General features: G+C 67.2%; 53 protein-coding genes and 1 riboswitch (2 of these 54 cut by a window edge). Of the genes, 30 read left to right on the forward strand and 23 right to left on the reverse strand.

What is annotated here, in order from left to right:
* Positions 1–31, forward strand: the end of a protein-coding gene (locus KIK15_RS12085) for a M13-type metalloendopeptidase (protein ID WP_307851865.1). It extends 1,940 nt beyond the left edge of the window; only the last 31 of its 1,971 coding nucleotides appear in the window; its start codon lies off the left edge, out of view; its stop codon occupies positions 29–31.
* A gap of 224 nt (positions 32–255) precedes the next feature.
* On the forward strand, positions 256–525 hold the full coding sequence (locus KIK15_RS12090) for a hypothetical protein (RefSeq protein ID WP_214244802.1): 270 nt from the start codon (positions 256–258) through the stop codon (positions 523–525).
* Here KIK15_RS12090 and KIK15_RS12095 read toward each other — a convergent pair.
* Entirely contained in the window at positions 522–1,397 is an 876-nt protein-coding gene (locus KIK15_RS12095; RefSeq protein WP_214244804.1) for a L,D-transpeptidase, read from the reverse strand. The genes KIK15_RS12090 and KIK15_RS12095 overlap by 4 nt on opposite strands.
* Positions 1,398–1,786: 389 nt before the next feature.
* Between KIK15_RS12095 and KIK15_RS12100 the strand changes: the two genes are divergently transcribed.
* Positions 1,787–2,446 (forward strand): GAF and ANTAR domain-containing protein, encoded by a 660-nt coding sequence (locus KIK15_RS12100; protein WP_214245284.1) that lies wholly within the window; start codon positions 1,787–1,789, stop codon positions 2,444–2,446.
* Between the two features lie 68 nt (positions 2,447–2,514).
* On the opposite strand, the gene KIK15_RS12105 is transcribed toward KIK15_RS12100, so the two are convergent.
* Together KIK15_RS12105 and KIK15_RS12110 are read right to left on the reverse strand one after the other, a co-directional pair.
* Positions 2,515–4,011: an NAD(P)/FAD-dependent oxidoreductase gene (locus KIK15_RS12105; protein WP_214244806.1), complete on the reverse strand. Its 1,497-nt coding sequence runs from the start codon at positions 4,009–4,011 to the stop codon at positions 2,515–2,517.
* Positions 4,012–4,066: 55 nt separating this feature from the next.
* Positions 4,067–4,483 carry a hypothetical protein gene (locus tag KIK15_RS12110; RefSeq protein WP_214244808.1) on the reverse strand — a complete coding sequence of 139 codons (417 nt, stop codon included), beginning with the start codon at positions 4,481–4,483 and terminating at the stop codon, positions 4,067–4,069.
* A gap of 132 nt (positions 4,484–4,615) precedes the next feature.
* Here KIK15_RS12110 and KIK15_RS12115 point away from each other — a divergent pair, with 132 nt between their 5' ends.
* On the forward strand, positions 4,616–5,242 hold the full coding sequence (locus KIK15_RS12115) for a hypothetical protein (RefSeq protein ID WP_214244810.1): 627 nt from the start codon (positions 4,616–4,618) through the stop codon (positions 5,240–5,242).
* Positions 5,243–5,325: 83 nt separating this feature from the next.
* Here KIK15_RS12115 and KIK15_RS12120 read toward each other — a convergent pair whose 3' ends face one another.
* Together KIK15_RS12120 and KIK15_RS12125 are read right to left on the reverse strand one after the other, a co-directional pair.
* Positions 5,326–7,503 (reverse strand): 3-hydroxyacyl-CoA dehydrogenase NAD-binding domain-containing protein, encoded by a 2,178-nt coding sequence (locus tag KIK15_RS12120; protein WP_214244812.1) that lies wholly within the window; start codon positions 7,501–7,503, stop codon positions 5,326–5,328.
* A 36-nt stretch (positions 7,504–7,539) separates the two neighbouring features.
* A complete protein-coding gene (locus KIK15_RS12125; protein WP_214244814.1) occupies positions 7,540–8,748 on the reverse strand; it encodes an acetyl-CoA C-acetyltransferase in 1,209 nt (402 codons plus the stop codon).
* Between the two features lie 131 nt (positions 8,749–8,879).
* Between KIK15_RS12125 and KIK15_RS12130 the strand changes: the two genes are divergently transcribed.
* The 3 genes from KIK15_RS12130 (at position 8,880) to KIK15_RS12140 (ending at position 11,753) form a co-directional block, all read left to right on the forward strand.
* Positions 8,880–10,100, forward strand: a complete 1,221-nt coding sequence (locus KIK15_RS12130) for a TetR/AcrR family transcriptional regulator (protein WP_214244816.1) — start codon at positions 8,880–8,882, stop codon at positions 10,098–10,100.
* Positions 10,101–10,200: 100 nt separating this feature from the next.
* Entirely contained in the window at positions 10,201–11,175 is a 975-nt protein-coding gene (locus tag KIK15_RS12135) for an adenylate/guanylate cyclase domain-containing protein (RefSeq protein ID WP_307851866.1), read from the forward strand.
* Positions 11,176–11,186: 11 nt separating this feature from the next.
* The gene (locus tag KIK15_RS12140) at positions 11,187–11,753 is read left to right on the forward strand and encodes a dihydrofolate reductase family protein (protein WP_214244818.1); all 567 of its coding nucleotides are present in this window, start codon (positions 11,187–11,189) and stop codon (positions 11,751–11,753) included.
* Positions 11,754–11,834: 81 nt separating this feature from the next.
* Here KIK15_RS12140 and KIK15_RS12145 read toward each other — a convergent pair whose 3' ends face one another.
* The 4 genes from KIK15_RS12145 to KIK15_RS12160 are packed head-to-tail and all read right to left on the reverse strand — an operon-like array spanning position 11,835 to position 14,925.
* Positions 11,835–12,920, reverse strand: a complete 1,086-nt coding sequence (locus KIK15_RS12145) for a sulfate/molybdate ABC transporter ATP-binding protein (RefSeq protein WP_214244820.1) — start codon at positions 12,918–12,920, stop codon at positions 11,835–11,837.
* Positions 12,917–13,732: an ABC transporter permease gene (locus tag KIK15_RS12150; protein ID WP_307851867.1), complete on the reverse strand. Its 816-nt coding sequence runs from the start codon at positions 13,730–13,732 to the stop codon at positions 12,917–12,919. The genes KIK15_RS12145 and KIK15_RS12150 overlap by 4 nt, the downstream gene beginning before the upstream one ends.
* 3 nt (positions 13,733–13,735) lie before the next feature.
* Complete coding sequence (gene modA / locus KIK15_RS12155; protein WP_214244821.1) at positions 13,736–14,503, reverse strand: molybdate ABC transporter substrate-binding protein; 768 nt, start codon at positions 14,501–14,503, stop codon at positions 13,736–13,738.
* Between the two features lie 20 nt (positions 14,504–14,523).
* Positions 14,524–14,925 (reverse strand): molybdopterin-binding protein, encoded by a 402-nt coding sequence (locus KIK15_RS12160; protein WP_214244823.1) that lies wholly within the window; start codon positions 14,923–14,925, stop codon positions 14,524–14,526.
* A gap of 99 nt (positions 14,926–15,024) precedes the next feature.
* Between KIK15_RS12160 and surE the strand changes: the two genes are divergently transcribed.
* A complete protein-coding gene (gene surE / locus KIK15_RS12165) occupies positions 15,025–15,831 on the forward strand; it encodes a 5'/3'-nucleotidase SurE (RefSeq protein WP_214244825.1) in 807 nt (268 codons plus the stop codon).
* Here the strand turns inward: surE and KIK15_RS12170 are convergent.
* On the reverse strand, positions 15,796–16,518 hold the full coding sequence (locus KIK15_RS12170) for a 1-acyl-sn-glycerol-3-phosphate acyltransferase (protein ID WP_214244827.1): 723 nt from the start codon (positions 16,516–16,518) through the stop codon (positions 15,796–15,798). The two genes, surE and KIK15_RS12170, sit on opposite strands and share 36 nt — an antisense overlap.
* Before the next feature lie 106 nt (positions 16,519–16,624).
* Between KIK15_RS12170 and KIK15_RS12175 the strand changes: the two genes are divergently transcribed.
* The 3 genes from KIK15_RS12175 to KIK15_RS12185 are packed head-to-tail and all read left to right on the forward strand — an operon-like array spanning position 16,625 to position 20,531.
* Complete coding sequence (locus KIK15_RS12175) at positions 16,625–17,584, forward strand: isopenicillin N synthase family oxygenase (RefSeq protein ID WP_214244829.1); 960 nt, start codon at positions 16,625–16,627, stop codon at positions 17,582–17,584.
* Between the two features lie 50 nt (positions 17,585–17,634).
* Positions 17,635–19,164, forward strand: coding sequence for a TldD/PmbA family protein (locus tag KIK15_RS12180; RefSeq protein WP_214244831.1), 1,530 nt, complete (start codon positions 17,635–17,637; stop codon positions 19,162–19,164).
* Positions 19,161–20,531, forward strand: coding sequence for a metallopeptidase TldD-related protein (locus tag KIK15_RS12185; protein ID WP_214244833.1), 1,371 nt, complete (start codon positions 19,161–19,163; stop codon positions 20,529–20,531). Before KIK15_RS12180 ends, KIK15_RS12185 begins: the two co-directional genes overlap by 4 nt.
* A gap of 42 nt (positions 20,532–20,573) precedes the next feature.
* On the opposite strand, the gene cynS is transcribed toward KIK15_RS12185, so the two are convergent.
* Complete coding sequence (gene cynS / locus KIK15_RS12190) at positions 20,574–21,026, reverse strand: cyanase (RefSeq protein ID WP_214244835.1); 453 nt, start codon at positions 21,024–21,026, stop codon at positions 20,574–20,576.
* 171 nt (positions 21,027–21,197) lie between these two features.
* Here cynS and KIK15_RS12195 point away from each other — a divergent pair, with 171 nt between their 5' ends.
* Positions 21,198–22,187: an ATP-binding cassette domain-containing protein gene (locus tag KIK15_RS12195; RefSeq protein WP_214244837.1), complete on the forward strand. Its 990-nt coding sequence runs from the start codon at positions 21,198–21,200 to the stop codon at positions 22,185–22,187.
* A complete protein-coding gene (locus KIK15_RS12200; RefSeq protein ID WP_214244839.1) occupies positions 22,184–23,032 on the forward strand; it encodes an ABC transporter permease in 849 nt (282 codons plus the stop codon). The genes KIK15_RS12195 and KIK15_RS12200 overlap by 4 nt, the downstream gene beginning before the upstream one ends.
* Positions 23,033–23,044: 12 nt before the next feature.
* On the opposite strand, the gene KIK15_RS12205 is transcribed toward KIK15_RS12200, so the two are convergent.
* A complete protein-coding gene (locus KIK15_RS12205) occupies positions 23,045–24,352 on the reverse strand; it encodes an ROK family transcriptional regulator (protein WP_214244840.1) in 1,308 nt (435 codons plus the stop codon).
* Positions 24,353–24,739: 387 nt separating this feature from the next.
* On the opposite strand from KIK15_RS12205, the gene KIK15_RS12210 reads away from it, so the two are divergent.
* Together KIK15_RS12210 and sfnG are read left to right on the forward strand one after the other, a co-directional pair.
* Entirely contained in the window at positions 24,740–25,918 is a 1,179-nt protein-coding gene (locus KIK15_RS12210) for an LLM class flavin-dependent oxidoreductase (RefSeq protein ID WP_214244843.1), read from the forward strand.
* A 46-nt stretch (positions 25,919–25,964) separates the two neighbouring features.
* On the forward strand, positions 25,965–27,074 hold the full coding sequence (sfnG, locus tag KIK15_RS12215; RefSeq protein WP_214244845.1) for a dimethylsulfone monooxygenase SfnG: 1,110 nt from the start codon (positions 25,965–25,967) through the stop codon (positions 27,072–27,074).
* Here the strand turns inward: sfnG and KIK15_RS12220 are convergent.
* On the reverse strand, positions 26,984–28,243 hold the full coding sequence (locus tag KIK15_RS12220; protein ID WP_214244847.1) for a glycosyltransferase 87 family protein: 1,260 nt from the start codon (positions 28,241–28,243) through the stop codon (positions 26,984–26,986). The genes sfnG and KIK15_RS12220 overlap by 91 nt on opposite strands.
* Before the next feature lie 55 nt (positions 28,244–28,298).
* Between KIK15_RS12220 and KIK15_RS12225 the strand changes: the two genes are divergently transcribed.
* From KIK15_RS12225 to KIK15_RS12235, 3 genes are all read left to right on the forward strand, one after another.
* Positions 28,299–29,306, forward strand: coding sequence for a sigma-70 family RNA polymerase sigma factor (locus KIK15_RS12225; RefSeq protein ID WP_214244849.1), 1,008 nt, complete (start codon positions 28,299–28,301; stop codon positions 29,304–29,306).
* Positions 29,307–29,391: 85 nt separating this feature from the next.
* The gene (locus KIK15_RS12230; RefSeq protein ID WP_214244851.1) at positions 29,392–30,654 is read left to right on the forward strand and encodes a sensor histidine kinase; all 1,263 of its coding nucleotides are present in this window, start codon (positions 29,392–29,394) and stop codon (positions 30,652–30,654) included.
* Complete coding sequence (locus tag KIK15_RS12235; protein ID WP_307851868.1) at positions 30,638–31,321, forward strand: response regulator transcription factor; 684 nt, start codon at positions 30,638–30,640, stop codon at positions 31,319–31,321. The genes KIK15_RS12230 and KIK15_RS12235 overlap by 17 nt, the downstream gene beginning before the upstream one ends.
* A 187-nt stretch (positions 31,322–31,508) precedes the next feature.
* On the opposite strand, the gene KIK15_RS12240 is transcribed toward KIK15_RS12235, so the two are convergent.
* The gene (locus KIK15_RS12240) at positions 31,509–31,874 is read right to left on the reverse strand and encodes a helix-turn-helix transcriptional regulator (protein ID WP_214244853.1); all 366 of its coding nucleotides are present in this window, start codon (positions 31,872–31,874) and stop codon (positions 31,509–31,511) included.
* A gap of 119 nt (positions 31,875–31,993) precedes the next feature.
* Here KIK15_RS12240 and KIK15_RS12245 point away from each other — a divergent pair, with 119 nt between their 5' ends.
* The gene (locus KIK15_RS12245; protein WP_214244855.1) at positions 31,994–32,692 is read left to right on the forward strand and encodes a histidine phosphatase family protein; all 699 of its coding nucleotides are present in this window, start codon (positions 31,994–31,996) and stop codon (positions 32,690–32,692) included.
* A 12-nt stretch (positions 32,693–32,704) separates the two neighbouring features.
* Here the strand turns inward: KIK15_RS12245 and KIK15_RS12250 are convergent, their stop codons facing one another.
* On the reverse strand, positions 32,705–33,382 hold the full coding sequence (locus KIK15_RS12250) for an energy-coupling factor ABC transporter permease (RefSeq protein WP_214244857.1): 678 nt from the start codon (positions 33,380–33,382) through the stop codon (positions 32,705–32,707).
* A 114-nt stretch (positions 33,383–33,496) separates the two neighbouring features.
* Positions 33,497–33,702: riboswitch (cobalamin riboswitch) on the reverse strand.
* Positions 33,703–34,119: 417 nt separating this feature from the next.
* Here KIK15_RS12250 and KIK15_RS12255 point away from each other — a divergent pair.
* Positions 34,120–35,355 (forward strand): alpha-hydroxy acid oxidase, encoded by a 1,236-nt coding sequence (locus KIK15_RS12255; RefSeq protein ID WP_214244859.1) that lies wholly within the window; start codon positions 34,120–34,122, stop codon positions 35,353–35,355.
* On the opposite strand, the gene KIK15_RS12260 is transcribed toward KIK15_RS12255, so the two are convergent.
* The 3 genes from KIK15_RS12260 to KIK15_RS12270 are packed head-to-tail and all read right to left on the reverse strand — an operon-like array spanning position 35,315 to position 38,231.
* Complete coding sequence (locus KIK15_RS12260) at positions 35,315–36,337, reverse strand: phosphotransferase family protein (RefSeq protein WP_214244861.1); 1,023 nt, start codon at positions 36,335–36,337, stop codon at positions 35,315–35,317. The genes KIK15_RS12255 and KIK15_RS12260 overlap by 41 nt on opposite strands.
* Complete coding sequence (locus tag KIK15_RS12265) at positions 36,337–37,548, reverse strand: acyl-CoA dehydrogenase family protein (RefSeq protein WP_214244863.1); 1,212 nt, start codon at positions 37,546–37,548, stop codon at positions 36,337–36,339. The genes KIK15_RS12260 and KIK15_RS12265 overlap by 1 nt, the downstream gene beginning before the upstream one ends.
* Positions 37,545–38,231, reverse strand: coding sequence for a TetR/AcrR family transcriptional regulator (locus KIK15_RS12270; RefSeq protein ID WP_214244865.1), 687 nt, complete (start codon positions 38,229–38,231; stop codon positions 37,545–37,547). The genes KIK15_RS12265 and KIK15_RS12270 overlap by 4 nt, the downstream gene beginning before the upstream one ends.
* Positions 38,232–38,301: 70 nt before the next feature.
* On the opposite strand from KIK15_RS12270, the gene KIK15_RS12275 reads away from it, so the two are divergent.
* Both KIK15_RS12275 and KIK15_RS18905 read left to right on the forward strand, forming a co-directional pair.
* Positions 38,302–39,834 (forward strand): NAD(P)/FAD-dependent oxidoreductase, encoded by a 1,533-nt coding sequence (locus KIK15_RS12275; protein ID WP_214245288.1) that lies wholly within the window; start codon positions 38,302–38,304, stop codon positions 39,832–39,834.
* 177 nt (positions 39,835–40,011) lie between these two features.
* The gene (locus KIK15_RS18905; RefSeq protein ID WP_374222850.1) at positions 40,012–40,389 is read left to right on the forward strand and encodes a hypothetical protein; all 378 of its coding nucleotides are present in this window, start codon (positions 40,012–40,014) and stop codon (positions 40,387–40,389) included.
* Here the strand turns inward: KIK15_RS18905 and KIK15_RS12280 are convergent.
* The gene (locus KIK15_RS12280; protein ID WP_214244867.1) at positions 40,292–41,761 is read right to left on the reverse strand and encodes a YdiU family protein; all 1,470 of its coding nucleotides are present in this window, start codon (positions 41,759–41,761) and stop codon (positions 40,292–40,294) included. The two genes, KIK15_RS18905 and KIK15_RS12280, sit on opposite strands and share 98 nt — an antisense overlap.
* A gap of 435 nt (positions 41,762–42,196) precedes the next feature.
* Here KIK15_RS12280 and KIK15_RS12285 point away from each other — a divergent pair, with 435 nt between their 5' ends.
* A complete protein-coding gene (locus KIK15_RS12285; protein ID WP_214244869.1) occupies positions 42,197–42,697 on the forward strand; it encodes a ribonuclease H in 501 nt (166 codons plus the stop codon).
* A gap of 5 nt (positions 42,698–42,702) precedes the next feature.
* Here the strand turns inward: KIK15_RS12285 and KIK15_RS12290 are convergent, their stop codons facing one another.
* On the reverse strand, positions 42,703–43,503 hold the full coding sequence (locus tag KIK15_RS12290; protein ID WP_214244870.1) for an SDR family oxidoreductase: 801 nt from the start codon (positions 43,501–43,503) through the stop codon (positions 42,703–42,705).
* Positions 43,504–43,576: 73 nt separating this feature from the next.
* Between KIK15_RS12290 and KIK15_RS12295 the strand changes: the two genes are divergently transcribed.
* From KIK15_RS12295 to KIK15_RS12315, 5 genes are all read left to right on the forward strand, one after another.
* Positions 43,577–44,140: a TetR/AcrR family transcriptional regulator gene (locus tag KIK15_RS12295; protein WP_214244872.1), complete on the forward strand. Its 564-nt coding sequence runs from the start codon at positions 43,577–43,579 to the stop codon at positions 44,138–44,140.
* 44 nt (positions 44,141–44,184) lie between these two features.
* Positions 44,185–45,624, forward strand: coding sequence for an FAD-binding oxidoreductase (locus tag KIK15_RS12300; protein ID WP_214244874.1), 1,440 nt, complete (start codon positions 44,185–44,187; stop codon positions 45,622–45,624).
* Positions 45,625–45,712: 88 nt separating this feature from the next.
* On the forward strand, positions 45,713–46,474 hold the full coding sequence (locus KIK15_RS12305) for a decaprenylphospho-beta-D-erythro-pentofuranosid-2-ulose 2-reductase (protein WP_214244876.1): 762 nt from the start codon (positions 45,713–45,715) through the stop codon (positions 46,472–46,474).
* Positions 46,475–46,532: 58 nt separating this feature from the next.
* Positions 46,533–48,425, forward strand: a complete 1,893-nt coding sequence (locus KIK15_RS12310) for a galactan 5-O-arabinofuranosyltransferase (RefSeq protein ID WP_307851869.1) — start codon at positions 46,533–46,535, stop codon at positions 48,423–48,425.
* A complete protein-coding gene (locus tag KIK15_RS12315) occupies positions 48,422–49,171 on the forward strand; it encodes an MBL fold metallo-hydrolase (protein WP_214244880.1) in 750 nt (249 codons plus the stop codon). Before KIK15_RS12310 ends, KIK15_RS12315 begins: the two co-directional genes overlap by 4 nt.
* Position 49,172: 1 nt before the next feature.
* Here KIK15_RS12315 and KIK15_RS12320 read toward each other — a convergent pair whose 3' ends face one another.
* From KIK15_RS12320 to aroQ, 3 genes are all read right to left on the reverse strand, one after another.
* Positions 49,173–50,759: a hypothetical protein gene (locus KIK15_RS12320; RefSeq protein WP_214244882.1), complete on the reverse strand. Its 1,587-nt coding sequence runs from the start codon at positions 50,757–50,759 to the stop codon at positions 49,173–49,175.
* A 3-nt stretch (positions 50,760–50,762) separates the two neighbouring features.
* Entirely contained in the window at positions 50,763–51,662 is a 900-nt protein-coding gene (locus tag KIK15_RS12325) for a phosphatase PAP2 family protein (protein WP_250324572.1), read from the reverse strand.
* Positions 51,663–51,937: 275 nt separating this feature from the next.
* Positions 51,938–52,414, reverse strand: coding sequence for a type II 3-dehydroquinate dehydratase (gene aroQ, locus KIK15_RS12330; protein WP_214244884.1), 477 nt, complete (start codon positions 52,412–52,414; stop codon positions 51,938–51,940).
* A 47-nt stretch (positions 52,415–52,461) separates the two neighbouring features.
* On the opposite strand from aroQ, the gene KIK15_RS12335 reads away from it, so the two are divergent.
* Both KIK15_RS12335 and KIK15_RS12340 read left to right on the forward strand, forming a co-directional pair.
* Entirely contained in the window at positions 52,462–55,929 is a 3,468-nt protein-coding gene (locus KIK15_RS12335; protein WP_307851870.1) for an arabinosyltransferase domain-containing protein, read from the forward strand.
* An 85-nt stretch (positions 55,930–56,014) separates the two neighbouring features.
* Positions 56,015–57,428, forward strand: partial view of an arabinosyltransferase domain-containing protein gene (locus KIK15_RS12340; RefSeq protein ID WP_214245291.1) — the 5' portion only. The gene runs 1,874 nt beyond the window's last position; only the first 1,414 of its 3,288 coding nucleotides appear in the window; the start codon lies at positions 56,015–56,017; the stop codon falls past the right edge of the window.

Consider the following 57,428-nt stretch of genomic DNA (forward strand, 5'->3'; position numbering starts at 1 on the left):
GCCGCCGGACAAGCGCGTGCGCCTGTGGTGACGGCGCAATAGACCGGTGAGCAAAACCAGCATCTGGCGGAATCGAGACTTCGTCTGGATCTCGGTGCCTCATGGCCGTGCCATCACATCAGTTGTGCTCGCTTGGACAACCACCTTCGTTGGGCGCAGCATCCAAGCTCTGCGCCGAATACGTACGGACCTGGGTAGTGTCGAACGCACCGCGACCGCGGCACCGACGCCGCGCGCACAGGCCAAGGAGTGAGAATGAGCATCGGCAGCAAGGCAGTGACTGCACTCGGAGCAACTCTGGCCGTGCTGGGGCCGGCACATTTCGTAGTGCCCGACGCATTCGAATCGATCACTGCGCCAGCGTTTCCCGACGACACAGCCACCTGGATCCAGCGCAACGGCGCCATCGAGACCGCCCTCGGCGTGACGCTACTGGTGAAGAAGACCCGAACGCTGGGCGTGATCGGGCTGGTCGCCTACGGCGCACACCTCGGGTATCACGCGGCCACCGCGCAACAGAACTAGCGACCGCTGAAGTCGGTCAACCCGTCGGCCGGGCCGATCTGGCCGCCGACGGTGTTGACGACGATCACCGGGGCACCCCTCGGCGCGTTCTCGAAGAACCATTTGCCGTCGGCGACACTGACGTTCAGGCAACCATGGCTGGTGTTGGACCGGCCCTGCTGGGCCACCGACCACGGGGCGGCATGTACGAAGATGCCGCCGTTGGAGATGCGGGTGGCGTACTCGACGTACGTGCGATACCCGCCGGGCGAGTCGACCGGAACCCCGTAGGTGGAGCTGTCCATGTACATGTCCCGGAACCGCTCACCCACGGTGTAGGTGCCGTTGGGCGTCGGATGCGCGTTGCTGCCCATCGACGTCGGCATCGTGCGGATCACCTTGCCGTTGAGCGTCACCGTGATGGTGTGGGTGTTGTCGTCAGAGGTGGCCACCCATGCGTCGCCGATGGAGAAGCTCGACTTGGCCTTGCCCGCCTCCACGGTCACCTTCGTCTTCGCCGGCCACAGACCCTTGGTCGGGCGCCAGCGCACCTCATCGTTCGCCGTCCAGTAAAAACGCCCCGCCACCGCAGGCACCGTGGTCACCCGCAGGGCGCGCAGGGCCGTGGCCCGGTCGTCGACGGGCGCGTCGAAGGACACGATGATCGGCTGCGCCACCCCGACGGTTTCGCCGTTGGACGGGTTGAACGACGGCGTGGAGAAGTTAGCCCGACCCAGCTGCGGCAGCGGCTTGGGACCACCCGGCAGATGGAATCCGGGGATGTCGGGGCCACCTGGGAACAGCGGGTCGGCGGCGGCCGACGGAGCCAGCGACAGCACCGCCGTCAGACCGACCACAGCCGTGGTCAGGGCCACCGTAGGAATCCGCTTCATCTCGACACATCACCTCAGGTCGGGGAACGCCCGGCATAGCCTCCGAGCCGATGTGGATCACAGTGTGTAGGGGTCACACATCGAAAGTCACACCCAATTTACGTGACCATTGCCGCAAATCTCCAATCTCTCTGGCGGCCACCCACCCTCAGCGAGCTAAAATCGCCTGCACCGGCGACGCAGCCGCCCGCTGTCCAGCGGCTGCGCACCGCGCGGGAGAGGTGGACGTAGACATGGATCAGTTACGCAGAGAAGTAGAGGACAAGATCGCCGAGCGAGACGTCGTCGCAGCTGCTCACGGAACGCCGAGCGACCGATGCGGTGCCGACCTGCTCGCACAGCCCGAGCGTGGAGCGGAGGTCACGGCGATGGCAGGACTGCCCACCCAGATGGCGGAGATCGCCCGCCGGCTCCGGTCGGAGAGCAAAGACACAGACTCCGTGTTGCGAGCGATCAGCAGAGCGGCCGTAGACGCCATCCCGGGAGCCGAGTTCGCAAGCATCACGCTGGTGACCAAACAGGCCCAGGTGGAGAGCCCCATCCTCATCGGCGACTTGGCGCGCGAGTCCGACCGACTTCAGGCCGAGCTACGCGAAGGACCCTGCATTCGCGCCGCCATCGACTCCGACACCATCTGCATCGACGATGTCTCGGTTCCCGATCCGCGGTGGCCCCGTTACTCGGCGGAGGCCACCAAGCTGGGGATCGGCTCGATTCTGTGTTTCTGCCTGTGGGTGGAGGGCGACAACTTCGGTGCGCTCAACCTGATCAGCACCAAGACCGACGCGTTCGACGACGACTCACGCTCGATCGGCTCGTTGTTCGCCGCCCACGCGGCCATCGCGTTCTCGGCGGTTCGTGAGACCGAGCAGATCCGTGCCGCCCTGACCAACCGCGACATCATCGGGCAGGCCAAAGGCATGCTGATGGAACGCTATTCGCTGTCCGCAGACGAGGCGTTCCGGCTGTTGGCGCGGCTCTCCCAGGACACCAACACCAAGTTGGTCGACGTGGCCCTGCAGGTGGTGGAGGCCGGCCCCGGCGAATAGCAGTACCCGGGCGCAGGGCCTTCCCGTGCGGCTCGATCGGGACCGAATGTTGTTGTCCCGCACATCATTCAGCCGCTGAACTGATAGTTCTCGATCGGGAACCGGCGGCTGGTCCACATCGTCTCCAACGTGGACGACGCGCGGAACGGGACGTCTCCGTGGGCGTCGAAGTAGTAGCTGTTGGCCCCACCGCACCCACCGGCGAAGAACACCTGGTTCTTGCGCCGCGACAGCATCGACTCCAGATACTCGGCATTGGCGCGCTCGGTCACCTCGGCACGGGTCGCCTTGGCGGACCGGGCGTGTCGCAGCACCCGCAGGATGTGGTTGACCTGGGTCTCGATGAGGTTGAAATACGACGAGCCGTTGTACCCGTAGGGACCCAGGATGGTGAAGAAGTTGGGGAATCCAGGCACGCTGACACCCTGAAAAGCCTGGAACCGGTTGGCTTCCCAGAACTCCTCCAGCTCCACTCCGCCACGACCCGCAACCGGGAACGGCGGCATGTTGCCACGCTCGAACACCTTGAAGCCGGTCGCCAGGATCAGCACGTCTGCGCCATGTTCGGTCCCGTCGGCGGTACGCACACCCGTCGGGGTGATCGCCTCGATCGCGGTGGTCTCCAGGGTGACGTTGTCGCGGTTGAAGGTGGCCAGGTACGTGTTGGAGAAGCTCGGCCGCTTGCAGCCCAACGCGTATCGCGGCGTCAACTTCTCCCGGACCTGCGGATCGCGCACCTGGGTGCCCAGATGGCGCAACCCCAGCTTGGCTCCCACCCCGGCGATCGGCACCACCCCGTTGTAGTGCGCAGGCAGCGGGAAATGCAGCTCCACGAAGGACTGGCTGACCGTCCGCACGGCCCGCTTGAGACCGGGGATGCGTTCGAGCACCAGGCGAGCGGCGGTGGGGATGGCCGCGTCGGGTTTGGGTAGACACCAGATGGGCGTGCGTTGGAAGACCGTCAGATGCGACACATCCGGCGCGATGGCGGGGATGACCTGCACCGCTGAGGCACCGGTACCGATGATGGCCACCCGCTTACCGGTGAGGGCGACCGAATGGTCCCAGCGGGCGGTGTGCATCACGGTGCCTGCGTAGTCGTCGAGGCCGGGGATGGCCGGGGGTTTGGGCTGGGTCAGCACACCCGTCGCCCCGATGACGTGGCGGGCGGTGATCGCATCACCCGCCGAGGTGGTGAGGTGCCAGATGTCGGTGCCCTCATCGAACACCGCATCGGTGATCCGGGTGTTCAGCCGCGTGTGCGCATCCACTCCGTAGCGCCGCACGCAGTGTTCGGCGTAGGCCTTGAGCTCGCGACCAGGCGCGTACACCCGCGACCAGTCACCGCGCTGCTCGAACGAGAACTGGTAGCTGAACGACGGGATGTCCACGCCCACACCGGGATAAGTGTTCCAGTGCCAGGCACCGCCCAGCCCGGCCCCGTCCTCGACCAGCAGGTAGTCGCTGAACCCGGCCCGGTCGAGCATGATGGCCGCACCGATCCCGGAGAATCCGCCGCCGACGATGACCACCTCGTGATCGGGAACCTCAACCTTTACATCCATGGATGTCAGTATTGCTCAGCGCGACTGCGCCGTCCAGCGTTTGCGCCGATCCGTCTCAGCGGCAGTACTGGATCAGCAGGCCGTACACCGCTTCGGCCTGCTGCGACCCCACCTTCACCCGGTCACCGAGCGCATTCGACACGGTCAGCGCATCTTTTCCCGACCGAACATCGAGGCAGGACTGGTCGAAGACGGTCGCGATCGCCGCATCGCTGCGACCACCCACCAGGTCGGGGAACTGCGCCTTGAACGCCGTCACAAACGCGGCCACGTTCTGCGCCGACGGTGGCGGCAGGACCTGTGTCGCCGTGGCTGCGGGTGCCTGCGCGGTTGCTGCGCTCGTGGTCTCGGTGGCCGGTGCGACCGATGACGAGGCCGACGCGCCGGAATCACCCGAATCCGAGCATCCCGACGACGTGAGGGCGATTCCCGCGCAGACGAACACGGCCACTGCGAAGCTGCGCGATCTCATAATCGCAGCGTACGGCAACGATGGTCGACCAATTCGCTCGTATTGGTAACAAAGCGTTGGCCCGGTGCGACATCGAGAGCGACGCGGAACTGATAGGTACCACGCTCCGAATTACTCTGATAGGAGACTCCCGTGCGATCACGGATCACCCTCGCGCTGCGAACCGTCCTGCTGGCCACCCTCCTCGCGGCCGGTCTCACCACCGCGGCCTGCTCATCTGATTCCGGCCGCACCACCACCCCGAGCACCGCGACCTCCACCGTGACGGTCACCGCGTCGCAGGCTGCGCCCCCGGCCACGACCAGCCCAACCGAACCACCACCGTCAGCGGCGCCCACATCGCGTGAGGTCGATCGCACCAGCGCAGATTTCGCGCGACCCGGATCCACTGAGGGTGCATTCGACTTCCGCTCGCCGAGCGGTGCGATCTTCTGCACCTCCACGCCCCAGGTGATGGTCTGCGGCACACCGGGGATCCGGATCCCGAACATCCCGGCCGATCAGCTGTGCGGGATCTATCCCGAAGAAGCAAGCGGCGCCAGCCGATTCGGCTTTCTGTCGCCGTCCAAGCCGGCCTGCGCCACCATGATCCAGGGCTCCATCCGGCGCGATTCCCCCGTGCTGGGGTATGGCCAGCGCGTGTCATTCGCGTTGGGCAACAACACCGTTCGCTGCTCGATGAGCATCGATGGGGTGCGCTGCCAACGGTCCGACGGGCCGAGCATGTTCGTCTCCAAGACCCGCTTCGCACGCGGCTGACACCTCACCCACTGCCACCAACGCGATCGGCCCGGTTCCTTGTGAAGGAACCGGGCCGATCGGTCTCAGCTACTCAGGGCCGCTCAGTACTTCTCGCCCTTGGCGGCCTTGTCGACCAGCGAAGCCGGCGGCTCGAAGTGCGAACCGTACTTGCTAGCCAGATCGCGCGCGCGATCGACGAAGCCCTGCAGACCACCGGGGTACTGGTTGATGTACTGCACCACACCACCGGTCCAGGCCGGGAAGCCGATACCGAAGATGGAGCCGATGTTGGCATCAGGGATCGAGGTGATGACACCCTCGTCGAAGCACTTCACCGTCTCCAACGACTCGGCGAACAGCATCCGGTCGATCAGATCCTGGAACGGCACCTCGGTGCTGCCGGACTTGAAGTGCTCGCGCAGACCCGACCACAGGTGGGTGCGCTTGCCGTCCTCGCCGTACTCGTAGAAGCCCTTGCCTGCGGCCTTGCCGTCGCGACCCTGCTCCAGCAGCCAGTCGACCACCGCATACGAGCCGTGGCTGGGCGGGGTGCCACCCTCGGCGATGATGCCTGCCTCGGTCTCCTTACGGATCTTCTGCATCAGGCCCAGCTTCAGCTCATCGGAGAGCTGCAGCGGTGCCGCCGGGTATCCGGCCTGCTGGCCTGCCTGCTCGACGATCTGCGGCTCCACACCCTCACCCACGGCGGCGATGGCCTCGTTGATGAAGGTGCCGATGACGCGCGAGGTGAAGAAGCCACGGCTGTCGTTGACGACGATCGGGGTCTTCTTGATCTGCAGGGTGTAGTCGATGACCTTGGCCAGCACCGCATCAGAGGTCTTGGCACCCTTGATGATCTCCACCAGCGGCATCTTGTCGACCGGGGAGAAGAAGTGGATGCCGATGAAGTCCTCGGACCGCTTCACACCCTCGGCGAGGATGGTGATGGGCAGCGTGGAGGTGTTGGAGCCCAGGATGGCGTCGGGTTCGACGATGTCCTCGATCTCCTGAAACACCTTGTGCTTGACCTCGACCGACTCGAAGGCGGCCTCGATCACCAGGTCGACCCCGGCGAAGTCGGCGGCCTTGTCGGTCGGGTGGATGCGGGCGAGCAGCTCCTCAGACTTCTCCTTGGTGGTCTTGCCGCGCTTGAGTGCTTTCTCCTCCAGCGCAACCGAGTAGCCCTTGCCCTTTTCGGCGGCTTCCAGCGAGATGTCCTTGATGACCACGTCGATGCCGGCCTTGGCCGAGACATACGCGATGGCCGCGCCCATCATGCCCGCGCCGATGATGCCGACCTTCTTGGCGGTGTACTTGTCGTATCCCGCCGGCCGCGAGCCACCGGCGTTGATGTGCTGCAGGTCGAAGAAGAACGCCTTGATCATGTTCTGCGACACCTGACCGGTGAGCAGCCCCACGAAGTAACGGGTCTCGATCTCGGCGGCGGTGTCGATGTCGACGATGGCGCCCTCGACCGCGGCCGCCATGATGGCACGCGGGGCGGGCATCGGGGCACCCTTGAGTTGCCGACGCAGGATGCCCGACATGGCCGGGAGCACTTGGGCCAGTGCAGGACTCGACGGTGAACCGCCGGGGATCTTGAATCCCTTGACATCCCACGGCTGTGCGGCCTCAGGGTTGGCCGCGATCCACTTCTTGGCAGCCGGGATCAGTTCCTCCACACTGCCGACGACCTCGTTGATCAGCCCGTTGTCCTTGGCCTGTGCGGGCCGGAAACGTGGGCCCTGCAACAGCACGTTCATCAACGCGTTCTGCAGGCCCAGCATGCGTACGGTGCGGATGACACCGCCACCGGCAGGCAGCAGACCCAGCGTCACCTCGGGCAGACCGATGACGTTGCCCTTCACGTCGGCGGCGATGCGGTAGTGGGTGGCCAGCGCCAACTCCAGGCCGCCACCGAGGGCGGCACCGTTGATGGCCGCGACCACCGGCTTGCCCAGGGTCTCCAGGCGGCGGAACTGCTTCTTGAAACCGTTGGTGCGGTGCGTGATCTCGGTGGCGATCTCGGCCTTGGACTTGCCGCCGTCACCCATGCTGGTCATGTCTTTGAGGTCGCCACCGGCGAAGAAGGTCTTCTTCGCCGAGGTGAGGATGACACCGGTGATGTCGTCCTTCTCGGCCTCGAGCCGGTCCACGGTGGCCACCAGCGAGGTGTTGAACAGCTCGTTCATGGTGTTGGCGCCCTGGTTGGGGTCATCCATGGTCAGCACGACGACGCCGTCGGCGTCCTTCTCCCAGGCGAACATGTTGTCACTCATTGCTTTTGCAGATTCCTTTACGAGTTCGGTTGGCGCTCAGACGCGTTCGATGATGGTCGCGACGCCCATGCCGCCGCCGATACACAGGGTGACCAGGCCGTAGCGGCCGCCGGTGCGCTCGAGCTCGTCGAGGCAGGTGCCCAGGATCATGGCGCCGGTGGCACCCAGCGGGTGGCCCATCGCGATGGCGCCACCGTTGACGTTCACCTTCTCGTGCGGGATCTTCAGGTCTTTCATCCACTTCATCACCACCGAGGCGAAGGCCTCGTTCAGCTCGAAGACGTCGATGTCATCGACGGTCAGGCCGGCCTTCTTCAACGCCAGCTCGGTGGCCGGGGTGGGGCCGGTGAGCATGATGGTGGGCTCGCTGCCGGTCTGGGCGGTGGCCACGACGCGCGCACGCGGCGTGAGGCCCGCACGCTTACCCGCCTCGGCACTACCGACCAGCACCAGCGCGGCGCCGTCGACGATGCCCGAGCTGTTGCCACCGGTGTGCACGTGGTTGATGGTCTCCACGGCGTGGTACTTCTGCTTGGCCACCTCGTCGAAACCAGCCATCGCAGCCATGCCCTCGAAGGCGGGCTTGAGCTTGCCCAACGACTCCACCGAGGTGCCGGGGCGACGGTGCTCGTCGTGGTCGAGCACCACGACACCGTTGAAGTCACGAACGGGGACAACGGACTTGGCGAAGTAGCCGGCCGACCACGCTGCCTCGGCGCGGTTCTGCGACTCCACGGCGTAGCCGTCGACGTCCTCACGGCTGAAGCCTTCCAGGGTGGCGATCAGGTCGGCGCCGATGCCCTGGGGCACGATGTGCAGGTCGTAGGCGGTGGTGGGGTCCTGGAACAGGGCGCCGCCGTCGGAACCCATGGGTACGCGTGACATCGACTCCACACCACCGGCGATCACCAGGTTGTCGAAGCCTGAGGCGACCTTCTGGGCCGCGAGGTTGGAGGCCTCCAGGCCCGAGGCGCAGAAGCGGTTGATCTGGGTGCCGGGCACCGACTCGGGCAGCCCAGCGACCAACGCGGCGGTGCGGGAGATGACCGCGCCCTGCTCGCCGACCGGGGAGACGACACCGAGCACCACATCGTCGATGTCGGCGGGGTCCATGTCAGGGAAGCGGCCACGCAGCTCGCTGATGAGGCCGGCGACCAGGTCCACGGGCTTGATGCTGTGCAGCGATCCGTTGCGCTGCTTGCCACGAGGCGTACGGATCGCCTCGTAGATGAATGCGTCACTCATGGTGAATGTTCCTTTCACATGAACATCGGTGTTCCTATCGGGGATAGGCTAACGCTGCGTCACTTGTTTGGCCATACCCCCTCATCAAGACCTTCTCCAGGCTCACCACTCTGCGCTAGGGTCGGTTCACCATGTCCGCTCACGACGACGCCCGCGCATCCGGTCCAGACACCCCGGCCCGGCGTCCCGCCGACCGCAAGCGCCAGCTCACCGACGGTGCTGCTGCCCTGTTCCTGGAGCGTGGCTACACGGCGGTGTCGGTGGCTGACATCGCCCGCGCCGCCGGCGTCACCGCGCCGTCGGTGTACCGCCACTTCACCGACAAGCAAGCTCTGTTGGCCGCCGCCGTCCTCGCCGGGGTGGAGGACCTCGAGTCGTGCACCGACCGCGCGATCGCGGCGGCCGCCGAACTGCCCGAGCCCGACGCCCGCCGGGAGACGCTCATCGAGTCGGCGTGCGCGATGGCGGTCCGCCGTCCCGACGCAGTGGTCCTGTGGCGCTGGAACGGAGCGTTTCTGTCCGACGAGCAGAACGCCGAGGTGGCCCGACGCACCACGACCATCCTCGATCGGTGGGCGCAGGCGCTGCGAGATGGGCGGGCACAGCTCGACCATCGCAGCGCCCGACGACTGGCCCTGGCCATGCTGAGCATCACCGGCAGCCTCACCGTGCACAAGACGCGCATCTCGACCACCCGTGCCCTCACCCGTCTCAACGACCTGGTGCACCGGCTCATCGCGCTGGACCCGGCGTGCGCCCCGCCGCTGACCGCACCGGTCCTCACCTCGCCCGAACCGCTGACCCGTCGCGACGAGATACTCGACGCCGCCTCGATCCTGTTCGAGCGCAAAGGTTTCGCCGACGTCGGCGTCGACGAGATCGGTGAAGCGGTGGGCATCAGCGGACCCAGCCTGTATCGACACTTCTCCAGCAAGACCGCCATCCTGCTCAGCATCGGCGCCCGCAGCGCAGCCCGTCTGGAGGCCGGGGCGATGGCCGCGCACGCGGTGTCGGGGTCAGCCGGTGAGCTCTTGAGCAACCTGGTCGACTCCTATGTGGGCGCGTTGACCAGCACCCCGGACCTGTCGGTGGCGTTCACCAGCGCCAGTGCGACCGCGATGCGACAGGACGAGGCACGTGATCTGCTCACCGCGCAGCGCCAATACGTGGGACGCTGGTCGGCGTTGGTCTCGCAACTCGACCCGACCCTGCCGCAACCGGAGGCGGCGGTGACGGTGCACGCCGCACTGTCCATCGCCAACGACGCGGTACGGATGCGGGGTGCGCGGGAGCGACCCGAACTGCCGGCGTTGCTGGCGTATCTGATGAAGGGTGTCCTGGGTTGTGAGTGATGACGGGCCTGTGGGTGATGACGGGTCTGTGTTTGATGGCGATTCGGTGGGTGATGACGGGCCTGTGGGTGATGACAGGTCTGTGTGTGATGTCGATTCCGTGGGAGATGACGGGCCTGCGGGAGATGACGATCTGACGAGTTTCGAACAGATCTTCTTGGGCGGACCACCGGCGTTCACCCGCGAGCAAGCCATCTCCGAACTCGACATCGACCCCGACTACGCCGACGAGATCTGGCGCGCTTTCGGATTCGCCCACGATCCCAGTGACACCGCCATCTTCACCGAGGACGACCTGGCCGCGATGGGCCTCATCCGTGCCGCCTACGAGGACAGCTCCTCCGACGCGGCGGTCGGTGCGGCGCGCACCGTGGGACAGGCGATGGCTCGGCTGGCCGAATGGCAGGCTTACCGTCTCACCGATCTCGACGGCGATCCAGCGGTCGCCGCCGGGCTCGCCGAGCTCGCGGTGGCCATGGAGCGGGTGCACACCCTGGTGTGGCGTCGACACCTGGTCGCAGCGCTGCGCAACGTCCGACAGCAGAAGTCGACCGAATCCGACACCACCACAACCACTGTCGGCTTCTGCGACATCGTCGGATACACCAGCCTGTCGCGGCGGATCGGCAATCAGGAGCTGACCGAGTTGCTGGACACCTTCGAGTCGAAGACCACCGCCATCATCACCGAACACGGTGGGGTGGTGGTGAAAACCCTCGGCGACGCGGTGATGTTCACCGTGCCGCAACCCAATTCCGCGGCGGCCATCGCACTGGAGGTGCACGCGATCAGCGAGACCGCGCCGTCGATACCTCCGTTGCGCGTGGGTTTGGCCTACGGCGAGGTGTTGAGCCGCTACGGCGACGTGTTCGGTGAGCCGGTGAACATCGCGGCACGCCTGACGGGTTCAGCTCGACCGGGCACCTCGCTGTGCGATGCCGCCCTGGCCGATGCGATCGACGACGACCGGTTCTACGTCAAGTCGATCGGCACGCTGAACGTGCGCGGCTACCGCCATCTCAAGGCCCGCGTCATCGAACCGAACCGCGGCCGCGTCAGCGAGCCGACCGACTGAGAGGACTCTCCATGCGTCAACTGATCGTCACCGCCTTCGTCTCACTCGACGGCGTCATGGAGGCCCCCGGCGGCGAGCCCGGATACCGCAACTCCGGCTGGACGTTCGAGGGAATCGAGTTCGATCCCGCCGCCTATGAGATCAAGGGGCGCGAACAGCAGGAGGCGGGCGCGCTGCTGTTCGGCCGCAACTCCTACGAGGCGTTCGCGCCGGTGTGGCCCACCATGGCCGAGTTCGAGCACATGAACACCCTCCCCCGGTATGTGGTGTCGACGACGCTGCAGACCGACGACGACCGGTGGCCGGCCACGATTCTGCGGTCGATCGACGAGGTGGCTGATCTGAAGCACACCGGTGATGGACCGATCCTGGTCCAAGGCAGTGCCACTCTCGGCGCCGCGCTGGCCGACGCCGGCCTGGTGGACCGCTATCACCTGCTGGTGTTCCCGGTGTTGTTGGGTGCAGGCAAGCGGCTGTTCAGCACCGCCGACAAGGACACCACGCATCTGCGCCTGGTCGAATACGAGACCTACGGCAACGGGATCTGCAAACAGATCTATGACGTGGTGCACACGTGAACCGTCCCCGTTGCGCAGAAACTGCCCCCTGACCGGCCACCGAGGGCAGATTCCCCTCGAGCACCGCTGTCCGGGCCGTTTTCAGCAGGACGACCGCGACGGGTAGATCGACACCTCGGTCGCCTTGATCGCCAGATGCACGGTGTCGCCCACACCAAGGCGCAGCTCCCGCAACGCATCCCAGGTGAGCTCGGCCGAGATCGCGGTCTGGCCGCACTGCACCACCACCGTGCCCCGATCGCCGGTGGGATCGACCGCGCTCACCTCGCCGGTGAACACGTTGCGTGGACTGCCCTGGGGGGCAACCGGATACACGGCCACCGATCGTGGCGCGAAGGTGGCAGCGGCCGATTCACCGTCGCGCAGCGATGCGGCACCGATACCCACCACGCTCAGGTCGACACCGCGCAGCCACCCCGATTCGGAGCCGGCACCGGCCACCCACCGCCCCGCGATCAGGTTCACCCCGGCCAGCGAGGCGGCGAACTCGGTCACCGGGTTGACCACCACATCACGCACCGGGCCGTGATCGACCACCCGGCCCGCGTCGAGGACCAGGGCTTCATCGGCCAGGGTCAGCGCGTCGACGATGTCGTGGGTGACGATCACCGTGACGCGTCGACGGTCGGCGAGCACCCGAGCGACCAGGCTGCGCAGCCGGGCGGCCACGTCCACGTCGAGGGCGGCGAACGGTTCGTCGAGGAGCAACACACTCGGATCTGCGGCCATCGCGCGGGCGATGGCCACCCGCTGAGCCTGCCCACCGGAGAGCTGCCCGGGTCGACGGTCGGCGAGCTCGGTGGCATCCACCGCAGCCAGCCACCGGGCCACCGTCTCGCGCACCTGCGCGCGCGGTCGCCTGGCCGCCGACGGTGCGAACGCGATGTTCTGCGCCACCGTCAGATGCGGGAACAGCCGCGCCTGCTGGGACAACAGGGCGATGGATCGACGATGCGGCGCAACAAACGTCGATTCGTCGACCAATGTCCGGTCGCCGACGGCGAGGTGGGCTCCATCCACCCTCAGCAGCCCGGCGATGAAGTGCAGCAGCGTCGATTTGCCCGCCCCGTTGCGGCCCAGCACCGCCAGGGTGCGCCCGGCACCCACCGTCACCTCGACATCCAGCGGCGGCACCTGCGAGTGCACCCGCGCATGCAGCGCGTTCACAGCACCGCCGATCGGTCCGGACGCCGCAGGTGCACGCCGATCACCACCACCAGCGCGATGGCCACCAACACGAACGCCAACGGCAGCGCCTGCTGCGGGTCAGAGATCTCGTCGACGTAGATCTTCAGCGGGGCGGTCTGGGTGATCCCCGGCGCGTTGCCGGCGAAGGTGATGGTGGCACCGAACTCACCGAGTGCGCGAGCAAACGCCAACACCACCCCCGAGAGCATCGCCGGGAACACCAGCGGCAGCGTGACCCGCCACAGGGTGCGGGTGGGTGAGGCACCCAGGGTGGCCGCCACCTGTTCGTAGGATGCACCCGAGACCCGCAGCGCCCCTTCGACACTGATCACCAGGAACGGCAACGCCACGAACGTCTGCGCCAACACCACCGCGGTGGTGGAGAACGCGATGTCGACACCCCACGCGGTGAGGTGTTCGCCGATCAACCCGCGCCGCCCGAAGGCGTACAGCAGCGCCACACCACCAACCACCGGCGGTAACACCAACGGCAACAACACGATTGCCCGCACCACCCGCAGCACCGCCGAGTCGGTGCGCGCGAACACCGCCGCCATCGGCACCCCGATGAGCACACAGAGCACCGTGCTGGCGCTGGCGGTACGCACACTCAAACCCAGAGCTTGCAGCGAGGCCTCGGAGGTGATCTGGCCCCAGAAGTCCTGCCACGGAAGCCGTTGCGCCAGGGCGATGGGCGGGATGGCGATCAGCAGTAACCCGAGCAGCGCGGGCAGGTACAGCCAGCGCGGGACCGGCTGCAACCCAATCCTGGTGCCGGCTGAACGGGTCACGCTCTACTTCGGTCCGAAGCCGAGACTTGTCAGCGTCTGCTGGCCAGAGGTTCCGGTGACCGCGGCCACGAACTCCTTGGCCCGATCGGTGTTCTTCGAGTTCGCGAGCACCGCGATCGGGTAGCGGTTGACCACGGCCGCCAGCGCCGGGTCGTTCACCACGCCGATCGTGGCCCCGGCGGTCTTGGCGTCGGAGACATAGACCAGACCGGCATCGGCCTGACCCGAGGTCACCTTCGTCACCACCCCGGTCACCGAGGTCTCCTCGCTGGCCGGCCTTATGTCCACGCCTGCGTTCTTCTCCACCTGCGCCGCTGCGCTGCCACACGGCACCGCGACCGCGCACAGCACGGTGATCACCCCCGGCCTGGCCAGGTCGGCCACCGAGGTGATCTTCTTCGGGTTGCCGGGCGCAGTGATGATGGTCAACACGTTGGATGCGAAGAACTTCGGCTTGACGGCCGTGGCCCCCAGCTTGGTCATCGTCTTCTCGTCGGCGGTCGCGATCACGTCGGCGGTGGCGCCCTGTTGGATCTGGGTGACCAGCGCCGAGGAGCCGTCGAAGGTGAGCTTCACGGTGACCCCCGGATGCGACTTCTCGTACGAGGTGGCGATGGTGGTGAACCCGGCTTTCAGCGAGGCGGCCGCGAATACGGTCACAGTGGTCGACTTCGGAGTGTCATCTGAGGAGCACCCGGCCGCCAGGGTGGCCGCGCAGGCGATGGCCACCGCCAGCGATCCGGTGCGACGGGTGATCGAATGCTGGGTCATGGCGCCACTTTCGTTGAGGGTCAAGGGATCGGGCGTTCGACGATGACGGTGGTCGCCTTGACCACGGCCGTGGCCACCACACCCACCGCGAGATCGAGTTCGGTCACCGCGTCGGTGCTCATCAGGGAGGTGACCACGAACGGGCCGCACTGCATGGTGACCTGCGACATCACCGGATCCGATCGCACCGCGGTCACCAACCCGACGAACCGGTTACGGGCCGAACGCTCCACCTCGATGCCGTCGGGGGCGGGCTCGGGCGCCCGAGTGGTGGCAAGACGAGCCAGGTCGGCGCCGTCGATCACGGTGCGACCGGACTCGTCGGTGCGTGCGGTCACCTCACCTGAGGCGATCCAACGACGCACGGTGTCGTCGGAAACACCGAGCAGCTCGGCGGCCCGACGCACCCGGATGTCGGTCATCTCTGAACTCGGTCACGCGTATGCGGTTGCATACGTTGATGCTATCCGTATCTGCGGCATCGTCGGCGCCACGGGTGGTCGTCGCTATCCTCGGGGACCATGAGCGTGCGCATCCTGTTGACCAACGACGACGGCTGGGATGCCCCGGGAATCAGCGCGCTGCGCGCGGGTTTGCGGGCAGCCGGGCACGAGGTGACCACCGTCGCGCCGGCCGACAACCAGAGCGGTGCCGGCACGCGGGTGGCATCACAACGCGCACTGCGGGTCGAGCGCCCCGACGAGAAGTCGATCTGGGCGGTCCACGGGTCGCCGGCCGACTCGGTGATCTTCGGTCTGTCCCACGTCTTCGCCGACGGCCATCCCGACGTGGTGATCTCGGGGGCCAACAACGGTGCCAACGCCGGGCAGGGCGTGCACTTCTCGGGCACCGTGGGAGCTGCCCTGTGCGCCACCACGTTCGGCGTGCCCAGCATCGCGGTGTCGACCGACCTGCCGTGGGAACACACCCCCTCGGTCGACGACTTCGACACCACCACCCGGCTGATCAACGAGCTGCTCGACTGGGCTGCACCTCATCGGTTGGTGGCTGCAGGCACCCTGTTGAACATCAACGTGCCTGCACCCGAGCATCCCGAGCCACTGCGGCTCGCCGCCACCCACGGCGACCGAAACCTGTTGGGCGAGATCGCCTATCGCGAGGCCGGTGGCGTATTCGAGCTCACCTTCGGTGATCGCCCCGAACCACAGCACGGCAGTGATCTGCACGCCCTGCGGTCGGGCTGGGTAAGCCTGGCTGCGGTGGGTGTCACCCATCCGATCGACGAGACAGTGACCGAGCACCTGCGGCAGGTGGCCGCAGCCGACCTGCCGTCAGTGCGAGTGGGCGCGGTCGACGGTCGCCTGTAGTCGCTCCCGGATGATGTCGGTGATCTCCGGCACCGACAGGGTTGCCGCCACGGTGACCGGGTCGCCGAAGACCACCCGCGCCCGCTTGGCCGAATCACCCTGGTAGGCAACGGCGATCGGTATCAGCGCGGTCGGCCGCCGGGCCGCGATGCCGGCGGCTATCTGACCGGCCCCCGACGCCAGAGGTTGCAAGACGGTCGGGTCGCCGTCGTTGCGGGTGCCCTCGGGGAAGATCGCGATCGCGTCGCCGCCGGCCCCACGCTCGATGCACACCGCGAGCATCCGGCGATTGGCGGCAGCCGCGGTCTCGGGATCGGTGTCGCGGGCCCGAAAAACCGGGATACCGCCCATCATGTCGATGTTGGCGCGCTGCTTGGGGTTGGTGTACAGCCCGTGTTTGGCCAGCACCCGAATGCGTCCGATCAACGGCCGTAGCGGCGATCGCCACAGCGCCCCGGCGACGACGAACTGGTCTTTGTCGTTGATGTGGTTGACGCACAACACCAGTCGCACGCCCGAACGCGCCACCGCACGCAGGTGCGGGCGGGCGTCGTCGACGAACTCTACGCGCGGCCGGTAGGTGAGGCCGAGCGCGAAGTGCGCGAAACGCGCCTTGCGCCGTGGCTGTTGATGGGTGGCGTAGTGGTCGTAGACCTCGTCGGCCTGGGCCGGGTCGATCGCGATCACTGGGGGGTCACATTCACCCTCATCACTGTAGAGGTGCACAGGTGTACTCCTGGTCACGATGAGGACAACGGTGGGCACCAGACGGTGACCCACCTACGGTGGAACGATGCTGCCCGTAATCTCGCTGCGCGACCTGGACACCCCTGCCGCGCGGGCTCACCTGGAGCAGGTGTCGTCGACCGTCGGATTCTTCTATCTGGTGGACCACGGCGTCACCGGTGCGGTGCGCGACCGCATCACCGACGCCGCACGCGCCTTCTTCGCCTTGCCTCAAGCCGACAAGGACGCAGTCGCCATGATCAACAGTCCCCACTTCCGGGGATACAACCAGCTCGGCGGCGAGCTGACCAACGGGCAGGTCGACTGGCGGGAACAGATCGACATCGGCCCCGACCGGGACGCGATCGCCGACGCGACGGGCCCACTGCGGCTGCAGGGGCCCAACCAGTGGCCGGCGGCGCTACCGGAACTGCGGGCCGCGGTCACCGCATATGACGCCGAGCTGAGCCGCGTGTCCCGGGAGTTGTTGTCCCACTGGGCCCAAGCCCTCGGCGCGGCACCGGACTTCTTCGACGACGCGTTCGCGTTGCCCGCCACCTTGATCAAACTGATCCGATACCCGGCCCGAGCTGCCGACGACACCGCACGCGAGCGCGACCAAGGTGTTGGCGCACACAAGGATTCCGGGGTGCTGACCATCCTGCTGGTGCAGGAGGGGTCGAGCGGACTGCAGGTGCAGGCCGGTGACGGCAGCTGGATCGATGCACCACCACAACCAGATGCCTTCATCGTCAACATCGGCGAGATGTTGGAGGTGGCCACCGACGGGCGTCTGGTGGCCACCCGCCACCGAGTGATCACCCCGCCGGGATCGCCGGAGCGCCTGTCGATCCCATACTTCTTCGCCCCCGCACTGGATGCGGTGATGCCGCGAATCGCCGATCCGCAGGCTCCCGGGATCACCCAGGATCCGAACAATCCGCTGTTCGCCACCTACGGCGACAACACCTGGAAGAGCCGGACCCGCGCCCACCCCGACGTGTTTGCACGCTGGTACCGCGACTAGGCCCGCCGATCACAGCCCCTTCCATCAGTTGGTTGGTTAGGGTCAGGGTCGTGACCTCTTCTCACGACCGAACGGTCGATGCGGACTTCGTGGCGTTGCCGCTGCATGAGTTGGCTGATGCCGCACTCACCACAGCCACCGCCGCCGGCGCCGCCCACGCCGATCTACGGGTGCACCGGATCCGCACGCAGACACTGCGACTGCGCGACGGTTCGGTCCAGTCGTCGGTGGACTCCACCGAGCTGGGCCTGGCGGTCCGGGTGATCGTCGACGGCACCTGGGGTTTCGCCTCGCATGCGGCGCTGGACACCACGGTGGTCCGCGAGACCGTGCATCGGGCGGTCGAGGTGGCGCGCGCGCTGCGCTCCCTCAACCGCGATCCGGTGGTCTTGGCCGACGAACCCGTCTACACCGACGCCACCTGGGTATCGGACTACGAGGTGGATCCGTTCACGGTGTCCACTGCCGACAAGGTGGGTGTCCTGGCCGACTACTCCGAGCGCCTGCAAGCCGCCGACGGGGTGGACCATGTGTCCGCCTCGGCGATGCTGGTCAAGGAACAGACCTTCTACGCCGACACCGCAGGGTCACGTATCACCCAGCAGCGGGTACGCGTGCATCCGGAGTTCGAGGCGACCACCGTCGACTCGGCCGCAGGCACGTTCGAGACGATGCGCACGGTGGCCCCACCGGTCGGTCGCGGGTGGGAGTACCTGACCACCACCGAGGCGGGCTGGGACTGGGCGGACGAACTGGCTCAGATCCCCGAGTGGTTGGCCGAGAAGGTGAAGGCGCCGAGTGTGAGCGCCGGACCCACCGACCTGGTCATCGACCCGACCAACCTGTGGCTCACCATCCACGAGTCCATCGGTCACGCCACCGAATACGACCGGGCCATCGGTTACGAAGCCGCCTACGCCGGGACATCTTTCGCCACCCCCGACCAGCTGGGCACGCTGCGCTACGGCACCCCGATCATGCACGTGACCGCCGATCGCACCCAACGTCACGGGCTGTCGAGCATCGGCTACGACGACGACGGTGTGGCCGCACAACAGTGGGATCTGATCCGCGAGGGCACGCTGGTGGGGTATCAGCTCGACCGGGTGTTCGCGCCCCGACTGGGTCTGACGCGGTCCAACGGGTGCTCCTATGCCGACTCTGCCCACCACGTCCCCATCCAACGGATGGCCAACGTGTCGCTGCAACCCGACCCGGCCGACGACACCAGCACAGCCGAGCTGATCTCGAAGGTGGAGAACGGGATCTACATCGTGGGCGACAAGTCCTGGTCGATCGACATGCAGCGCTACAACTTTCAGTTCACCGGACAGCGGTTCTTCCAGATCACCAACGGCCAGTTGACCGGACAGCTACGCGACGTGGCCTACCAGGCCACCACCACCGACTTCTGGGGGTCAATGGAAGCCGTGGGCGGCGAGTCCACATGGCGGTTGGGCGGTGCGTTCAACTGCGGCAAAGCTCAACCCGGGCAGGTCGCTGCGGTCAGTCACGGCTGTCCGTCGGCGCTGTTCCGTGGGGTCAACGTCCTCAACACCCGATCGGAGGGCGGCGCATGATCCCCGGACATCAGCTGGTCGAGCTCGCGTTGGCCGCGGCCACCGTCTCCGAGACGATCGTCATCGTCTCCGACTCGTCGAATGCCTCCCTACGGTGGGCGGGCAACTCGATGACCACCAACGGGGTCACCATCACCCGAACCTGGGTGGTCATCGCGATCGTCCGCGACGGCTCCGACGCTCGCGTGGGCACCGTCAGCTCCACCAGCGTGGACGCCGACAGTGTGGCCGGGGTGGTGCGTGCTGCCGAAACTGCCGCTCGCGCATCGCAACCCGCCGACGACACCGTCGACCTGGTGCGCGCCGACACCCCCGACGACGACTGGGAGGTGCCGGCGCAGCACACCGGGGTGAGCGTGTTCGAGCCGATCACCACCGACCTCGGCCGTGGCTTCGACGGTGCCGACGCCCTTTACGGTTTCGCCACCCACACCACCTGCACCACCTGGTTGGGCACCAGCACCGGGGTGCGACGCCGGTTCGTCGAGCCGGTGGGATCGCTGGAGATCAACGGCAAGCGTGGCGGCCTCACCGGATCGAGTGCGTGGGCGGGCACCGGTACCCGCGACTTCACCGACGTGTCCGTCGACGGCCTGCTGGCCCAGCTCTCGCAGCGGTTGGATTGGGCCACAACGAAAGTAGATCTACCCGCCGGGCGTTACGAGACGCTGATGCCGCCGTCGACGGTGGCCGACATGATGATCTATCTGATGTGGAGCATGCAGGGCCGGGGGGCGCAGGAGGGTCGGACGGCCCTGGCGGCCCCCGGCGGCACCCGCGTCGGCGAGCGGCTGGGGACGCTGCCGGTGACCCTGTTCAGCGATCCGAACGCGGCCGGTCTGCAGTATGCGCCGTTCGTCGTCGCTTCAGCATCCAGCGACGGACAATCGGTGTTCGACAATGGCCTGCACCGCGACCGGGTGGACTGGATCCGCGACGGGGTGATCACCTCGCTGGCCTATCCCCGTGCTGCGGCACAGGAATTCGGCACCGAGCCCACCCAGCTCGGAGAGAACCTGCTGATGACCGGCGGCAGCGACGTAGGCATCGACGACATGATCGCGCGCACCGAGCGGGGGCTGTTGCTGACCACGCTGTGGTACATCCGCGAGGTCGATCCGGCCACGCTGCTGCTGACCGGACTCACTCGTGATGGCGTCTATCTGGTCGAGGACGGCACGGTGACGGCCGCGGTCAACAACTTCCGATTCAACGAGAGCCCATTGGATCTGCTGCGACGTGCCACCGAGGCCGGACGCACCGAACCGGCTCTGCCCCGTGAATGGGGCGACTGGTTCAGTCGGACCGCCATGCCGCCGCTGCGCATCCCCGATTTCCACATGTCCTCGGTGAGCCAAGCGCAGTAGCCCCGGCCACACGCGGACGGCGCGTCGGCGTTGGTGTGATCGTCACCATTGATAAGGCAGGAATTTGCCGTTGAAGGTGACCACCACTCGATCGCCGGCCGGGTCGGGCACGCGCGCAAAGTCGATGTTGAAGTTGATGGCGCTCATGATCCCGTCGCCGAACTCCTCGTGAATCAATTCCTTGAGCGCCTGACCGTAGACGTCGATGGCCTCGTGGAAGCGATACACGGTGGGATCGGTGGCCAGCCCATCGTCGGCGATCCGATACGGCTGTCGCGTGAGGGCCGCGATCACCTCAGACCCAAGACCCAGTGTTTCGCCGATGATCTCCGCGCAATCGCGCGGCACCGGATGCTTACCCAGCAGGGCTGCCACAGTCCACACCAACGGCTTGTCGATGCTCTCGGCCAACTCCCGCCACGTATGACCAGCGGCGATTCGCGCGTCGTTCACCAGTTCCCCGGCCTGCACCTTGCTGATGGCTGCTGCGGTCATGGGGTCCTCTCATCGTTGCCTACGCATACGCATACGCACCGTTGACGATAGGCCCGCGAATCACGGCGCGCAGAGCGACGGCGATGAGTTCTGGGCGCGACCCGAGTCAGTCACGTGTGTCCACCAAAACTGCCTCGCCACTTGTCACAGGGAAGGGCTAGCGTGTCCCCCATGTCCGAATCCACGTCCGCCATCGAGGCCATCGATCTGGTCAAGAAGTTCGGGGAGCACACCGCTGTCGACGGCGTCAGCTTCACCGTCCCCCAGGGCACGGTGCTGGGATTGCTCGGCCCCAACGGGGCGGGCAAGACCACCACCGTTCGCATGATGACCACGCTGACCGCACCCACCAGCGGCACCGCCCGGGTCGCCGGCTACGACGTGGTCGGCCAGCCCGACATGGTGCGCCGCAGCATGGGTCTGACCGGCCAGGCCGCCACCGTCGACGAGTTGCTCACCGGGCGAGAGAACATCCGCATGATCGGCGGGCTCTACGGCATCGGGCGCAGACAACTCCACGCCATCGGTGACCAGCTGTTGGAACAGTTCGCACTGACCGAAGCCGCCGACCGACCGGTCAAAAGCTACTCGGGCGGTATGCGGCGGCGGATCGATCTCGCGGTCTCCCTGCTGGCCGCGCCGCCGGTGTTGTTCCTCGACGAGCCGACCACCGGACTCGACCCCCGAAGCCGCTCGGAACTGTGGGACGTGTTGCGCGGCTTGGTGGCGCAGGGCACCACCCTACTGTTGACCACGCAGTACCTGGAGGAGGCCGATCAGCTGGCCGACAACATCGTGGTCATCGATCACGGCCGCATCATCGCCCAGGGTTCACCGCTGCAACTCAAGGAACAGGCCGGCAAGGCCAGCCTGGTGCTGACGGTCTCGCATGCCGAGGACATCGCAGCCGCCGAGGCGTTGTTGCGCAAAACCGGCAACGAGGTGTCGGTCGACACCGGCGCTCGGCGTCTCACCGCCCCCGCCGACGGGTTGGCCGAGATGAACCGGGTCATCGGCTGGTTCACCGACAGCGGCATCGAAGTCGACGACATCGGCTTGTCCCGCCCCAGCCTCGACGACGTGTTCTTGTCCCTCACGGGCCGTCGCACCGACAGCGAACCCACCGAGCATCCATCCGACGTTGTGGAGACATTGACATGACCACCACCCAGGCTCGACCCAGCGAACCCCTGATCCGCCCCGAGATCCATCAGACCAGTGTGGCCCGGCAGTCGTGGATCATGGTGCAGCGCAGCATGATCCACACCAAACGGATGCCAGAGATGTTGTCCGACGTGACCGTGCAGCCGATCATGTTCGTGCTGCTGTTCGCCTACGTCTTCGGCGCATCGATCACCAACACCGGCGGCGGCAGCTACCGCGAGTTCCTGTTGCCGGGCATCATGGGCCAGACCATCGTCTTCTCGGCGTTCGTGGTGGCCACCGGCATCACCGCCGATCTCGACAAGGGCATCGTCGACCGATTCCGGTCACTGCCCATCTCCCGCTCATCGGTGTTGATCGGACGCAGCGTGGCCAGCCTGATGCACTCGTCGATCGGTATCGCCGTGATGGCGGTGACGGGGCTGCTCATCGGCTGGCGTATCCGCGACGGGTTCGCCCACGCGATCCTGGCTTTCGCACTGATCCTGCTGTTCGGATTCGCCATGATCTGGTTCGGCATCCTGGTCGGCTCGTCACTGAAGTCGGTGGAGGCGGTCAACGGTGTCATGTTCACCGTGCTGTTCCCCATCACGTTCCTGGCCAACACCTTCGCCCCCACCGGACCGATGCCGGCGTGGCTGCGGGCGATGGCCGAATGGAACCCGATCTCCTCGCTGGTGCAGGCGCTGCGCGAGCTGTGGGGTAACGGACCGCAGGCAGCGCCCTCCGCGCAGCTACCGCTACACCACCCGGTGCTGGCGACCGTGTTGTGGTCGGTGGGCCTCACCCTGGTCATCGCCCCATTCGCCCTCCGCGCCTTCGCCAAGCGCACACAGGACTGATCCGGTGACCGATCAGGCCGTCAGCGCCAACGCCTCCAGCGGATCGGAATAGATCGCATCGAGTGACACCGCTCCGGCGGCCTGCTGCTGGACGGTGGCGCCCGCGCGGGTCACCCGCACGTCGCGGTGCAGTGCGGCGGGGGTGGCCCGCACCGCGCGAGCCACAGCAGGAAGGGTGGACGGCGAATCGGTGAACGCCTGCCCACCCAAGATCACGTGGTCGGGGTTGAACACGTCGGCGATCAGCGACACCGCGCGGCCCAGCACCTCGGCGCGCTCCAACAGGATCGCGGTGGCGGTGGGGTCGTCGGCTGCAGCTGCGGCGTGTACGTCGTCGACGGTCTCCACGGTCAGTCCCGCTGCGCGAGCGGCCGCAACTATCCCGGTGTCGCTCACCGCGGGTTCGAGCTGCCCGGTCGTGGTCGGGTCGAGCAGCGTGGTGGGTCCGGCCGGGAAATGGCCGATGACCGGTGGTCCTGCGGTCGGGCTGTACACCGAGCCCTCGACGGTGAACGCCACACCGACCATCTCGCGGGCGTAGAAGTACATGAAGCTGCCGGTGTCGTCGTCCGGGTTGACCAGCAACTCGGCCGCGGCCATCGCCTCGACGTGGGAGGCCACCGACACGGGGATACCCAGCGCCTGCGCGAGGACTGGACCGACCGGGGCCTGAGTCCACCCCAGGCGAGGATGATCGACCAGACCGCCGTCGTTGACACGGCCACCGATGGCCACACCGGTCCACAGGATGCGCTGGTTGGGCCACCGGGATGCGAACCGGCGTGCGCTGACCCCGATCGCGGCCAGCGTCTGCTCGGGGGTGTCGGCGACCGGCGTGGGGATCTGGATGGCCCCGACCACCCGGTGGAACAGGTCGTGGGTGGTGATCGAGGTGACCTTGAGCCCGATGTGCAGACCCAGCGTGAGGAACTCCGAGGAGTTCAACTCGAACGGCAAGCGTGGGCGACCGATGGCCCCGGCCGGGGCGAGGTCGGCGCGCTCACGCAGCAGACCGGCCTTCAGCAACGCGCTGACCTGCCGGTTCACCGTGGAGATGCTGAGCCCGGACTGAGCTGCGGCATCGTCACGGAAGATGGGGCCCTGCAAGCGGGCGATGCGCAGTACCACCGCCGACGGCTTGGTCGACAGGTGCAGCTGCGGGGTGGCGATGTGGATGATCGGGGTCCTTGTCAGCGGGCCGACCGCAGACCCCATGGCCAGCGGACGCACTCCGAGGCGAGGCCGTGCTCCGGTCGGTCGCGGCCGGACCGCCGCGGGACGACGAGTGCGGGTGTTCAGGTGATTGATCGAGGTGGTCATGCGGGGTTTCCCTGTCGAATGTGCCACACCAGACCTGCGAAACACAGGTGACCCGCCAGGTCAGAAGGGGTGTGGGAGCGAATGTCTGAAAGTCGGCTCAGAGACTCGTGCGACAGAGGATGCGAGCGAAGGGCAGACGGCAACCCAGCGCGGTGATCACATAGGTGACCTCCGGGATGTGGGGCGTCGTGCTCGGCATGAGCGAAAGCTAGCAAGGGCCGCCACGCACTGGCAACGCCGGGGCCTGCGAATGCGACCTGGGCCACACCCGCTGGCTTGCGATCACCCCGATTACAACCCGGCATCACCTCACCGCGCCATACGACACTGGATGGCCGAAGACGGGTGCGTCCGCTGTACTGCGCGGACGCTGACGAAAGGGTGGTCGTGTCGCTTCACCTGCACTGGTTCCTGCCGACCTACGGGGATTCCCGGAACCTGATGGCCGGGGGTCACGGCTCGACGATGACCGGCGATCGCACCGCCGACCTGCGCTACCTCAAGCAACTGGCCGGAGCGGCGGAGATCAATGGCTTCGAGGCGGTGCTGACCCCCACCGGACAGTGGTGTGAGGACGCCTGGCTGTCGACGGCGATGCTGGTGGAGACCACCGAGACCCTGAAGTTCCTGGTGGCGCTGCGCCCCGGGCTGACGAGTCCGACGCTGGCGGCACAGATGGCCTCGACGATGCAGTGGCAGTCCAAGGGCCGATTGCTGATCAACGTCGTCACCGGGGGCGAGTCGATCGAGCAGCGCGCCTACGGCGACTACCTGGCCAAGGACGCCCGCTACGAGCGCTGCGGGGAGTTCCTCGACATCGTGCGACGGCTGTGGACGACCCCAGAACCGTTCTCGTTCAACGGCAAACACCTGCGCGTGGACGACGCGTTCCTGGCTCGCCGCCCGGAGACGGTGCCACCGGTGTTCTTCGGGGGATCGTCACCGGCGGCAGGGGCGGTGGCGTCACGGTTCGCCGACACCTACCTGACCTGGGGTGAGGCTCCCGCTGCGGTGGCCGAGAAACTGAAGTGGATCCGTGGTCTGGCCGCTGCCCACGATCGCACCCTCACCTACGGAATCCGACTGCACATCATCGCCCGTGAGACATCGCAGGCAGCGTGGGCCGAGGCCGACCGGCTGCTGGCCGGCCTCGATCCCGCGCGCGTGGCCGATGCCCAAGCGGCCCTTGCCAAGTCGGAATCGGAGGGGCAGCGCCGCATGCGTGAGCTGCACGGCGGCGGTGCCGACTACTCGCAGTCCCGCGACGCCCGATCACTGGAGATCCACCCCAACCTGTGGAGCGGCGTGGGCCTGGTGCGCGGCGGTGCGGGCACCGCGCTGGTCGGCTCCTACGACGAGGTGGCCGATCGGATCGCCGAGTACGCGGCGCTGGGGCTCGACCACTTCATCCTGTCGGGATATCCGCACGTCGAAGAGGCCTTCCATGTGGGCGACGGGGTGCGCCCGGCGCTGGCGCGACGCGGCCTGCTGGGCACGTCCGAGAACACCACCGAACCGGTCCGCGGAGCCTTCCTACCCGACCTGGAACCCACCCCCGCGTCCTGAGGCCCCACCAACCACCCCTATCGAAACACCGAGAGAGAGAACGACAATGACCACGGAGAAGATCTCTGATCAGATCAAGTTCGCCTACTGGGTACCCAACGTCAGCGGCGGCCTGGTGACCAGCGACATCGAGCAGCGCACCAGCTGGGACTTCGAGTACAACAAGAAGCTCGCGCAGACCGCAGAGAACAACGGCTTCGACTACGCCCTGTCGCAGGTGCGCTACATGGCCTCCTACGGCGCCGAGTACCAGCACGAGTCCACCTCGTTCAGCCTGGCGCTGCTCGGGGCCACCGAGCGCCTCAAGGTGATCGCCGCGGTGCACCCGGGGCTGTGGCACCCGGCCGTGCTGGCCAAGCTGGGCGCCACCGCCGATCACCTGTCGAACGGACGTTTCGCCATCAACGTCGTATCTGGTTGGTTCGCAGGCGAATTCCGGGCTCTGGGTGAGCCGTGGTTGGAGCACGACGAACGGTACCGGCGCAGCGCCGAGTTCCTCGAGGTGATCCGCAAGATCTGGACGCAAGACAACGTGGAGTACGCCGGTGACTTCTACCGCATCCGCGATTTCACGCTCAAGCCCAAGCCGCTCAACACCCCCGAGCGCCCCAATCCTGAACTGTTCCAGGGCGGTAACTCCACCGCCGCCCGCAACAACGGCGGCCGCTACGCCGACTGGTACTTCTCCAACGGCAAGGACTTCGACGGCGTCGTCGAGCAGCTCGACGACCTGCGCGCGGTGGCCCAGGCGCACGAGCGGGAGGTGAAGTTCGGACTCAACGGTTTCATCATCGCCCGCGACACCGAAAAAGAAGCCCACGACACCCTGCGCGAGATCATCGCCAAGGCCAACAAGCCTGCGGTGGAAGGCTTCCGAGATGCCGTGCAGCAGGCCGGCAAGTCCACCTCTGACGGCAAGGGCATGTGGGCCGAGTCGAAGTTCGAGGACCTCGTGCAGTACAACGACGGCTTCAAGACCCAGCTCATCGGCACGCCCGAGCAGGTGGCCGAGCGCATCGTGGCCTACAAGAAGATCGGTGTAGACCTCATCCTCGGTGGCTTCCTTCACTTCCAGGAGGAAATCGAGTACTTCGGTGCCAAGGTGCTGCCCCTGGTCCGTGAGCTCGAAGCCGCCGACACCTCGGCCGCCGTCTGACGCGGCGGGTACAGCAGCGCCACGACCGCTGCGATGCCCATACCGATCAGCATCTCGCGGATGGCCCACCCCAGCGGGTGCAGCCAGACGTCGTGACCGTCGAGTAGACGGTCGCCGGCCCGGGGCCAGGTGACAATCGCGACCACCGTCGCTGACACCACCGCGCCCCGGGCCGCCCACCGTCGGTCGGCGGCGACGAGGATGGCAGCCGGGATCAAGAAGACCCAGTGGTGGATCCAACTGACCGGCGAGATGAGGCAGCCCACGATCCCGGCGACCACCACCCCCGCGAGGTGACCGCGGATGCGGTACACCCGCAGCGCCGCCCACGCCCCGAGCACCGCGACGATCCCGAGGATCGCGGTCGCGACCGCACCGGGCAGCCCGATCGTGACGAACAGGCCGGTCAGGCTCGAGTTCGAGGGCGTGCCCAGACCTGCTCCCAGCGCGACGGTGGAGTCCAGGTGCCACAGTGAGTCGGTCCAGAACGTCATCGACATGCGCGGTGCGATCGCAAACGCCACCGCAGCCGCGCCGCCGAACGTCACGGTGGCCGCCCCGAGCGTGCGCCACTGCCGGGTGCCGGCCAGGTAGGCGAAGAACACCAGCGGGGTCAGTTTGATCGCGGCCGCCAGCCCCACCAGCACACCGCGCGGCAGAAACGCCAGCACCCGATCCGACCGGCCGATGTCGGCGACCACCAACACCGCCAGCAGAAGGTTGATCTGCCCGAACGACAGGTGAATGGAGACCACGGTGGTGGCGCAAGCGGCGATCCAGGCGATCGCGACCATCAGGTCCCGACGCGCAACGTTCGCCGGCACGGACAGGTGGACCAGCGCCAGCACCAACAGCACCGACAGCGCCGTCCACACCGTCGCGCCGAGGGTCATGCCGAAGAGGTTCGTGGGCCACAGCACGATGGCGGCAAACGGCGGGTAGGTGAACGGCATCCCGTCGGGCTGCCCGATCAACGCGCCCCGCAACCCTGCCGCGTAGATGTCCTCGCCTCGCCAAGCCCCGGCCGAGCCGTAGCGATAGACCACCCAGTCGATCGGGTTCACGCTGCGAACCTGGTCGAACACGACGGTGATGATCACGGTCACCGCGACGACGGCCAGCACGCGCACTGCCGTCCGCGCCCCGTTGCCCACCACACCATTCAACACGACGAAATCGGTTGATCGTCAGCCCGTTTCCCACGACGTCACCTACCGTGTCCGCATGAGCGTGCAGAACGATCCGCGTCCATCCACCACCGATGCCGACTTCCTACTCGCCACCGAACCGCTGCGCCGCGAGATCACCGCGCACTGCTATCGGATGATGGGCTCCCACCACGATGCCGAGGATCTGACCCAGGAGACGTATCTGCGTGCCTGGCGCGGGTTCGCGGGTTTCGACGGCCGGGCATCGGTCCGCACGTGGCTGCACCGGATCGCCACCAACACGTGTCTGAGCGCACTGGAATCGACGTCGCGGCGGCCGCTGCCATCGGGGCTCGGGACCGACGCATTCGACCCCACCGACACCTTGCTCACCGACACCGAAGTGCCGTGGCTGCAACCGTTTCCCGGTGCCGCACCATCAGAACGCGATGACCCGGCCCAGATCATCGGGGTCAACGAGTCCATCCGATTGGCTTTCGTCGCCGCGCTGCAACATCTCCCCGCTCGACAACGCGCGGTGCTGATCCTGCGAGATGTGCTGGCGTGGAGGGCATCGGAGGTAGCCGACACCGTCGGGCTGAGCGTGGCCTCGGTGAACAGCCTGCTGCAGCGAGCGCGGGCCACCCTGCGTGAGGTCGACCCTGACCACGACGCCCAGTGCGAACCCAGCGACGCCACCACCCGCGCCACCCTTGCCCGTTGGGTCGCCGCATTCGAGGAGTACGACGTGGAGGCGATCGTGTCGATGTTCACCACCGACGCCATCTGGGAGATGCCACCCTTCACCGGGTGGTACCGAGGTGGCGAGCAGATCGGGACCCTGATCCGCGGCAACTGCCCGGCCAGTGCGCCCGGCGACCAGATCCTGGTGCCCACCGTCGCCAACGGCCAGCCCGCATTCGGCCTCTACATGCGAGGCGAGGACGGGCAGCACCGACCGTTCCAACTCCAGGTGCTCGATCTGACCACCGACGGACAGGTGCGCCACGTGGTGGCCTTCTTCGACGACGCCGAGGCGATGTTCGCCCGATTCGGCCTGCCGCAGCGCCCACCCTCACGCTGAGACAGCGCGCGACGGCGAGTGCGCTCGACGTCGTACTTCTGCCGGATGCGGCGGCCGCCGTCGATGGACCACTATGGTCCCCACGATGTCTGCCGTCTCCGAGAACCTGACCCGCCGCGTCAGCCGCAGTGGCCGCTGGCTGCCGGGCGAGGTGCGCGCCGAGCTGAGCAACGATCCGCACCCGCTGGTCGGGCGACGTTCGGTGCGAGACCACATCGTCGACGGGCTGATGGTGCTCTTTGCGCTGGGTATCGGGCTGATCGGTCTCCTGGAACTCCTCGACAGCCGGGATTGGCCGAACTGGGTGGTGGCGGTCAACCTCATCGGGTTGTTCGGGACCTCGATCGCCCTGCTGTGGCGACGGCGGTGGCCGCTGCCGATCGCGGTCGTCCTCGTCGTGCTCGCGCTTCCTCTCGCGGGCGCGGGCGGTGCGGCGTACGTGGCCCTGTTCAGCCTCGCCGTGCACCGGCCGCTGCGGTATGCGATCCCGGTGGCGGTCGGGGCGATCGGCACCACCCTGGGCTACACCCTCATCTTCGGCAGCCCGCAGCCCCTGATCACGGTCACCGCGTTCACCATCTTGAGCGTGGGCGTCGCGGTGGCGTGGGGAACCTCGGTGCGCAACCGACGACAACTGCTGCTGGCGTTGGCCGAGCGGGCCAGGCGCGCCGAGGCCGAGCAGCGAGAACGTGCCGTGGCCACCCGCGCCACCGAACGCGAACGACTCGCCCGCGAGATGCACGACGTGTTGGCCCACCGGATGAGCCTGCTGTCGGTGCACGCCGGGGCACTGGAGTACCGGCCCGACGCGCCGCCCGAGGAGATCGCTCGCGCTGCCGGGGTGATCCGCAGCGGTGTCCACCAGATGCTGGAGGACCTGCGCGACGTGATCGGCATGCTGCGCAACGACTCCGACGATCTGGCACAACAGGCCACCTCGGTTGCCCGCATCCCGGCGCTGGTCGAGGAAGCGCGTGAGGCCGGCAACGCGGTCCATGCCACCGTGGAGGTCGACGCACCGCGCGAGGTGCCTGGGGTGGTGGGGCGCGCGGTGTATCGCGTCGTACAGGAAGGCTTGACCAACGCGCGGAAACACGGTGGGCCGGTACCGGTCACCCTGGAGATCCGCGGTGGGCCAGGACGGGGCATCGAGGTGGTGGTCAGCCAACCACTCAACGGGACCCTCACCCGATCCGAGATCCCAGGCACCGGAACAGGTTTGACCGGATTGAACGAGCGGGTGACGCTGGCCGGCGGCACCCTGACCCACGGCGTGATCGAACACCGATTCGTGCTGTGCGCCCGATTGCCATGGGAGAGAGGCATTGTCAGTGAACGAGGCGTCTGATCGCACAACCGACACCATCCGATTGCTCCTGGTCGACGACGAATGGTTGGTGCGCGCAGGACTGAAGACGATGCTCAGCGGCGAACCCGACATCGAGATCGTGGGCGAGGCGGCCGACGGTGCTGCGGTGGTCGACCTGGTGACCGCCACCGCACCCGACGTGATCCTGATGGACATCCGCATGCCGGGGATGAACGGGTTGGAGGCCACCGAAAGCGTTCGAGCCCTGCCTGATCCGCCCCACGTCGTCATCCTGACCACCTTCGACGCCGACGATCTGGTGATGCGGGCGCTGCGGGCCGGAGCCTCGGGATTCCTCCTCAAGGACACCCCACCGCCCCGACTCGTCGCCGCACTGCACAGCGTGGCCGCGGGCGACCCGATCCTGTCGCCGTCGGTGACCCGACAGTTGATCACCCAGGTCACCGATCCCGAACGTGATGATCGTGGGGCGCGTGCCTGCGCGGCCCTGGAGACCCTGACCCCCAGCGAACAGCGGGTGGCCGAGGCCGTGGCGCAGGGGTTGTCCAACGCCGACATCGCTCGGGAGTTGTTCGTCACGGTGGCCACGGTGAAAAGCCACATATCGCACATTCTCGACAAGTTGCAGATGAACAACCGCGTGCAGATCGCCCTGCTGGTGCACGACGCGATGCCCGACAAGTAGCTCGCGCAGGCGCGCAGACCGTGCCTGTAACGAACGACCGGTACTGTGCGATACCACCAATGTCCCACCGGACGGAGCAGTGATATCGGAAGGCAGCGCCATGAGCAGTCTTAGTTATCCGCAGGCCACGGCCGCGTTGTTCACCTCGTGCGCCACCGCGAGCATCCTCGCGCTGTTGGAGCCCGCGTCAGGCGACAGCGCGGATGGCGCGATCGCCATCGGGGGCCTGCGGGGCGATGGCGGGCACAGCCAGCGCGGTCATCTCGGTGAGCAGGTCGATCAGGTCGCCACCGAGCGCCCGAGTCACCGCGCCGATGACCTCTGACGAGGCCTCTTTCCGACCGCGTTCCACCTCCGAGAGGTAGGTCATCGAGACCCCAGCGCGGTCGGCGACGTCTTTGAGGGTGCGTTCCTGACGTAACCGCGCCGACCGCAGCGTCGCACCGAGCAGCTCACGCATCAGCGGCCCGGTGTCTGCAACCTTGGTGTCGGAAGCCGGGGCGTCGCGGGTCTCGGTCGCGAGTGCACTCGACACCACCCGAAGATCGCCCATCGATGCCTCCCAGATCTCGTTCCACAGCGGACTTCTTCCAACCTAGTCGGCGGCCGCGACAGTCGGGTGGGCACCGCGCCGATTCCGCTCACAGCGCAGTGGTGGGTGATCATGGATCGATGGGAGTCCTCTACCTGGTACGCCACGGTCAGGCGCGTGCCGGCGCGTACGGATCCGGTGCGCTCGACGACACGGCCGGTGGGCTGACCGAACTCGGTAGACGCCAGGCTGTGCGCGTCGGGCAGTCGTTGGCCGCCCGGGTGCAGCGGGTCGACCATGCGGTGTCCGGGGCGTTGGCGCGCCAGCGCGAAACCGCTGCGCTCGCTCTCGCCGAGATCGGTGCGGCGGCCACTCCCCTCGTCCACGCCGGTTTCGACGAATACGACCTCGGTTCCGTCACTGCACCATCCCGCAGGGATCAGCCCACCGCTTCTGATCCCCTGGCCCCGGGGCCGTCGGGAAAGGCGTTTCAGACCGGGCTCGACGACGGTCTGCGGGCCTGGATCGCGGGCACGATCGACGGCGGAGGGTCATATGCCGACTACCGGGCCCGCTGCGCAGCAACCCTCGATGACGTTGCGGCCCAGGCAGGGTCGGGACAGACCGTGGTGGCGTTCTCCTCGGCCGGCACCATCACCGCGATGATCGCAACGATATGGGGACTCGATGACGAGCGGTGGATCACGCTGTCGCGAACCATGATCAACACCTCGATCAGCAAACTTCTGTGCGGCCGATCGGGGATCTCGGTGGTGTCGATCAACGACCACACCCATGTGGATGTGGCCGCTGATCGCACCCTGATGACGTTCCGCTGAGGCCCGCAACGCTCAGGCGGCGGCGAACAATCGCCGCTCGGTAATCGGGTTGTCGACAAGACGCCGCGCCCACTTCGCTGCGGCCAGCACCGCGAGATCGGCGAGTGGTTCGATGAGGATCACCGTCAGATACGCCAGACCAAAGGTGGCGATGGCGGCCAACGTCGAGGCACTGACACCCTCTCCGTAGAGAGCCCAGAACGTCACCCAGCCGACGATGCCCGCCTGATAGGTGCTCGAAAGAGCAAGTACCTGACGGTAAGTCAGGTCAACGTACGCCCGCTGGGCAGGGATCACGCGCTTGGCGACCAGCCCTATGGTGAACAGTGGCACCAGCAGGGTGGTCACGTTCATCCCGTACTGGGGTAGGTCGAACGGGGCGAAGAACACGCCCTGGACCAAGAGCCCGGCGGCCAGTCCCACCGCTGCCGGAGCCGCGCCGAAGATGAGGAACAGAGTGGACCCGAGTATCAGGTGCACTTCTGAGACCCCAACGGGCACATGCGGAAAGATCTGGAAGAAGACGAACACGGCCACGGTGCTCAGCATCGACCCGACGGCGAGCGAGGACATTCCACGCTCCCGCACGTGTCGGATTCCGAGCTGCGCGGCCACGGCGCCCACACCACCGGCGGTCAGGTAGCTGAGGATGATTTTGGGACCTTCGACGATCCCGGGTTCGATGTGCACGGCAATACCTTTCGGATACAGCTGAGCCGAACCGCCCGACGGAGCCGACCAAGGTACGACGCATCGCCACCCGGCCGCCGGCCCGATCCACGAGGCGATGCGACAGCCGGACACGGCGTATCCGGCACAGGCGGCAGGTCTTCGGACTCTCGGACATCGCACATGGTGCACCTACTGGACGCCTCTTCCCAGCCTGATCGTTCTGGCCAGTGAGTGTGGCGACGGTCGTTTCCGATCACCGCTGCGGGTCAGTCCCGGAATTTCACCGGGTTCCCTCTCACACATCGCGTCGCGATGCGCTCGACGACTCTCGAATCGGATACATCGAATCGAGCAGCCGGACCGTCTGCGCTGCTGAACATACCCTGCGGGTGCCCGTTTCGATGCGGCGCTGCGTGTGTTGCTTTCGGCGCAGCGGATCGGGCACGTCCCCTGCACCGATGTGGCCGCGCCGCAGTAGCCGGGCCTCGGCGGGCCGGACACCACGAATCCGCAGAACAAGTGTCGGGTTCTTCGTGGTGGGGGGCGGTCCAACGGACGCAGTCGACGGGTGCCACCGGCGGACCCACCCGCAGACCGGCGATGTCCACTCGGAGGAACTTCATCGCTTACCTTCCGCTGTGAGTTTAGGATCGGTTCAACGAGTCCAGTGGAGTGGAGCGGACACCGATGTCGGTCACCGAGGATGCGATCAGCAAGATCAAGGCGCGCATCGTCTCGGGCGAGCGGGTGCGCCGATGAAGCGTCGTTTCCCGCGGCCGAAAGAGCTTGCGCCGCTGATGCGGATGTCGATGCCCGACCGGGATCGGGTCCGCGCGCGGCTCGAGCGCGCGCTGACCATCGACGACCTGCGGACCATCGCCAGACGTCGCACCCCGCGCGCGGCATTCGACTACACCGACGGTGGCGCCGAGGCGGAGATCTCGATGGCACGGGCTCGACAGGCGTTCGTAGACATCGAGTTCCGGCCCGCCATTCTGCGCGACGTGTCCCAGGTGGATGCGTCGTGTGAGGTTCTCGGCGGCGCATCGCAACTGCCGTTCGGTATCGCACCCACCGGGTTCACCCGCATGATGCAGACCGAAGGCGAGTACGCCGGAGCCCGCTGCGCGCAACGCGCAGGCATCCCGTTCACGTTGTCCACCATGGGAACCGCCTCGGTGGAGGATGTGGCCACCGCAGCCCCCGGCGGCCGACACTGGTTTCAGCTCTACATGTGGAAGGACCGGGACCGGTCGATGGCGTTGGTGGAACGCGCCGCCGCCTCCGGCTTCGACACGTTGATGGTGACCGTCGACGTGCCGGTCGCCGGAGCTCGCCTGCGGGACAAGCGCAACGGGATGTCGATTCCGCCGGCGTTGACCCCGTCGACCATCCTCAACGCCATCCCCCGGCCGTGGTGGTGGTTCGACTTCCTCACCACCGAGCCACTGGCCTTCGCCAGCCTCGACCGCTGGTCGGGTACGGTCGGGGAGTTGCTGAACTCCATGTTCGACCCGACCGTCACCTACGAGGACCTGAAATGGGTTGCCGCGCAATGGCCAGGCCGGGTGGTGGTCAAGGGCGTGCAAACCCTCGCCGACGCGCGCGCCTGCGCCGAGGCCGGGGTGGACGGGATCGTGTTGTCCAACCATGGTGGGCGCCAACTGGATCGGGCCCCCGTACCGTTTCACCTGTTACCGCAGGTGGTCGGCGAGCTCGGTGACGATCTGACCATCATGCTCGACACCGGTATCCGTTCCGGCGCCGACATCGTGGCCGCCATCGCGCTGGGGGCCGACTTCACGTTGATCGGTCGGGCCTACCTGTACGGGCTGATGGCCGGTGGTGAGCGCGGCGTCGACCGGGCGATCACCATCCTGCGTGACGAGATCCTGCGCACCATGCAGCTTCTCGGGGTGAAGACATTGTCCGAGCTGGGGCCCGAACACGTCATTCAGTTGACGCGATGGCGCGAAGTCCCGCGGCCATGAACTCCGCGGTCGCCTCGGCGGCTTTCTCGGCGCCGTCGCCCGACGATGCACCCGACAGGGCCCGGTGGGTGATGCCCTCGCCGATGACCCCGAGCTTGAAGTTGGCCAGGGCGAGGTAAAAACCCCAGTGCCGCAGATCGCTTCCCGCGGTGGCGGCATACCGCTGGGCCAGGTCGGTGGTATCCGGATACCGGTCGCTGGTCCAGGCGGCTGTCATCCCGATGACCCGGTCGAAGATGGGTTCGCGGTAGACACACATCAGCGCGACATCGGTCAACGGGTCGCCGAGGGTGGACATCTCCCAGTCCACCACCGCTTCCACCCGACCTGGGTCGTCCTTGCCGAGGATGGTGTTGTCGACCCGGAAGTCGCCGTGCACCACCGCGTTGGCGCTGTCGGCGGGGATGTTCTCGGCGAGTTGCTCGGCCAGCCGAGCTACATCGGGCAGTTCGCGGGTCTTGACCAGATCCCATTGTCGGGTCCAGGTTTTCACCTGTCGGGCGCAGTAGCCCTCGGGGCGACCGAACTCGCCGAGCCCCACGGCTTCGTAGTCGACGGCATGGAGGTCGGCCAGCACCCGGATCAATGCGTCGACGTTACGGTCGATGGTCACGTCGTCGAGTGCGTCGAGGTCGGCGGCGCTGCGGATGACGGTGCCGTCGACGAACTCCACGACGGTGCAGGGCGCCCCGAGCGCACTGCCCTCAGCGTCGAAGGCGATGGTGCGAGCCACCGGGACGGCCGTGTCCTGCAGGGCGGTGGTGACCCGCCATTCGCGGTTCATGTCGTGGGCTGAGGGGGTGAGCCCCCCGGTCGGCGGGCGTCGGACCACCCAGCGGCTCACCCCGTCGGTGGCCGAGAAGGTGAGGTTGGACCGACCCCCGGAGATCAGCTCGACGGTCAATTCGCCCGCCACCGGCACGCCGGATCGGACCAGGAAGTCATGCAGGGCAACGGGATCCATTCCCGGCAGTGCGCCCATCACAGGGCCGCAGCCTCGATGGCCTTCTTGGCGCGCCCCACGGCACGTTTGGCGATGGCCCAGCGGTGCACCTCCGATGGTCCGTCGTAGATGCGGAACGGGCGCAGCTCCTGCTGCAGGCGCGCGATGGGCAGGTCGTCGGTGACGCCGCTGCCGCCGCACATCTGCACTGCGCGATCGGCGATTCGCGAGTACGCCTCGGCGGCGAAGGTCTTGGCGATGGAGGTCTCGTCGCCTGCGTTGCGCCCCAGGTCCAGCTCATGGCACGCCTTGATCAGCAGGGCCCGCGAGGCGGCCAGGTCGATCTCGTTGTCGGCCACCATCTGTTGGATCATGCCCAGGTCACCGAGCCGACCACCGAACGCTTCTCGGCGCGCGACATAGTCGAGCGCCACCTCGTGCACGCGGGCGGCCACACCCAGCCAGCGCATCACATGCGTCATGCGGGCCGGGCCCAGCCGCACCTGCGCGTAGCGGTACCCCTCGTTCACCTCGCCGAGCACGTTCTCGTCGGGGACGAACAGGTCGGTGAACTTCACCTCGCAGTGCCCACCGATACCGGCTCGGTCGATGGTCCCGATGTGACGGACGATCTCGATGCCCGGGTCGGGGGCGGGGGCCAGGAACATGGTGGCCCCGCCGCGGTCTCCCGGCTCACCGGAGGTGCGCGCCATGATGATGTAGAAGGACGCACCGTCGGCGCCGGTGATGAACCACTTGTGGCCGTTGATCTTCCAGCCACCGTCGGCCTTGGTGGCGGCGGTGGCCAGGGCCGAGGGGTCTGACCCGGCGCCGGGTGAGGGCTCGGTCATGGCGAACGCCGACCGCACCTCACCGGAGGCCAACGGGGCCAGGAACTGCTGACGCTGTGAAGGTGAGGCGATGTGGTCGAGCATGTGGACGTTGCCCTCGTCCGGGGCGTGGATGTGGGTGGCGAACGGACCGAAGACCGAGCGGCCGGCCGCCTCGAAGACCGGTGCCCGGTCGGACATGTTGAACCCCAAGCCGCCGAACTCGACCGGCGCGTGAGGGGCAAAGATGCCTGCCGCCTTGGCTTTTGCCTGCATCTCCAACCGCAGGTCGTCGCCGCCGGCAGCGGTCAGATCGCCGGCGAACTCGGTCTCCAGCGGCAACACGTAGTCGTCGATGAACGTGCGGGTCTGCGTGATCACGCGGTTGACCTCGTCGCTGTAGCGAAGGTCGATGGTCATGGCGCATCTCCTTGGTCTCGGTGGCGGACGATCTGAGGACTCGTGATCTCTGGTCGGGTGGAGTCGCCGACGTAGCCGACGGTGTCGCGAGCGATGCGGCCCCAGCGGTCCACCAGTTCATCCGGCGACAGGCGACCGTCGGGGCGGTACCAGATGGACACTCCGACACACATGGTGGTGATGGCCCGACCGGTGTCGTACGGGTCGCCGGTGACGAACACCCCACGCTGCGCGCCGTCGACGACGATCTCGTCGACCATCTGCTGCTGGCGCCGCCGCTTGGCGGTGTAGACGGGCCGGTAGTCGGCGTCGAGGCTACGGATCTCGCTGGAACCGATGAACGCCTGCTCACGGCGGTACATGTGGAACTCGAGCAGGGTGGTGACCACCGCGTCGAGCCGGTCGATCGGTTCGGGTCCTGCCGCGGCGATCGACTGCTCGGAGCGCCACAGCAGGTCGTCCATGCTCATCTCCAGCAGACCCTGCAGCATGGACTGCTTGGACGGGTAGTGGTGGTAGAGACCGGGCACCGAGAGACCCGCGCGGCCGGCGATCTCGCGGACCGAGGTGCCGTGGTAGCCGTGATCGGCGAACGCCGACAGGGCTGCGGCCAGCGGAATGGGCAGGTCGGACCGTCCGTAGTCGCGCCAGGCCGGGCGGGCGGCGTACGGATCGAGGGTCATGGTCACCAACCTAGTAGCACGGCGAACGGCGTGGTGGCGGCGGGTGTCCGAACGCTCGGTCGGTAGCGTGATGTGGGTGCAGCACTACGACGACATCGTCATCGGCGCCGGACACAACGGCCTGACCACTGCGGCGTATCTGGCGCGGGCCGGGCGGCGGGTGCTGGTGCTGGAGCGCTCGGATCATCTCGGTGGCGCCACGGTGTCGGCCGAGCCGTTCTCGGGTCTGCCTGCGCGGCTGTCGCGGTACTCGTATCTGGTGTCGCTGATGCCGCGGCAGATCATGGCCGACCTCGATCTCGACCTCCGCCTGGTGCGGCGGCGTCACTCGTCGTACACACCGCTGCCCGCTGATCCCACCCGCGGGATCCTGGTGGACAACGGCGACCGCGCTGCCACTGCTCGCTCGTTCACCCAGGCCACCGGCGGCGCCAGGGATTTCGCGGCGTGGACTCGGTTCTACGAGCGGATGGGGCGGCTGGCGCAGCGGGTGTTCCCGACCGTGCTGGAGCCGTTGCGCAGCGAAGACGCGATGCGCGCGCAGGTCGACGACGACGAGTTGTGGCGTGCGGTGGTGCAGCGGCCGCTCGGCGAGATGCTGGAGGCGACGTTCGACGACGACGTGGTGCGCGGGATCGTCGCCACCGACGCGTTGATCGGCACGTTCGCCGATCTGCACGATCAGTCGTTGCGGCAGAACATCTGCCTGCTCTATCACCTGATCGGTGGCGGGACGGGTGACTGGGATGTGCCGGTAGGTGGGATGGGTGCGGTCAGTGGCGCTCTGGCGCGTGCGGCTGCCGACGCCGGGGCGACGCTGCTGACGGCGGCGCGGGTGCTCGCCGTGGACCCCACCGACGGCACGGTCACCTGGGACGGTGGTGAGGCTCGTGGTTCGAAGATTCACGCCGGCTGCGCGCCAACAGTTCTCAGCTCACTGATCGGTGAGCCGATGGATTCCGAGACCGCGCCGCAGGGCGCTCAGCTGAAGGTGAACCTGCTGTTGACGCGGCTGCCACGACTGCGCGACACCACGGTGGACCCGACGGCGGCGTTCTCGGGCACCTTCCACATCAACGAGAGTTATACGCAATTGCAGGCGGCTCATGCTGCGGCGGCGGCAGGCAAGATTCCCAGCCCGGCTCCCTGCGAGATCTATTGCCACACTTTGTCGGATCGATCGATCCTCGGGTCGGAACTGGACGGGATGCACACCCTCACCATCTTCGGACTGCACCTGCCACCGGACGTGTTCAGCTCATCGGATGCGCGCCGACGGGCGACCGAGGAGACGTTGGCGTCATTGAACTCTGTTCTGGCCGAACCGATCACCGATGTCATTGCCCGGGACGGCAACGGTGAACTGTGCATCGAGGCCAGATCGCCGCAGGATCTACAGGATTCGGTGGGGCTGCCGGGCGGCAACATATTTCATCGGTCACTGCAGTGGCCGTGGGCCCAGACCCCCCAGCAGGTGGGCACCTGGGGTGTGGAGACCCGCTACGCGAACGTCACCATCTGCGGGGCCGGGGCGCGACGGGGTGGCGGGGTGAGCGGCATCCCGGGCCACAACGCAGCCCGGTACGTCCTCGATTCCCACTGAGATCGTCCGCTGAGCGGCCGTCGGTGGTCACTGTGTCCACGATGGCCACCTATTCGGACGATTTCCGCAGGATCGTCGGACCTACGTCCCGCACCAGGGGGAGGTGCGCGACAATTGACTCTGCGTGCAACTTTCCCGGATCAACCTTCCGCACGTGGGCTCGCGGTTACGACGTGCGTGGGGTGGCAGGCGACCCCGTGGTCACCGACCTCGCAAACGCCTGGGCACCGCGGGCCCTCGATCCCGTTCATCGGACTCGCCGAGGGCTACGCTTTGGCCGCACTTCGCAGATCAGGGGTTCCACTTCAGCGGATTCGGCCCGCCTTGGAGCAACTCGACAGGAAGATGGGCATCGCGCACGCGCTGGCCTCCGAAGGACTGTTCACCGACGGTGCCGAGATCATCTTCGATTACTCGCGTACCAGCACGCACCCAGGCTCGGATCACTCGGCTGTGATCACGTCCCGCAGAACGTTTGGAATCGGTCGGCGAACTCAGGTGGTGCTGCTGCCGCGTAGGCGGACAGTGCGGGATCGGCGTCGAACGGGCGGGTGAGCGCAGCCAGCAGATCGTTGAACGGTTGCAGGTCGCCTGCGGTGGCCGCGGTCAACGCGGCATCCACCAGATGGTTGCGGGGGATGTAGATCGGGTTGACCGCATCCATCGCCGCCGCCACCTGAACCGGGTCACCGGCTGGCAACTCGCGCCAACGGGCCACCCATGCTGCGCTCGACTCACGTGGGATCACGGCGTTCAGTGCGGCGGGGTCACCACGCAGCTCATCGGCCAACGCCCGAAAGGTTGCGGTGTGATCGGCGCGGTGCTCAGTCATCAGGGCCAGCAGATCGTCGGCGAGCTGATCTGCGGCGGGATGCTCGGGCACACCGATCTTGGCGCGCAGTAACCGATGGTGGGCGGTGGAGTATCGGTCGAGGTAGGTCTCCAACACTGCGGTCAAGGCCTGCACTGCGGACTGCACGTCGTCGCCGCGCGCCGCGGCGACCAGCGGGATGAGGGTCTCGGCGAAGCGCGACAAGTTCCAACCGATGATGACCGGCTGCGCTCCGTAGGCGTAGCGGCCGTTGATGTCGATGGAGCTGAACACTGTCGCCGGGTCGTGTGCGTCGAGGAAGGCGCACGGGCCGTAGTCGATGGTCTCACCGGAGATGGTGGTGTTGTCGGTGTTGAGGACACCGTGGATGAATCCGACGGACATCCACTGCGCCACCAGGTGGGCCTGCCGGTCGACGACGGCGTCGAAGAAGCGGACGTACTTCTCGGCCGGTTCGGAATCGACCAGCTGCGGATAGTGCCGGGCGATGGCGTAGTCGGCCAAGCGCGCCAGCGGATCTCGCTGCCGCACCGCGAACTCGAAGGTGCCCACCCGAATGTGGCTGGCGGCGACCCGCGCCAGCACCGCACCGGGCTCTTGCGCATCGCGTTGCACCGCCTCCCCGGTGGCGGTGACCGCCAGCGCGCGGGTGGTGGGAATGCCCAGGGCGTGCATGGCCTCGGAGATCAGGTATTCGCGCAGCATGGGCCCAAGCGCCGCGCGACCGTCGCCGCCCCGCGAGAAACGGGTGGCCCCCGACCCCTTCAGATGCAGGTCACGCCGGTTGCCGTCGGTGTCGATCAGCTCGCCGAGCAGCAGTGCCCGACCGTCACCGAGAAGCGGCTGATAGCCCCCGAACTGATGCCCGGCATACGCCATCGCGATCGGTGTGGAACCTTCCGGCGCCCGCGCGCCGGTCAGCACCTCAGCGCCGGCCCGGGTGCCCACGGCATCAGGGTCGAGGCCGAGTTCGGTGGCGAGGGTGGTGTTGAGCACGACCACCTGCGGATCGGGAGCCGGCTCCCCTGCGCTGGGCACGAACAAGCCCTCGAGGTCACGGGCGAACGTGTTCTCCAACCGGAACGCAGTGGTCATGGGTCAAGGCTAGCGATCAATTCGGCGGATCAGATTCGTCGTCCTGGGGCGCCCGGCGGGTGCGTTGGGTCCAGAACTGCGGGTTGTGGCGGTTGGGTACCCGCTCGGCCTGACGGCGGGATGGCGGTAGCGCGTCCACTCGAGGTAGGCCAGACCTGCTGTGGCACGGCGCAGTTCGAGCAGCAGGGCGTCGGGCGCATCGGCCGGAAGCACCGCCGAGGGCCCCATCGAAGCCGAATCGATACCTGGCCATCCCCCCTCGAACGCATGATCGAAATCACCTGTACATGGGGATAGTTTGCAACCAAATGCCAAGATCAGCAGCCTGATTGGTGTGATCGAGTTACCGGCGGGTAGCTTTCAACGCCCAGATGTACAGGCGCACAACTTTCGTCGATCCCCGGCGTTGTCCGATCAGGCCCGTATGGTGGACCTGTGATCATCGTCAGCACCGACGGCTCCTGCCTACGCAACCCAGGCGGGGCGATCGGTTGGGCGTGGGTGGATCACACCGGCCCCACCGCCAGTGGCGGAGAACCGGTCGGCACCAACCAGATTGCCGAGCTCCGCGCCATCTACGAGGCGATCACCGCCCACCCCGGGGCCGAGCCGATGTTGGTGGAGTCCGATTCGCAGTACGCGATCAAATGCGCCACCGAGTGGCTGCCGGGCTGGAAGCGCAAGAATTGGCGCACTGCGTCGGGTTCGCCGGTGAAGAACGTGGAGCTGATCCGGGCCATCGACGAAGCCATCACCGAGCGTGAAGGTCCGGTCCGGTTTCGCTGGGTACGCGGGCACGTGGGCGACGAGTTCAACGAGATGGCCGACGAACTGGCCGGTCAGGCTGCGCGCGCGGCTCAGGAATCCGGCGAATCCAGCGCCCCCGGACCGGTGGCTGCATCGGCCGACGACCACGAGCCCGCCACACTGTTCTGAGGCGATCAGTGTCCGCCGTGGGCGAGACGCTTGTTGACCAGGCGGGTCAGCCAGATCGGGGAGAAACGTGAACCCATGGCCAGCAACGCGGTCTGGGTGCCCACGGTCCAGTGGATCTGGTGGGTCAGCTTGCTGTAAAGCCCCGGCTCGGCGGCCTTGACGATCACATCGGCCACATCCTGCGGGCCCAGCTTGATGCCCAGCGAATCGGTGGTGCCGGTCTTGATGTTCTCGGTCATCGCGGTCTGCACGTACAGCGGCCAGATGGCGGCCAGCCGGATGCCGTAGCTCCCCCACTCGATGTCCAGCGCCTCGGTGATGGCTCGCACGTAGTGCTTGGTCGCGCTGTAGCTGGCCAACTCGGCCTGACCGTAGATGGCCGACGCCGACGCCATACTGATCGCCACCGACCCCTTGGTCGCCTTCAGGTACGGGAACGCAGCGTGCAGACCGTTGGCCACACCCTTGGTGTTGATGTCGATCTCGCGGTGGATGGTGGCGATCTTCAGCTCTTCGAACTTGCCCGCAACCAGGATGCCGGCGTTGTTGACCAGCACATCCAGCCGACCACCGGTGGTCGCGGTGAACTCGGCGAGCCGTTCGGCGAACTCGTCGGCGTCGGTGACGTTGAGGTGACCGACCACGGCGGTGCCGCCGAGGTCCTCGATCTCGTCCTTGAGGGACTTCAACCCCACCTCGTCGATGTCGTAGCCGCCGACGGTGTAGCCCTTACGCGCGAACGACACAGCCGCTTTGCGGCCGATACCAGCAGCAGCGCCGGTGATGAAGACAGTCTTGGAAGCCATCTGACATTCCTATCAATCAAAATCGGGAACCATAACCTTGTTCCGGAACCGGAACCTGATTACGGTTTCTGTCATGGCCGCCACCGACCGTCGACGCCAGCGAACCGTGGCCGCAGTATGTACCGCCGCGCGCACCTTGTTCGAGGAACGCGGGTATCAAGCCGCCACCATCGCCGACATCGCCACCCACGCCGAGGTGTCGGTCAGCACCATCTACGAGAACTTCCCCGGCGGCAAACAGGACATCTACCTGGCGCTGGCCGATCAGGCCGTGGTGGCCAACGAACACATCATCGACGAGGCCGTGCGCCGCTGCACCCCTGAGGACCGCGCCGGGGAGGTGTTCGACGCCTACGTGCGATTCCACCGCGACGACGACCAGCTGGCCTTCCGACTCATCGCTCTCGCCGACGCCCTGAGCCCGTCGGCCCGATTCGACGACATCCGCCGCGACTTCGGCGAACGCATCGCCGCGGTCCTGGTGCGCGCGGTGGGCGAACACGGCGACCTGGCCCGCACCGCGGCCACCTGGGCTGCGGTCAACGGGCTGTTCTCCGCGCGCACCCAGGGCTTCATCGACGACGACCTGCTGGACCAGGCACTGGCATCCACCCGTAGCTGGGCAACGGGGACCTGAACGGCGGCCCGAGCTGCCTGGATGAGGCAGTAGTCTGGCAGGCGATGTCTACCGTGAAAACGCCCCTGACCGGCCGGGGCGAGCTGCCGATCGAGACCCGCCGGTTGATGGGGTGGAGTCGCACCACCCCCATCGAGGGCCACGTGCTCTCCACTCCTGATCTCGACGTGATCGCCGACGCCGTAGCCCGCGTCGCCGACGACAACGCCGACAAGCCTGCCCACCTGCAGCGCGGGGTCATCGCGCGGGGGCTGGGCCGCTCGTACAACGAATCGGCCCAGAACGTCGGTGGCCTCACCATCGACATGACGCGGCTCAAGAAGATCCACTCGATCGACGCGCAGACCGCCATCGCCGACGTGGAAGCCGGTGTCGACCTCGACACCCTGATGAAGACGGCGTTGCCGTACGGGCTGTGGGTTCCGGTGCTACCCGGCACCCGGCAGGTCACCATCGGCGGTGCCATTGCTCACGACATCCACGGCAAGAACCACCACAGCGCGGGCAGCTTCGGCAACCACGTCACCGAGATGACCCTGCTGCGCGCCGACGGTCGGATCATCACCATCACCCCCACCGGCACCCCCGACGACCCGGACGCGTCGATCTTCTGGGCCACCATCGGCGGTATCGGGCTGACCGGATTGATCCTGCGGGCTAAGATCGCGATGACCCGCACCGAGACCGCGTACTTCATCGCCGACGGCACCGTCACCCGCAGCCTGGACGAGACCATCGCCCTGCACACCGACGGCAGCGAGCACAACTACACCTACAGCTCGGGCTGGTTCGACGCGATCAGCGCGCCGCCGAAGCTCGGTCGCGGCACCTTCTCGCGCGGCTCGCTGGCCACGCTGGATCAGCTGCCCGACGACTTGGCCCGAAACCCGTTGGCGTTCACGGGCAAAACTCTGCTGACATTCCCCGACATCTTCCCCAACGGCTTGGCCAACAAGTTCAACTTCAGCCTGGTAGGCGAGGCCTACTACCGGATGGGTGGCAACTACACCGGAAAGATCCAGAGCCTCACCGCCTTCTACCATCCGCTGGACCTGTTCGGTGACTGGAACCGGGCCTACGGTTCGAAAGGCTTTCTGCAGTATCAGTTCATCGTCCCGGTGGAGGCGGTCGAGGAGTTCAAACAGATCATCATCGACATCCAGGCCTCGGGACATGTCAGCTTCCTCAACGTGTTCAAGCTGTTCGGCGAGGGCAATCAGGCGCCGTTGAGCTTCCCGATGGAGGGTTGGAACATCTGCGTCGACTTCCCCATCAAGCGTGGGCTGCACGAGTTCTGCACCGAACTCGACCGGCGGGTGCTGGCGATGGGCGGGCGGCTCTACACCGCCAAGGACTCGCGGACCACCGCCGAGACCTTCCACGCCATGTACCCGCAGATCGACGACTGGATCGCCACCCGACGTCGGGTGGACCCCACCGGGGTGTTCATGTCCGACATGGCGCGTCGTCTCGAACTGTCCTGACCCCCGCGCGCACCCGGACCTAGGCGCATATCCGGACCCAAGCGCACACCCGTTGCCCCGCTTGTCTTCTGATGTGAAGGAACCTCCCATGATCAACGCCGTCGGCGTGCCCAAGTCCCTGCTGCTGCTCGGCGGCAGCTCCGAGATCGGGCTGGCCATCTGCGCCGAGTACCTGAAGAAGGGTCCAATGCGGGTCATCCTGGCCACCGTGCCCGGCGACCCGGCCGCGCCCGCTGCGGTCGAGACGATGAAGGCGGCCGGTGCGTCGTCGGTGGAGACCATCGACTTCGACGCCCTGGCCTTCGACACCCACCCCGAGGTGATCGGGAAGGCGTTCGCCGGCGGCGACATCGATGTGGCGATCGTCGCGTTCGGTCTGCTCGGTGACGCCGAGGAACTGTGGCAGAACCAGCCCAAGGCCGTGCAGATCGCCGGCATCAACTACACCGCCGCGGTGTCGGTGGGGGTCCTGTTGGCCGAGCACATGCGCAGCCAGCGCCACGGCCAGATCATCGCGATGAGCTCGGCCGCCGGAGAACGCGTGCGCCGCAGCAACTTCGTCTACGGCTCCACCAAGGCCGGCCTCGACGGCTTCTACCTCGGTTTGGGTGAGGCGGTGAAACCCGACGGGGTGAACGTGCTGGTGATCCGCCCTGGTCAGGTGCGCACCCGCATGTCGGCTGGGGTGAAGGAAGCCCCGCTGACGGTGAACAAGGAAGACGTGGCCACCCTGGCGGTGATCTCCGCCGAGAAGGGCAAGGACCTGGTGTGGGCGCCGCCGCCGTTCCGGTTCGTGATGATGATCCTGCGGCACATCCCGCGACCCATCTTCCGCAAGCTCCCCATCTGAGTCCCGGCCCCCGGTGACGACTGCGCCCGTGACGACTGCGCCTGTGACGACTGGGCCGGTGAGGACTGCCGCTCACCTCCTGCGGGCCATCGGGTCGGTGGCTGCGGCCGGTGTGGTGGCAGGCGTGGTCGCCTCGGTCGGGCTGTACGCCATCGCGCAGGTCCAGTGGCCGGCGTTCAACTCCTCCAACGTCAACGCTGCCCTGACCACCCTCGGGCAGACCGTGGCCATCGTGATGTTGACGGCAGCGGCGTTGGCGGCCCGCGCGGGCCGGTGGCGGCACTGGACGGGCCCGTTGAGCTGGGTGGGCATCTCCGGGTTCGCCACCGTCACCCTGGCCATGCCGCTGGGCGCCACCAAGCTGTACCTGTTCGGTATCTCGGTGGATCAGCAGTTCCGCACCGAGTACCTCACCCGGTTCACCGACACCTCCGCCCTGGCCGACATGACCTACAAGGGGTTGGCGCCGTACTACCCGGCCGGCTGGTTCTGGTTGGGCGGTCGCTACGCCGTGCTCACCGGCCAGCCCGGCTGGGAGGCGTTCAAACCGTGGGCCATCATCTCCATCGCGGTGGCCGCCACCGTGGCGATGGTGTTGTGGACCAGGATGATTCCCACCCCCAAGGCCATCGCCGCCACCCTCGCCTCCACCGCGTTGACCATCTATTACGCCGGCCCCGAACCGTATGCCGCCGTGCTGATCGTGTTGGGCGCGCCGATGATGGTCATCACCCTGCACGCCCTGCGATCCGGGTCGCGTCCGGCGATCGTGGCGGCCGGCTTGTTCTTCGGGTTCAGCGCCACCTTCTACACCCTGTTCACCGGTCTGTTCGCCCTGACCGCCATCGTGATGACCGGATACCTGCTGGTGACGGCGTGGCGATCGGTGACCAACAGCGCAGTCCATCGTGATGCACTGCGCGCGCAACGTCGTCGCCTGGTACTTGCCCACGGCGCACGCCTGCTGGCTGTGGGGGTGCTCTCGGGGGTGGTGGCGTTGAGCGTGTGGGGCCCGTATCTGTTTGCGCGCCTGCGTAACCGACCGGCCAGTGGCGGCACCGCCGAGCACTATCTGCCCGGTAGCGGCGCCACCCTGCCCACCCCGATGCTGCATCTGAGCCTGGTGGGGGCGTTGTGTTTCGCCGGGTTCGGATGGTTGTTGCTGCGCAACCGAACTCGAACCATCTCGCTGGCCCTTGGGCTGACGGTGATGACCATCTACCTGTTCTGTCTGCTGTCGATGGCGTTGACCGCCAAGGGGACCACCCTGTTGGCGTTCCGGCTGGAGCCGCTACTGGCGGTGATCCTGGCTGTGGCCGGGGTGTTCGGTGTGGCTGAGCTGGCTCGCGCGCTGGGCCAGCGGATGGGTGACGTGGGTTTCGTGGTGGTGGCCACCGGAGTGGTCTCGGCAATCGCGTTGTCGCAGAACATTCCTGCTCACCTGTCCAGCGAGATCACCATCGCCTACACCGACACCGACGGCAACGGTGTGCGGGCCGACAAACGGCCGCCGGGTGCGCAGTCGTATTTTCCGCAGATCGACACACTGGTTCGGCAGCAGACCGGAGCGCCCCGCAGGGACACGGTGGTGTTGACCGCCGACTACGGATTCCTGTCGGTGTACCCGTACTACGGATTCCAGGGACTCACGTCCCACTACGCAAACCCGTTGGCGGAGTTCGACAAACGGGCCACCGCGATCGAGGAGTGGTCGGGTTTCACCACGCCCGACCAGCTGGTGGCCGCACTCGACGCGTCGCCGTGGACGCCGCCGCGGGTGTTCCTGTTCCGTTATAGTGCCGACGGGTATGCGCTGCGGTTGGCCACCGACGTCTACCCCAACGACCCCAACGTCAAGCGCTACACCGTGACGTTCGCCCCTGCCCTGTTCACCGACCCGCGGTTCACCGTGACCACCGTGGGTCCCTTCGTCCTGGTGGTGCGCCGATGACCGATTTCGAGTTGACAACCGTCTCCACCGAAACCGGTCAAGCCCACCTGGTGCACACCGAGCACGTGAACTGGGTTCTGCTACAAGATGATCGGGGTGTCACGCTGATCGACGGCGGCTATCCGAAGCTGGCGCCGACGGTGGCGCGGTCGATCGAGGCCATCGGGGCCGGGATCGGTGATGTGCGCGCGGCCCTGCTCACCCACGCCCACGTCGACCACATCGGCGGGTTGCGGGTGCTGGCGGGCGAGCACGGTTTCCCGGTGTACGCCCACCCTGAGGAGGTGGGCCACGTGCAGCGCCTCTACCTGCAGCAGGCATCGCCGGGGGGTGTGATCGCGTTGGCCTACCGGCCGCGGGTGCTGCGGTGGTTGGCCGAGGTGATCCCCATGGGCGCCCTGGACAAGAGTGGGATCGACTCGTGCACAGCGTTTCCCGACGACGAACCGCTGGATCTGCCGGGTCGGCCGCTTCCGGTGCCCATCCCCGGCCACACCAGTGGACACTGCGGATACCTGGTGGCCGACGGGACCGTGCTGTGCTCGGGCGACTCGTTGATCACCGGCCACGGATTCTCCGGCTCACGCGGACCGCAGCTGCTGCACCCGATCTTTCATCACGACCTTCCCACCAACCGCGACTCGCTGGCCACCCTGCGAGACCTGCCCGCCACCACCGTTTTCCCCGGTCACGGCCTGCCCTTCCACGGCACCGTCGCCGAGGCGATCGACCAGGCGCTGGGGTAGCTCAGCCGGTGCTGCTGCAGGTGGCGGGCTGTTCGGAGAGCACCCCGCGTACCGTCAACACTCCTTCGAGGGCGTAGTCGCCGGGGGCATCGACCTGCAGGGTGATCCAGCCCTCTGGGGTCTCGGTGATGCAGCCGAGCTGTTGGCGGTCATAGAGGTTGCGCGCCACCAGGTATCGGTTGGGCCGGATCTGGATGGGGTGGGCGTTGGTGTCGGGGACCCGCACGATCATCTGGGCGGGATCTTGCGCCAGCAGCCGCAGCGGCGAGCCGACGATGGGCTGCGGTCGGTCCACCTCATACACCGTCCAATCCTTGTTCGACCAGGTCTTGCGGAGGTAGCTCAGTCCCGTGTTCACCAGGGCCGCTTCGGGTTTCGCCTGGCGCAGCGGCTCGGTGGCCACCGCCACGTAACTCACCGCGTTCTCGTCCAACCAGGCCCGATACGACTCGGGGGTCAACGCATCCTTGAGGTAGAAGATGGGGTTGAACCTCGAGTCGGACTGGTTCTCCCACCCGCGTGCCAGCGAGATGACCGGTCCCAGCTCGTGCGAGCCGGCGTGGGTACGCGCGTCGATGAGCTCCACCCGGTGGTTGATCAGCTTGGGCGCCTGCAGCAGAACCTTTTTCAGCGGATCGTAGTCCTGCTTGGTGTCGCCGGCGTCAGCGACGGCCACCTGATCGGCCACCGCCACGAACCCCGCGTAGCTCACCGCGGGCGCCAGCGCGATGACCAGGATGGGAATGGCCGTACGCGAGTAGTAGACCACCACGCAGGGCAACACCAGGCAGAAGAACCGGCTGATGTTGGAGCCCACCCCGTTGGGGACGGCGAAGATGACCAGTGCAGCCACCACGGCGATCGGGGTGATCCACCGCTGTGGCCGTTCGGTCAACGCCACCCCCGCCCCGGCTGCGATCGCCAGGTTCCAGGCCAGTGTGGTCCACGGAAAGCCCTGTGCCCCAGGCGCTCCGAACAGGATGAACGGCACGGCCACACCCAGCCCAGATCCGATGAGGACGGTCCACACCTTGACCGAACGGGGATGGGCCAGCAGGAACGCCACCCCGGCCATACCCACGAAACTGGGCGCCAACGGGCTGGCCAGGCCGGAGAACACCATCAGCACCCCAGCCCAGGTGGTGTGGCCGCGCTGCACCACCACCAGCGCCCCGATGGCGATCACCGCACCGACGGCGAACGCCACCCGACCCGACATCATGTTGAACACCGCGGCCATCGCGATGGCCCAGGTGAACAGTTGTGGACGCACGGCATCGCGAGCCAGCGGATAGGCCAGCAACGCGATGGCCATGGTGGCGATGGCCAGCAACGGCAGCGACCCGATGGCCGCCGACAGCTTGGGCACGATCAGCGAGTAGCTGCCCGGCGACACCCCACCGAACCAGCTGAACCAGTAGCCCAGACCCACCCCCGAGCGAGCGGCCTGCTCACGCGCGATGGCGGCTTGCAGATCACCCAGCGCGGGCCGGAAGACCAGCAGCAGCGTGGTGGCCACACCGGCCACGAGAAACGGCAACGCCCAGTGGCGTAGGCGCTCCGCGCGAGCTGCGGTGGTCGGCGTCATGCGTTAGACGGTATGCCCCAGGCGTCGACGCTCGAGATGGGAGTTCCAGAGTTGCCGTATGCCCAGCGCGATCCCGGTGCCGGCAGCCAGCACGGCCAGGCCCGCGACCACGTCGAGGAAGTAGTGGTTACCGGTGGCCATCACCGTGAAATAGGTGGTGATCGGGTACAGCAGCCCCAACACCCGAACCCAGGTGCGGCGAGCCAGGAAGAACAGGGTGAGCCCGCACCACGTGGCCCACGCACAGTGCAGCGACGGCATGGCGGCGTACTGGTTGGAGATGGCATCCGATCCCGGTGCCCCCGACGCGGGCCACCAGCCCCACGACGACGTCTGGCTCATGATGTCGTAGAAGCCCTCGGTGGAGAGCATGCGCGGCGGGGCGGCGGGATAGACGAAGAACCCGATCAGTGCGAACAGGGTGGTGATGATGAGTCCGCCACTGTAGAGGCGATAGTGCTCGGTGCGGCGGACCATCAGCCAGATGAGCACCGCGGGGGTGACGATGAAGTGCAGCGTCGCGTATTCCAGGGCCACCACGTTGGCGACGACGGGGGTGTGGTGCACCCACTGGTTGAGCGGCCGTTCGAGGTTGATGTGCAAGAAGTTCTCGACCGAGAGGATGTCGTGCCCGTTGCGGAAGGCGATGGCGGTGACGTCGCCGACGTTGTTGCGGATGGCCGAGTACAGCGCGTACAGGCTGCCCAGCAACAGCACCTCCACCCACCAGCGGGTCGTGGAGAAGAAGGTGAGGACGGAATCGAGCAGACGGAAACGGGAGCGGGAGAGCGACGCCTTGGCCGATTCGAGCTCCGGAGAGTCGAGCTCGACACGCACGCGTCGTTCGTCGCCGATGGGCATCGCGGACGATTTGCCCGTGGGTGAGTTCTCGGCGAGAGACATCAACGACCTCCCGGTCCTGTGCGTGGCTCCGCACACCGTATCCGCGAAACCTGGGCTTGAGCACCACCAAAAGTGCGAGATCAGATCGCACGAGGTGCCGCGATTCCTGTGAATCGCCTAAATAAAAGGTTAACGGCGGCCCACATGCAAACATCGGACACTACACGTCGCCCACCCACCCCGTGCTCTGCAAGGCACGAGGCACATCGGAAACCCTCAGGCCAGAGCGTTACAGACCGGGAACAACGCCCAACCTACAGTGATCCAGATCACCATCACAAAAGGGTTGCAGCCATCCGTACCGCGTATTCGTACCCGTGCACCCCACATCCGGTGATGACGGCCGTGGCTATCGGCGAGACGTAGGAGTGGTGCCGAAACTCCTCACGCGCGGCGATGTTGCTGATGTGTACCTCGATGATCGGGACCTCGGGGATGACCAGTGCATCGCGCAACGCCACCGAGGTGTGCGTCCATCCACCCGGGTTGATGATGATGGCCCCGACCGTGCCGCAGGCACCGTGCACCCAGTCGATCATCTCGCCCTCGTGGTTGGTCTGGCGTGCATGCAGCACCAGCCCCAGCTCGGCGGCGGTGTCACCGGCCAGGGTCTCCACGTCCAACAACGTCGCCGACCCGTACGTCTGCGGCTGGCGTACGCCGAGCATGTCGAGGTTGGGGCCGTTGAGCAGCAGGATGGTGCGCAGTGCAGATCCTGTGGTGTCGGGGTCGTCGGTGTCGGCGCTGGCCATGTCCTCATCGTAGGCGGCACGCCGACCTGCGGTTACGATCTGCAACTGTGTCCGACCTGCGCAGCCCCGTGACGGGCACACCCACCCCCGCCGCCGATCGTGTCCGGTTGGCCCGGATCGTGGCCGTGGTGGCCGGCCTGCTCGGTTTCGTGTTGGCGCTGGCCACCCCGTTGCTACCGGTCACCCAGCGCACGGCCGAGATCACCTGGCCGCAGACCACCGCCGCCGATCAACAACTCCGCTCGGTCACCGCCCCGCTGATCAGCTACGTGCCCATCGACGTGGAGTTCTCGGTGCCGTGCGCCGCCGTCGACCGGCTGGTGGCCGGCACCGGCTCCACCCTGCTCTCGACCACACCCGCAGACGCACCCAAGGCGTTCGAGCGTGGGTTGTTCGTTCGCGTCACCGGCCGATCCTCGGACAAACCCGACGACCGCACCGTGGAGGTGGTGGTCCGCAACAACCAGCTCGTCAGCGCCACCGTCGGCCAGATCCGGTCACAGAACTGCCGCAGCATCGACGTGCGCGCCACCTCGACGGCGGTCACCGCCGCGTTCGTGGGCATGACCAACACCGACGGCGACCCCCTGGAGGGTTCGACCACCGACGGCGATCAGCGCCCCCAGCTGACCGGGCTCTACAGCGACCTCACCGGCGACGCCGACACCCTGCCCGGACTGCGTGCCCACGTCACCATCGACTCCCGGTACTCCACCGGCGCCACCGCGCTGAAGTGGACGGCCATCGTGATCGGCGTGATCGCGACCCTCGTCGCCCTGGCCGCGCTGCATGTCCTCGACAGCACCGACGGCCGCAGACACCGCCGCATCCTGCCGGCCCGCTGGTGGCGGCTCGACGCCCGCGACGGCGTGGTGATCGGCGCCCTGGTGGTCTGGCATCTGGTGGGCCCCAACACCTCCGACGACGGCTACCTGCTGACGATGTCGCGGGTGGCCGAGCACGCCCACTACACCGCCAACTACTACCGCTGGTACGGCGCACCCGAGGCCCCGTTCGGCTGGTACTACCAGGTGTTCGGCTGGCTGGCCCACGTCACCACGGCCAGCCCATGGGTGCGGTTGCCCGCTCTGGCCTGCGGAATCCTGGTGTGGCTGTTGATCTCCCATGAAGTGCTGCCCCGGCTCGGGCGCGCCGCACTCACCCATCGGGTGGTTCCGTGGACCGCAGCGATGGTGTTCCTGGCCTCCTGGTTCCCGTTCAACAACGGTCTGCGTCCCGAACCGATCATCTGCTTGGGCGCCCTGCTCACCTGGTGTTCGGTGGAACGCGCCATCGCCACCGGGCGCACCCTGCCGGCCGCAGTGGCCTGCACGGTCGGCGCGTTCAGTCTGGCCGCCGGCCCCACCGGCCTGATGGCGGTGGCCGCGCTGATCGCCGGTGGACGCCCGATGATCATGTCGATCATCAAGCGCACCAGGGTGATCCGCGCACCGGCCGACCCCACCGACGCTCGCGCGGTACTGCGCGCCCGACTGCAGGCCTACACCGCGATGGTGGCCCCGGTGCTGGCCGCGGGCACCTTCGTCATCTTCGTGGTGTTCTCCAACCTCACCCTCTCGGCATTCGTGCAGGCCTCCCGGATGAAGTCGGCGCTGGGTCCCTCGCTGCACTGGTTCAACGAGATCGACCGTTACTCGGCACTGTTCGAGTTCTCCGCCAACGGCTCGGTGGGTCGCCGCTTTGCGGTGCTGATCATGATGGTCGGGCTGGTGGTGTCGGCGGCGGTGTTGATCCGCAAGAACCTGGTGCCCGGCACCGCGCTGGGTCCCACCCGCCGCATCGTGGGTATCACCTTCGCCTCGCTGCTGTTCCTGATGTTCACCCCCACCAAGTGGACCCATCACTTCGGCGTCTTCGCCGGACTGGCGGCGGCGTTGGCCGCCATCGCCGCCATCGCGGTCACCTCGTCGTCGATGCACTCGTTGCGCAACCGCACCATCGTGACCGCGGTGGTCCTGTTCATCACCGGTCTGTCGTTCACCGGCCCCAACGCCTACTACTACATCTCCAACTACGGCATGCCCTACGGCGTTCAGCCGGTGCGGATCGGTATCGCGCTGGGCAGCCTGCTGCTGTACTCCTCCATCCTCACGCTCATCCTGGCCGGCTGGTTCCACCTACGAGCCCCCTACCGCGACCAGCCCGATCACGCCGATCACACACAGACCAACACCTCGCGCCTGCGCCGACTGCGTGATCGGCTGCCCGCCCGACTGCGCGCAGGGCTGGCCCCACTGCTGGTGGCCGGTGCGTTCCTGGTGGTGTTCGAGCTCGGCACCGGGGTGGCCGCGGGCGTGCACCAGAGCGGCTCGTATTCGGTGCCCTCAGCCAACCTCGACGCGCTGCGCGGCAAGCCCTGCGGCATGGCCGACAAGGTGATGGTCGAGCCCGACCCCACCGCCGGACTGCTCGACCCGGTGGAGCGCACCCGCACCGACCCACTCGCAGGCACCGATCCGGTCGGGACCCCGGCGGCGTCGGCGAGCACGGTGGGCTTCTCCCCCAACGGCATCCCCACCAGTCTCGACTCCACGGCCAGCGAGGGTTCGTTGGGCGTCCTGGCCGGTAATGCGGTCGCCTCACCAGATGTGTTGACCGCCAACACCGGTGGCACCGGAGGCGGCGACACCGGTACCGCCGGGGTGAACGGCTCGACCGCCAAGCTGCCGTTCGGGCTCGACCAGCAGCGCACCCCGGTCCTCGGTAGCTACTCCAACGGAGATCAGGTGCCGTCGCGACTCACCTCGTCGTGGTATCGCCTGCCCACCAAGCGATCTGACCGACCGCTGATCACGATGGCGGTCGCTGGCAGCTTCGACATCCGGGACGTGACGCTGGAGTACGCCACCGCAAGCGGCGCCCGCAACAGCGATTACACCGCCGCAGGCACCGTCAAGCTGATCGACCCCGGACCCAGCCCGTCGTGGCGCAACCTGCGCACCTACCGCAGCTCGTTCCCGCGCGATGCCACCGCCGTCCGCATCGTGGCCAAGGACAACAACCTGGCCGTCGACAGCTTCCTGGTGGTCACCCCGCCGCGGGCACCGCTGCTGCAGTCGTTGCAGTCACTGGTGGGCAAGGACGACCCGGTCCAGATCGACTGGACCTCGGGTCTGGCCTTCCCGTGCCAGCGCCCGTTCAACCACCGCGATGGCGTGGCCGAGGTGCCGACGTGGCGCATCATGCCTGGGGCCGACCTGTCGGCCGCCGTGGGCGCCTGGCAGGACGCGTTCGGTGGCGGTCCGCTGGGGTGGATCGAGGTGGCGCTGGACTCGACCACCGTGCCCAGCTACCTGCGCGACGACATCGGACGTGACTGGGGCGCGTTGCTGCGGTACCGGCCCCTCAGTGGCACCACGTCGGCCGCCGGGGTCACCGCCACCGGTAGCCCCACCGCGGTCACCGACCGTGGCCCGGCCCCACGCCCAGCCCGCCTCGAGCGGGGCACCGCCACCCGATCCGGACTGTGGAGTCCCGCACCGATCCGGTACTAGCCGGTACGCCTCGATACCCCATCGGCACCGAGTGGTAGCGAATCGGTGCACACAGCCGCGTCGCATACCATCGTTGCTCGTGCCGATGCCTGCCCGACTGACCAGCGCGTCCACTGCTCGTCTGGTCGCCGCGGCGGCTGGTCTGCTGGGGGTCTTGGCCTGCATCCTCACCCCGTTGCTGCCGGTCCACCAGCAGACCGCGACGCTCACCTGGCCGCAGGGACAGACCCTGTCCGCCGACACCCCGTCAGTGGTGGCACCGCTCACCGCCCAGACCCCACAGTCCCTCGAGGCCACCATCCCGTGTTCGTTGTTCGCCTCGGTGCGGCCGGGCGGCGGGGTGCTGCTGGCCACCATGCCCGCCGGCGCCGATCGCGCCGCGTCGAAGTCGTTGGTCATCTCCGCCACCGCTGCCGGCGGCGCAGTGGTGTCGTTCCGCAACACCGTGGCCGCCACCGCCACCCGCGAACAACTGCGTTCACCCCGGTGCCGCGGCCTGACCGTGTTCTCCCGCGCCGACGGTCCCGGCGCGCAGTTCGTCGGTGTGGGTCCGCGCACCGTGCTCTCGGCCGACAACCGTCCGCAGGTCAGCGGCCTGTACAGCACGCTGAGCACCGCTCGGGTGCTCAGCGAAGCCCGCAACGGTCTGCGGGTGGAGGTGGCCATCGACAACCGGTACGACAGTCGCCCCACCGCGCTGAAGCTGATCGTGATGATCGTCGGGCTGATCGCTGTCGTCGTGTCGCTGATCGCGCTGGCCCGGCTGGACTGGGTGGGCGGGTATCACCGCCGGATCGGTGTGCGGTCGTGGCGTCGCATCCTGGCCGCCCGCCCGGCCGACGTGGCGGTCACGGCGATCCTGGGCATCTGGCTGTTCCTGGGCGCAGGCACACCCGACGACGGCTACATCCTCACCATGGGTCGGGCCGCGCAGGACTCGGGCTATCTGGCCAACTACTACCGGTTCTTCAACGCCCCCGAGGCCCCGTTCGACTGGTACTACAGCGCGCTGGGGCACTGGTCGCAGGTGTCCACCGCCGGACTGTGGATGCACCTGCCCGCCCTGGCGGCCGGGCTGCTGTCGTGGTTCGTGCTCAGCCGGGTGTTGCTGCCCCGGCTGGGCGCTGCGGTGCGTGGCAACCCGTGGGCGGTGTGGGCCGGCGCCGCGGTGTTCTTGGCGTTCTGGTTGCCCTTCGACAGCGGGCTGCGCAGCGAACCCATCATCGCCACCGGCGCCCTGCTCACCTGGTGGGGCGTGGAGCAGGCGGTGGCCACGCGGCGCCTGCTCCCGGTCGCGTTGGCGCTGATCTGCGCGGGGTTGACCCTCGCGCTGGCCCCACACGGTCTGATCGCGGTGGCCATCGTGATCGTCGGTGCCCGACCGCTGCTGCGGGTCGCGCTGGTGCGCCGCGGAGTCGACGGGTCGCTGTCGGTGCTGGCGCCCCTCGTGGCCGCCGCTGTGCTCACCCTCGTCGTGGTGTTCCGAGATCAGTCGCTGA

The sequence above is a fragment of the Williamsia sp. CHRR-6 genome, from assembly GCF_018474015.1.
Classification (GTDB): domain Bacteria; phylum Actinomycetota; class Actinomycetes; order Mycobacteriales; family Mycobacteriaceae; genus Williamsia_A.

Excerpts from the sequence above, each read along its gene's own strand:
- KIK15_RS12090 (WP_214244802.1), top strand. The coding sequence starts at position 256 with ATGAGCATCGGCAGCAAGGCAGTGACTGCACTCGGAGCAACTCTGGCC.
- KIK15_RS12095 (WP_214244804.1), bottom strand. The coding sequence starts at position 1,397 with ATGAAGCGGATTCCTACGGTGGCCCTGACCACGGCTGTGGTCGGTCTG.
- KIK15_RS12100 (WP_214245284.1), top strand. The coding sequence starts at position 1,787 with ATGGCGGAGATCGCCCGCCGGCTCCGGTCGGAGAGCAAAGACACAGAC.
- KIK15_RS12105 (WP_214244806.1), bottom strand. The coding sequence starts at position 4,011 with ATGGATGTAAAGGTTGAGGTTCCCGATCACGAGGTGGTCATCGTCGGC.
- KIK15_RS12110 (WP_214244808.1), bottom strand. The coding sequence starts at position 4,483 with ATGAGATCGCGCAGCTTCGCAGTGGCCGTGTTCGTCTGCGCGGGAATC.
- KIK15_RS12120 (WP_214244812.1), bottom strand. The coding sequence starts at position 7,503 with ATGAGTGACAACATGTTCGCCTGGGAGAAGGACGCCGACGGCGTCGTC.
- KIK15_RS12125 (WP_214244814.1), bottom strand. The coding sequence starts at position 8,748 with ATGAGTGACGCATTCATCTACGAGGCGATCCGTACGCCTCGTGGCAAG.
- KIK15_RS12130 (WP_214244816.1), top strand. The coding sequence starts at position 8,880 with ATGTCCGCTCACGACGACGCCCGCGCATCCGGTCCAGACACCCCGGCC.
- KIK15_RS12140 (WP_214244818.1), top strand. The coding sequence starts at position 11,187 with ATGCGTCAACTGATCGTCACCGCCTTCGTCTCACTCGACGGCGTCATG.
- modA (WP_214244821.1), bottom strand. The coding sequence starts at position 14,503 with ATGACCCAGCATTCGATCACCCGTCGCACCGGATCGCTGGCGGTGGCC.
- KIK15_RS12160 (WP_214244823.1), bottom strand. The coding sequence starts at position 14,925 with ATGACCGACATCCGGGTGCGTCGGGCCGCCGAGCTGCTCGGTGTTTCC.
- surE (WP_214244825.1), top strand. The coding sequence starts at position 15,025 with ATGAGCGTGCGCATCCTGTTGACCAACGACGACGGCTGGGATGCCCCG.
- KIK15_RS12175 (WP_214244829.1), top strand. The coding sequence starts at position 16,625 with ATGCTGCCCGTAATCTCGCTGCGCGACCTGGACACCCCTGCCGCGCGG.
- KIK15_RS12185 (WP_214244833.1), top strand. The coding sequence starts at position 19,161 with ATGATCCCCGGACATCAGCTGGTCGAGCTCGCGTTGGCCGCGGCCACC.
- cynS (WP_214244835.1), bottom strand. The coding sequence starts at position 21,026 with ATGACCGCAGCAGCCATCAGCAAGGTGCAGGCCGGGGAACTGGTGAAC.
- KIK15_RS12195 (WP_214244837.1), top strand. The coding sequence starts at position 21,198 with ATGTCCGAATCCACGTCCGCCATCGAGGCCATCGATCTGGTCAAGAAG.
- KIK15_RS12200 (WP_214244839.1), top strand. The coding sequence starts at position 22,184 with ATGACCACCACCCAGGCTCGACCCAGCGAACCCCTGATCCGCCCCGAG.
- KIK15_RS12205 (WP_214244840.1), bottom strand. The coding sequence starts at position 24,352 with ATGACCACCTCGATCAATCACCTGAACACCCGCACTCGTCGTCCCGCG.
- sfnG (WP_214244845.1), top strand. The coding sequence starts at position 25,965 with ATGACCACGGAGAAGATCTCTGATCAGATCAAGTTCGCCTACTGGGTA.
- KIK15_RS12225 (WP_214244849.1), top strand. The coding sequence starts at position 28,299 with ATGAGCGTGCAGAACGATCCGCGTCCATCCACCACCGATGCCGACTTC.
- KIK15_RS12230 (WP_214244851.1), top strand. The coding sequence starts at position 29,392 with ATGTCTGCCGTCTCCGAGAACCTGACCCGCCGCGTCAGCCGCAGTGGC.
- KIK15_RS12240 (WP_214244853.1), bottom strand. The coding sequence starts at position 31,874 with ATGGGCGATCTTCGGGTGGTGTCGAGTGCACTCGCGACCGAGACCCGC.
- KIK15_RS12245 (WP_214244855.1), top strand. The coding sequence starts at position 31,994 with ATGGGAGTCCTCTACCTGGTACGCCACGGTCAGGCGCGTGCCGGCGCG.
- KIK15_RS12255 (WP_214244859.1), top strand. The coding sequence starts at position 34,120 with ATGAAGCGTCGTTTCCCGCGGCCGAAAGAGCTTGCGCCGCTGATGCGG.
- KIK15_RS12260 (WP_214244861.1), bottom strand. The coding sequence starts at position 36,337 with ATGGGCGCACTGCCGGGAATGGATCCCGTTGCCCTGCATGACTTCCTG.
- KIK15_RS12265 (WP_214244863.1), bottom strand. The coding sequence starts at position 37,548 with ATGACCATCGACCTTCGCTACAGCGACGAGGTCAACCGCGTGATCACG.
- KIK15_RS12270 (WP_214244865.1), bottom strand. The coding sequence starts at position 38,231 with ATGACCCTCGATCCGTACGCCGCCCGCCCGGCCTGGCGCGACTACGGA.
- KIK15_RS12275 (WP_214245288.1), top strand. The coding sequence starts at position 38,302 with ATGTGGGTGCAGCACTACGACGACATCGTCATCGGCGCCGGACACAAC.
- KIK15_RS12280 (WP_214244867.1), bottom strand. The coding sequence starts at position 41,761 with ATGACCACTGCGTTCCGGTTGGAGAACACGTTCGCCCGTGACCTCGAG.
- KIK15_RS12290 (WP_214244870.1), bottom strand. The coding sequence starts at position 43,503 with ATGGCTTCCAAGACTGTCTTCATCACCGGCGCTGCTGCTGGTATCGGC.
- KIK15_RS12295 (WP_214244872.1), top strand. The coding sequence starts at position 43,577 with ATGGCCGCCACCGACCGTCGACGCCAGCGAACCGTGGCCGCAGTATGT.
- KIK15_RS12300 (WP_214244874.1), top strand. The coding sequence starts at position 44,185 with ATGTCTACCGTGAAAACGCCCCTGACCGGCCGGGGCGAGCTGCCGATC.
- KIK15_RS12305 (WP_214244876.1), top strand. The coding sequence starts at position 45,713 with ATGATCAACGCCGTCGGCGTGCCCAAGTCCCTGCTGCTGCTCGGCGGC.
- KIK15_RS12315 (WP_214244880.1), top strand. The coding sequence starts at position 48,422 with ATGACCGATTTCGAGTTGACAACCGTCTCCACCGAAACCGGTCAAGCC.
- KIK15_RS12320 (WP_214244882.1), bottom strand. The coding sequence starts at position 50,759 with ATGACGCCGACCACCGCAGCTCGCGCGGAGCGCCTACGCCACTGGGCG.
- KIK15_RS12325 (WP_250324572.1), bottom strand. The coding sequence starts at position 51,662 with ATGTCTCTCGCCGAGAACTCACCCACGGGCAAATCGTCCGCGATGCCC.
- aroQ (WP_214244884.1), bottom strand. The coding sequence starts at position 52,414 with ATGGCCAGCGCCGACACCGACGACCCCGACACCACAGGATCTGCACTG.